Genomic DNA, 57,671 nt, shown 5'->3' with positions numbered 1-57,671 from the left:
GGCTTCGGCCCGGGCATGTTCACGTCGGAAGGCCGGGATCGCTACGGCCTCGCGAGCCGCCGGCCGGCCGCGCTCGTCGATCTGCCGCGCTTCAACGGCGACCAGCTGCTGCCTGAGAAGAGCGGCGGCGACCTGTTCGTCCAGGCTTGCGCAAACGACGCGCAGGTGGCATTCCACGCGGTGCGCCAGCTCGCGCGCCTCGGCGCGAACGCGACGCGGATGCGCTGGGGCCAGGCCGGCTTCATCTCCGGCAAGCCCGGCGAGACGCCGCGCAACCTGATGGGCTTCAAGGACGGCACCAACAATCCGCCGAAAACCGATCCGGTGGCGATGCAGCAGTTCGTGTGGGCGGGCGACGAAGGCCCGGCCTGGATGAACGGCGGCACCTACACGGTCGTGCGCCGGATCCGCATTACGCTCGAGCATTGGGACAACACGGAACTGGGTTTCCAGGAGCAGGTCGTCGGCCGTCACAAGTACAGCGGCGCGCCGCTCGGCAAGCAGAAGGAATTCGACCCGCTCGATCTCGACGCCGCCGACAAGGACGGCAACTCGGTGATTCCGGACAACGCGCACGCGCGCCTCGCCGCGGCCGAAACCAACAATGGCGCGCAGATCCTGCGCCGCGCGTACTCGTACAACGACAGCACGAACTTCTACATCGAGCGCTGGCCGCCGTGGCGCCAACAGACCGAGTACGACGCGGGGCTGATGTTCGTCGCGCACCAGCGCGACCCGCGCAAGGGCTTCATTCCGATCAATCAGAAGCTCGCGAAAATGGACATCATGAACCAGTTCACGACCCACGTCGGCAGCGCGATCTTCGCGTGCCCGCCGGGCGCGAAACCGGGTTCGTATATCGGCGCCGAGCTGTTCGAAGCCTGAGCGACGCCGGTTCCCGTCATCCCGATACACCTCGATCACGAAGGAAGTGCTCACCGTCATGACTACGTCTTTCCTCCGCGGCGGCCTGCGCCGCCACGCCCTGAGCGCCGCCGCCGCCGCCGCGCTCGCGCTCGTCGGCGCGCTGTCGGCCCCGCTCGCGGACGCCGCCACGCTCACGCTCTACAGCGCGCAGCACGAGCAGGTGGTCAACCAACTCGTCAAGGATTTCGAAGCGCAAAGCGGGATCAGCGTGAAGGTGCGCACGGGTGAAGGCCCGGCGCTCGCCGCGCAGCTCGTCGCCGAAGGCGACCGCACGCCGGCCGACGTCTACTTCACCGAGAATTCGCCGGAGCTCGTGCTGCTCGACGAAAAGGGCCTGCTGTCGAAGGTGGACGCCGCGACGCTGCAGACCGTGCCCGCCCGCTTCAGCGCGCCGGACGGCAACTGGGTCGGCGTGCTCGCCCGCGAAAACGCGATCGTCTACAACACCGCCAAGATCCAGCCGCAGCAGCTGCCCGCGTCGCTGCTCGATTTCGCGAAACCGGCCTGGAAAGGCAAGGTCGGCATCGCGCCGAGCGACGCCGATTTCTTGCCGCTCGTGAGCGCGATGCTCGCGCTGAAGGGCGAAGCCGCGACGCTGGAGTGGCTGAAGGGCCTGAAGGCCAACGCGCAGATCTTCGACGACGACGAGGGCGTGACGGCCGCCGTCAATCGCGGCGGCGTGGTGACCGGCATCATCAACAACTATTATTGGGCCCGCCTGCACGCCGAACTCGGCGACAAGTCGACGCGCAGCGCGCTGTTCCATTTCGGCAACGGCGACATCGGCGGCCTGATCAACATTTCGGGCGCCGCGGTGATGAAGGCGTCGAAGCACACGGCGGAAGCGCAGAAATTCCTCGCCTACCTGGTGAGCGAGCGCGCGCAGAACCTGATGGCGAAAGGGCACATCAGCTTCGAATATCCGCTGCACGCGGGCGTCGCGCCGGATCCGATCCTGAAGCCGTTCGATCAGTTGAGCCCGCCGTCGCTGACGCTCGAGCAACTGGGCGACGACAGCCAGGCCGGCAAGCTGCTGCGTCAGGCCGGGCTGCTTTGAGCCCATTCGCATGAGCGATACCGCTGCCGACACGGCGGCCGCCGCGCCGCCACCGCCGCCCGCCCAGGCGCGGCGGCGCGCGCCGCGCGGGCTCGTCGCGGCAGCCCTGCTCGGGCCGCTCGCCGTGCTGCTGCCGATCGCCTTCACGGTGTATCGGGCGACGAGCCTCGGCGCGGCCGATGCATCCGATCTGCTGTTCCGGCCGCTCATCGGAGAGCTGCTGGCCAATACGCTGCTGATCACGCTCGCCACCACGCTGGCCTGCGCGGTGCTCGGCACCGCCGCCGCGTGGTTCATCGAGCGCACCCGGCTGCCCGGCAAGCACCTCTGGGCGGCGCTCGCCGCCGCGCCGCTCGCCGTGCCGCCGTTCATCACCAGCTATGCGTGGGTATCGCTGAGCCTCGACCTGCAGGATTTTCTCGGGGCGCTGATCGTGCTCGCGTCGTCGTACTTTCCGCTCGTCTACCTGCCCGTCGCCGCCGCGCTGCGCGGGCTCGACCCCGCGCTCGAGGAAAGCGCCCGCACGCTCGGCTGCAATCCGCTGCGGGTCTTCACGCGCGTGGTGCTGCCGCAATTGCGCCCGGCGCTGCTGGGCGGGATGCTGCTGGTCGCGCTCGGCGTGCTGTCCGAGTTCGGCGCGTTCACGCTGCTGCGCTTTCGCACCTTCACGACCGAGATCTACGCCGAGTACCGGATCGAATTCGACGGCGGCGGCGCGTCGCTGCTCGGCTGCCTGCTGATCGCGCTGTGCCTCGTCTGTCTCGTGCTCGAATTCCGCGTGCGCGGCCGCTCGCGCTACGACCTCACGCATCGCGGCACGCGCCGCGCCGCGATGCGCTACGAACTGGGCGCGTGGCGCTGGGCCGTGGTCGCGGGCTTCGTCGCGCTGGCCGCCGCGACGCTCGGCGTACCGCTCGCGATGATCGGCTACTGGCTCACCCAGCAAGGCGCCGCCGCCGTGACGCCGGCCGACGTATCGCCGCAGCTGCTGTGGGACGCGACGGTCGCGTCCGCCGGCTTCGGCCTCGCGGCCGCCGCGCTCACCACCGTGCTCGCGCTGCCGCTCGCGTTCCTGCTGGTGCGCTACCCGAGCCGGATCGCGACGCTCTGCGAACGCGTCGTGTTCACCGCGCAGGGCATGCCCGGCCTCGTGATCGCGCTGGCGATCGTGTCGCTGACGGTGCGGCTGCTGCAGCCGCTCTATCAGAGCACGCCGATGCTGATCGTCGCGTACGCGATCCTGTTCCTGCCGCTCGCGCTGGTGAGCGTGCGGGCGGCGATCGCCCAGGCGCAGACGCGCCTCGAGGAAACCGCGCGCTCGCTCGGCCTGTCGTGGGCCGACACAGCGCGGCGCGTGCTGGTGCCGCTCGCCGGCCCCGGACTCGGCGCGGCGGCGACGATGGTGTTCATCTCCGTCGTCACCGAACTGAACGCGACGCTGCTGCTGTCGCCGATCGGCACCCACACGCTCGCGACCCAGGTCTGGAGCGACACCTCGACGCTCGCGTTCGCCGCCGCCGCCCCGTACGCGGCGCTGCTCGTCGCGCTGTCGCTGGCCGGCTCCGGGCTGCTGTTCGTGCTGCTCGGCCGCTCGTCGGTGCGCGCGAAAGCACAGCGCCTCGACTGACGCCCTCATTCCGGTCCTTCCCATGAGCGAACTTCGCATCCACGGCATCCACAAATCGTTCGACGGCCACGTCGTGCTGCGCGACGTCGACCTGACCGTGCGGCGCGGTTCGCTGCTCGCGCTGCTCGGCCCGTCCGGCAGCGGCAAGACCACCCTGCTGCGCATCCTGTGCGGCTTCGAGCGCGCGGAGCAGGGCACCGTCGACATCGACGGCCGCTGCGTCGCGGGCCCCGACCTGCACGTGCCGCCCGAGGCGCGGCGGATCGGCTACGTGCCGCAGGAAGGCGCGCTGTTCCCGCATCTGTCGGTGGCCGACAACATCGCGTTCGGGCTGCCGCACGCGCAACGCCGCGCGCATCACCGGGTCGCCGAACTGCTGGAGATGGTGGGCCTGCCGGCCGCCTTCGCGGAGCGCGCGCCGCAGCAGCTGTCGGGCGGCCAGCAGCAGCGCATCGCGCTGGCGCGCGCGCTCGCGCCGGCGCCGTCGCTCGTGATTCTCGACGAACCGTTTTCGTCGCTCGATACGTCGCTGCGCCTGGAAACGCGCGCGGCCGTCGTGGACGCGCTCGCCGCCGCGAACGCCACCGCGGTGCTCGTCACGCACGATCAGCCGGAAGCGCTGTCGCTCGGCGACGAAGTCGCGGTGCTGTGGCAGGGCAGACTGCTGCAGACCGCGCGCCCCGAAACCCTGTACCGGCAGCCGGTCACGCGCGAGCTGGCGTCGTTCGTCGGCGACGCGGTCCTCTTGCCCGGCGTCGCGCAGCACGGCCATATCGTCTGCGCGCTCGGCCGCCTGCCGCTCCATGTGCCGCTGCACGACGGTCCCGCCGAAGCGATGCTGCGGCCCGAACAGATCCGCATGCAGCCGGCCCGCGCGCCGCGCGACGCGCACGCGCAATGGCACGACGCGATCGTCCTCGATACCTCGTTCTGCGGGCAGGATGCCGCCGTGCGCCTGCAGCTCGCGCATCTGCCGGACACGATGGTGAGCGCCCGCGTGCCGGGCTACCGCTGCCCGAGCGCCGGGGAGCAGGTCGCGCTCGCGGTGGACGGCGACGTGATGGCGTACGCCCGCTAGCGGGCGGACGAGCTGACCGGGGCCGGCGCCGAACGCGATGCGCGTCGCCGTTCGCCGGTCCGCGCGTCTCAGCCGGCGTCGAGCGGCAAGTACAGCTGCGCCGCGCCGCGCTGAACCAGCAGCGCGACCCGGCCGCGCGCGTCGCGGATCTTGTCCGTGAGCGCGTCGATCGTCGTCACCTGGGTTTCGTTGACCGCCAGCACGACGTCGCCCGCCTTCAGTCCCACGCGTGCCGCGCGGCCGCTGACCTGCTCGATCACGAGGCCGTGATCGACGCCCAGGCGGCGCTGCTCCGGCAGCGTCAGCGGCCGCACCGTCACGCCGAGGGCCGCCGGCGCGCCGGCCTGCGGCGCGGTGCCGCCGACACTGTCGAGCGCGCCGACCGTCACCGCCACATCGCTCGCCCGGCCGGCGCGCGACACCAGCAGATCCGCCGGCCGGCCGGGCCGGATTCTCGCGACCGTGCGGAACAGATCCACGGAATCCGTCACCGGGGCGCCGTTCACCGCCAGCACCACATCGCCGGGCTGCAATCCCGCCTGCGCGGCCGGGCTGCCCGGCTCGACGGTGCTGATCAGCGCGCCGTCCGGCTTCGCGAGCCCGAACGAGCGGGCGAGCGCCTGGCTCACTTCCTGGGCCGCCACGCCCAGCCGTCCGCGCGTGACCTTGCCGGTGCGGATCAACTGGTCTTTCACGTCGAGCGCGACGTCGATCGGGATCGCGAACGACAGCCCCTGATAGCCGCCCGTCTTCGAATAGATCATCGAGTTGATCGCGATCACGCGGCCGTCGAGATCGAACAGCGGGCCGCCGGAGTTGCCGGGATTGATCGGCACGTCGGTCTGGATGAACGGGATGTACGTCTCGCCCGGCAGCGAGCGCGACTTCGCGCTGACGATGCCCTGCGTGACGGTGTTGGCGAAGCCGTACGGCGAACCGATCGCCATGACCCAGTCGCCCACCTCGACGCGCCCCGGATCCCCGGGCATGACGGACGGCAGGTTCTGCGCGTCGATCTTGATGACCGCGACGTCGGACAGCGCATCGGCGCCGATCACCCGGCCCTTGTACTCGCGCTTGTCGGTCAGTTTCACGTCGACCGTGGTGGCGTCGTCGACGATATGCCGGTTCGTCAGGATCACGCCGTCCGCGCTCACGAGGACGCCCGACCCGAGGCTCACCTCTTCGCGATTGCCGATGACGCGCCGCGCGAGGAACGGCGCCAGCGGATTGCCCGGCGCGATGCCGGGCGGAAGCTCGATGCCCATCTGCGTGATTTCGCGCGTCACGCTGATGTTGACCACCGCCGGGCCAAGGCGTTTGACGAGCGCGGCGAAGTTCGGCAGCGCAAGGGCCGCCGCGCGCGGCGGCGCATCCTGCGCGTGCGCGAACGACGCGCTGGCGGCGCCGATCAGCGCCGCCACGCTCCACCCGGCGATCCGCCGCGTCATCGATCCCACGTTGCCCGCTCCTCTGTGATCCCTTTCGCGCTTCGCTGCGTCCACGCCGCCCACGGCCCGCCGCGCGGCCGGATTGCGCGGCCGGATTGCGCGGCCCGTGGACGCCCTGCGCTCCGCTCCGCTTGCGACGCCGCCGCACCGCTTCACTTCGGCGGCGCGGGCCGCTGCGGCGTCGCCGATTTGCCCCAGTTCGATCCGAACCGGTTGCGCTCGGCCGAGAAGTTGAACGTGCCGAGCCGATTCGAAGGCTGCTTCGCGAGCGCCTCGGCCGCCGTCTGCGACGCCGCCGCGCCCGGCTCCACCTTCGGCGCGAGTTGTCCGCTCAGGCAGTCGTACGAGAGCGTCCGCACGCCGTCGACCTCCGTCTCCACGCACACCGGCTTGGCAGGGGGCGGGGCGCCGCCTTGCGCATGGGCGGCGCCCGCTCCCAACATGCCCGCGCAGCAGGCCAGCGCCGCGAACCGTCTCATCGCCATGTCCTCGCTCCTTCGGCTTGTCCGCGCGTCACGCGCGCCGTCCCCCCGGATCGCGCGCGAGAAACCGGTCGAACGCGCGCGTCTCGGCAGGCCCCACCCCCGATGCCGGCAAGTCGACGATCCGGTCGATATGCTCGATCCGTTCCCAGCGCACGATGTCCGCGCCGGTCGGGAACGGCGTATGCACCGGATCGCGATACTGCAACCTGAAGAACCCGGCACGCGGCCCGCCCGGGCGCCACAGATCGGCGCCGGTGCGCACCCGTCCGTCGAACCAGAACCGCAGCCAGACCGTCGTTTCGCCCTTCCGGTGCGTCGCGATGAAGCCGGCAAGCACGAGCAGCACGTAGGGCAGATCCCGCTGGTCGAGCGCCGCGCACGACCACAGGTTCATCACGTCGGCGTAGTCGATCAGACAGGTGAACCGCTCGATCGTCAGCGCCGGGGCGTGGTGCCGGGCAATCTGGAAATGCCGCTTCCAGTTGCGGAAGAACTGCGCGCGCTGGTCGGCGGCGACAAGCGGATCGGGACGCGTCGCGCCGATCGCGAATTCCGGCGGCTGATAGCTCGCCGTACTGAGCGGACAGCGCGCGGCGTCGGCTTCCCGTCGATGCATGAAATAGCGATGGCCGCGCCGCTGATGCGGCGTCGGCACCAGCTCGCCCAGACACAGCGGGCAGCAGGGCGACGCGGGCAAGCCGTTCGGCGCGATGCCGCTCCCGACGGCGTAGGCTTCGACATAGCGTTCGTCGAGCGGATGCAGATCGAGTTCTTGACCGTCGTGCATGGCGAAATAGGTTATCGGGCGTTGTCGAACGCCTTGCGCAGCGCGTTCTCGTCGATCGGCGCATCGGCTTCGAGCTTCGTCAGATACGCCTGGGCGTTTTGCTGCGCGCGCTGCTCGCGCAGCGCAGCGCGGATCCGCTCCTTCACGTCCGCGATCGGCAGCGCACCCGCCGCGCGCACGTCGAGCAGCTTCATCACGTGAAACCCGGCCGGCAATTCGACCGGCGCCGATACCTGGCCCGGCTTCAAGTCGTCCGCCGCCTGACGAATCGCAGGCAACAGGTCGGTCTCGGGCACATAGCCCATGTCGCCGCCTCGCGCCGCGCTCGCGGCGTCCTGCGACCGTGCTCCGGCCAGCGCGGCGAAATCGCCGCCTCGCGCCTGTCTCGCGAGATCGGCGGCCTGCTTGCGGATCCGGTCGACGGCAGCCGTATCGGCGCCGGACGGCTTGGTCAGATAAATCTGCGCGAGATGCAGCGCGCGCGGCACGGCGAACGCCGCGCGATTGCGATCGTACGTCGCCTGAATCTCCGCATCCGGCGGATAGTCGGCGGCCGGCGCCGCGACCGACCCGAGGTAGCTGCGCACGATGATGTCGCGCTGCGCCTGGTCGAGCGCCGCCTTGACCTGCGGCTGCCTGTCCCAGCCCTTCGCCTTCGCTTCGGCGAGCGCGGCCTTCTGCGCGAGCGTCGCCCGCACCAGGCGGTCGGCGGCGGCCGGATCGGCCGACAGCCGCGCCCGGGTGTCCGCGTTCAGCGATCCGGCCAGCGCCTCGATCTCCGCGCTCGTGACCGTCGCCTGAGCGGTGCGCGCGATCACGTCGCCCTGCGCCGCCGCGACGAGCGGCACGCTCAACAGCACGCCGCTCGCCCATGTGATCCATGTTTTCACTGTCTCTCCTGTCCGGACGCCGAACGCACGATCGGGCGCGACCCGCCCGACCCGCGAGCATCCCGTCATGGGTTACAACCGGGCCGCCAGACTCAGCCGCACGACGACCGGCTGGCGCATGCCGCGCGGCGGCGGCGCGCCGATCCGCTGGCCCAGCAGCAGCGCGCGAAGATCCGCATCCGCCGCGTCGCTGCCGAGCGGCGCGAATTCGACCCGCGTGATCTGCCCCTGCGCGTTCACCCAGGTCTTGACACTCAATATCGGCGGCACGGCCGCGCCCTGCGCCTCGGACGCCGCGCGCTGCTCGAAGAACGCATGGAAACGCTGCGCCGCCTCGCCGGACCCTTCGAGCGAATCCTGAAAGCGCTGCGACACGCGCTGCGCGTAAGCGACCCACGCCTGCGGCGCTTCGTCGGCCGCGACGGCCTCCGGCTTCGCCCACAGACCGCCGCTCGCGAGCGCGCACAGCGCCGCGCCTAACGCTCCAACGCGGCGCGCGAGCCTCATTGCGCGGCTCCCGGCGCAAGCGCCTCCCGCGCGGGATCGTCGCCGGCGGCCACCGCTTCTTCCGCCGCCATCGCCGGCCGGTTGCGCAGGTGCAGCAGCAGTTCCTGGATCAGCCGGTCCCATAGCTCGGTCATCGAGCGCAGATGACGTTCGCTGACGCCGCCCGCCGCCACCACGTCCATCTCCAGCACGAGGAACGCCCCGTGGCTCGCGAGCCGCGCGAAGCGCTTCGTGCGGTTCCAGCTCGGCACCAGATCGGCCGGCAGATCGCCCTGCACCTGCAGCGTGCAACTGAGCGTGTAGTCGAGATAGGCGGCGGCCGGCGCCGAGGCCTGCGGCAGCGCGTTCCCGCCGCGCACCGCGAAGCCGATACCCTGGCTCGCGCTCATCAGCTGCGACGCGCCGTTCTGCTCGACGACCGTCACCCGATAGCCCGCGCTCCTGAAAATATCGGCGAGCTGGTCGAGACTCACCGCCTCGATCAGCACGATGTCCGCCGGTTCGGCGCCCTGGGTATGCGTTTCGTTGTTCGTCACGTTCGTGTTCTCCCGTTCAATCGGTATGTCGCGAGTCGTTCATGGAGGCTGCGCGTCGCGGCCTCATCGGGCGGCCGGCGCGGCGGACGCCGCGGCTGCGGGCGCGGCGGTCCGCGCTGCCGGGTCGTACTTGCCGGCATACAGCTGATCCCCGTAGCGTTGCGCAATGCCGTCGTACCGCACCCGCGCGCCCTGCGCGAACGGCTGCTTCGACGCCAGCACGGTGCCGATCCCGACGTGCTCGTACGCATCGAGAATGTCGTGGCCCACCTGATACAGCTGCGCATTCTTCTCCTGGCAGGTCTGCAGCTGGGTGTCGCGCTGCCTGAGCGCCGCCTGCGCCTGGCTCTGTTCCGTATCCCGCGCGCGCGACGCCGCCTGCAGTGCCTCGTACGAAGCCCGGTATTTCGCCAGCTGCCGCGCATCCTCGGCATGGCTCGCCTTCTCCGCCGACAGCGCGCGCTCGGCCGACGCCTGCGCGCCGGATTGACCCTGTGCGGCATCGCGCTTCGCCTGCGCCGCCTTCAGGTCGCCGAGGGCCTTGTCGCGCTGCTGCTCGGCCGCCGCCTTGTCCGCCTGCAACTGCGCCTGGCCGTCCTGCAGCTGGCGCAACGCCTGGGTAGTCGAGCGCAACTGGCTGCGCAGCTTGTCCTCGATGCTTTGCGCGTTCGTCGCGCCGCTCACGCACAGCAGGCCGGCCAGCAAACCGCATGCGCTCGCGTTCAGGTGACGTATCTTCATCGTCGGTTCTCTTAGAAGCGCGCGTTGAGTTCGAGCTGCAACACGTCGATCGACACGGGCGGGCCGTACACTTCCTTCGCGCTCAGGTAGCGCGCCGACAGCCACGTGTCGCGGGCCACCGCGTACGCGGCGCTCAGGATGTAGCCGCGCGCATTGGTGCCGCCCAGATGGAAATCGGGATCGTTGAATGCGTCGAGCGTGGCGTCCGGCTGCAGGTACTTGTAGGCGACCGCGAAATTCCATTGCCCCTTGGCGGACGGGTCCGGCTCGCCGATCGTCGCCTTCACCATGAAGCCGTTCGGTCCGCTGCGATAGTCCGCGCGCGTCGTGTTGATCGACGTCGACTCGTAGTTGTTGACCGGCGGCGTGGCCGCGTTGAAGGCCTTGTTCTCGTTGTACGCCAGGTTCCGCACGAATTCGCCGTCGAGCCGCAGCTTCACGCGGTCCGCCACCACCGTATCCCAGCGCGCCTTGAGGTCGAGCAGCCGGTAGTTGTACGCGAGCCCGAAGTACTGCGGTTCGGGCGTCATGCCCGGCGCGAGATTCGGGTTCTGCACGATGTTGCGCAGCGCGATCAGCGTATTGCCGCCTTGCATGAACGCCGGCGCTTCGTTGTCGGTGCTGCAGTTCGTCGCGCCGAGGTAAAGCGCGCAAGGCGACGATTGCGTGCCGCGCATGTTCTGGAAGTCGTAGTACGCGATCGCGCCGGTCACCCGGTTCCGCGGGTTGATCTTCCATTCGGCGCCGACCTGGCCGCCGAACATCCATTTCGTATCGCCGCCGACCTTGTTGATGCTGTTCCCCGGAAAGTTCTCGCTCGTGTACTGGATCGGGAACACGCCGAGCGTGCCGAACAGCGTCACGTCCGGATTGGCCGGCAGCGCGCGGCGGAAGCTGGCGGCGAGGCCGTCCATCTCCAGGTCGTTGGAGAACAGCAGGTCCGACGTGAAGAACGGGTTGTCGAAGCGGCCGGCCGTCACGTTCAGCCACGCGGTGGGCTGGTACGAGAAGTACGCCTTGTTCAGCCAGATGTTGCGCTTCGCGAAGCCGCCGCCCGCGGTCGCGGTGGTCGACACCGGGCCGTTGTCGTTGCCGCTCGCGAGCTGCACGCCCGCCTTGAACTCGTCGGACAGGATCGCCGTCACGCCGATCCGGGCGCGATAGCGCTCCAGGTTGTTGCGGTTCTGCGTCGTGTTCTGGGTCGGTATCTGCGTGTTGTTGGTGTTGCTGTTGATGTCGAACGGGCTGCCCGAGTTGATCGCCGAGAAGTTCGTCACGTTGTTCGCGTTGCGGCTTCCGTAGAAGTGGAACTCGTCGCGCACCCGCAGATCGCCGTCGATCTTGATCCGCGAGATCCAGTCGGGGAACGTGTTGGGCTGCGCCCAGTTCTCGGCTTTCGCCTGCGCGACCACTTCCTGCTTGACCTGATCGCGGATCTGGTCGCGTACCACCTGCGGCACGTACGGCACCGCGACGTCGCCCGGCTGGGTCGGCGCGTTCACGACCGCCGCCGCGCTGCGCGACGCCGTCCGCGCGGCCTTCGCCTGCGCCGCCTCGGTCTGGGCCTGCGCGATCAGGTCGTGCGCGTTCTGCTGGGTCAGCACGCCGCGCTTCACGAGCAGGTTGATCAGGTTGATCACCGTGCTCTCGGTCGGCGCGGCCGCGCCGGCCGCCGCCTGCGTCTCGAGCGACTGCGCCTGCGCGCCGCCCGCGCCCGTCATCCCCAGCGCGAAGGCCGCCGCGGCGATGCCCGAGCGCCGCAGCGACGTTCGCATCCGGTTGCCGCCGTCCATCCGTCCCATCGTGTTCCCAATCATCCCGACTCTCCGCAAGACTGCTGTTCTTTTTCCGGCACCGTCCGTGTGCCGGACCTGCCCCTGAATGCCTGACGCGCGGCCTCGCGGCCCGTGCCCCCTATCCACCGGATTTGCGCCCCTGCAGCTTCACCAGCTTCGGATAGACGCTCGACGCCGGCGGCGGCTCGTCGACCTTGCCAAGCGCTTCGACCGCCGCGATCACGGCCTCGTCGAGCCGCGCATCGCCGGTCGACTGCACGACCGTCACCTTCGTGATCCGCCCCGACGGCTCCATCCACAGATTCAGGCTGCCCGTGAAGCGCGCGCCGCCCGCGTCCTGCACCCGCTTGTCCCGCTCGATCGCCTGCTGCAGCGTGTAGCCGAGGTACTGCGCATAGCTCGCGTTGCCGAAGCCGCCCCCGCCCGTGCCGCTGCCCGCCATGCCCGTGCCGTCGCCCGCGCCGATCGCGAAGTTGTCCGTGCCCGCCTGCGCGGGCGCGTTCATCGTCATCTGCTTCGGCTGGTTGTCCATCGGCTTCGGCGTCTCGGACGGCTTCGGCGCGACCGTGGGCTTGTCGACCGGCGTCTTCACCTCTTCCTTCACTTTTTCGGGCGGCGGCTTGTCCTTCGGCGGCGGAGGCGGCGGCGGCAGCGGGATGACGGTCGTCACCTGCGGCGCGCTCGCGCGCTTCACCCCGGCCGTATCGCTCGCGAAATGCCAGATCAGCGCCGCGACGCCCGCCAGCACGAGCGCGAGCACGACCGGCTTGATGAAGCGTCGCGGGCCGTTGCCGGGGCCGCCGCTATAGGTCATTTCCATGGCGCGTCCCTAGCTGCCCTGCTTCGCCTTGCCCGTCACGAGTCCCACCTGGGACAGGTCGAGGCGGCGCAACAGGTCCAGCACGTCCATCACCCGCTGGTACTGCACGCCCGCATCGCCCTTGAGCACGATCGGGAAATCCGGGCTAGTCGCCTTCTCGGTGCGCAGCCGGCTCTCCAGCTCGTCCATCGTCACCGGGTAGGCGTCGAGAAAGATCTGTCCGGAGTCGGCCACCGTGATCGCCTTGGTCTTCGGCTTGGCGAGGCTCGTCGACGAACTCGCCTTCGGCAGATCCACCTTGATGCCCTGCACCGAGGCGGTCGTCATGATGATGAAAATGATCAGCAGCACGTACGCCAGATCCAGCATCGGCGTGATGTTGATGTCGTCGTACGGCTTGTCGTCGTCTTGAACTTGCATCGCGCGTCTCCCTGTGCCGGTCAGTCCGCCGCGAGGGCGTGATCCGGATTGCGATGCGCTTCCGCGAGGCGCGTGACGAACTCGTCGACGAACACCTGCATGTTCGCCGTCACGTTCTTGTTGCGGATCAGCAGATAGTTGTAGCCGAACAGCGCGGGAATCGCGACGAACAGGCCGGTGACGGTCGCGAGCAGCGCCGCCGCGATACCCGGCGCGATCGCGTTCACGTTCACGTCGCCCGCCGCGGCGATCGCCGCGAAGGTGATCATCACGCCCACCACCGTGCCGAGGAGGCCGAGAAACGGTCCGCCGGAAATCGCGATCGTCAGCAGCACCATCGATTTCGACAGACGCTGGTTCTCGCGGACCAGCGTCGCGTCCATCGACGCGCGGATCGCCTCGATCGATTCCGTCGTGATCACGGTGCGGCCGTTGTCGTCGACGCGGCTATGAATCTCGTCGACGCCCGCCTTGTAGAGGCGATACAGCGACGACTGCCCGAGGCGCCGCCCTTCGTCCGACTGGCGATCGACGTGCGCGAGCCCGACGAGATGCCTGCCCGCCACTTCGCGAAAGCGCTGGACGAAGTAGTTGTTCGCTTTGTCCACCACGCCGACGTAGCTCGCCTTGTTCCACATCACGACCCAGGAAATCGCGGCCATCACGAGCAGGATCCCGATGACCACCCACGCATCGACCGTGACCGACTGGACGATCACGCCGAAGTACCCGAAGCCGAAGCCGGACTGCTTCTCGTCGGTGCCGTACGCGACGAGCTTCGATTCCGAACCCTGCGACAGCGCATCGAACGCGATCAAGGGCTCGGCGCGCGCGACCCGGGACAACCGCAGTTCGTCCAGCGCGCCGTTGAAGCCGCCGAAGCCTGCCGGCGCGCCCGCCGCATCCCCGCCCACCGCGGCCGCGCTCGTCAGCACCGGCAGCGCGCCGGCGACCTGGGCGACCTGCTTGCCGTTCGCGTAGACCGTGAGATTCCGGCCGTCCGCCGTCACGGCGAGATAGGTCCACTGGTTCGCCGCGACCGGCTGCGCGGCCGGCGTGCGCACCGGCGCGGCGCCGCCGTCGATCTCCGCGAAGGGCACGCCGTTGTCGAGCCCGATCAGCAGCGCGGCCGCGCCGTCGCGACGGCTGTACAGCAACGCGTTCGGCGCGAGCGCGCCGGGCTTGACCCAGGCGCTGAACGTGAAGCTGCCGCCCGCGGCGACATTCAGCGACGGGCTGGCCGGCAGATTCAGCGCGGCCGTGCCGTCGAACCGCAGCGCCTTGCCGACGACGCCGTCCTCGACCAGCCGCGCGGGCGCATTCTGCGCGTTGTTGCCGTACGCGGTCGCATCCTGCGGCGGCGAACCCGCCGCGCCGTTGAAGTGATAGACGAGCGTGTAGTCGGCATCGAACGTCTGCGCGGGCTTGCCGCCGTCCGGCGCCTTCTTGTTGCCGTAGTACATCCAGATGTTCTGCGCCGCGCCCGCCTGAAGCTGCGGAACGTCGACCCAGATCAGCGCGACGCCGAGCACCGCGTCGTACTGATCGATGTGGTAGTTGAGCGGCGTCTTGTCGTCGGCCGCGACGAAACGAAGATCCGCGCCGCTGTCCTGCAGGCCGTCGAACTGGAAATTGCCCGAGTGCAGCCGGATCAGCAGCGGCACGCGCCCCACCGGCTGGGTCAGGTTCGCGCCCTTGGGGCTCGCATCGAGCGTGATCGACTTGCGGTACGACCAGTCGTTCTGCCACCACGCGTTGGCGACGCCGGGCGCGAGACCCAGCAGGACCATCAACAGGAGAAACCAAGCTCGATTCACAATCCACTCCCCGAATGAACCAGGCCGTATGGCGGCGGCCGGTACCGCATTCATAGAAAAATCAGAATCCCAATCGCACGTAGAAATCGAAGCGCGGGCTGTATTGCTTCGTGTAGACCCCCGCCTTCATCGGCCAGCCGGCCTCGAAATCGACGCTCGCGTACTTGAACACCTGGAGCCGCGTCCCGAACCCCGCGCTCAGCAGGTTGAAGCTGGACGTCTGCTCCGGCAGCGGGCTCAGCAGCCACAGGTGCGCCGCGTCGACGAACACGTGGAAGCGCCATTCGTTGATGCCGGCGCCCAGGTACTTCGCGATCGACGGGCTGCGCAGCTCCAGCGAACCGATCACGCCGCTGTCGGCGGTGTTCTCCGCCTGCATGTAGCCGCGCACGCTGTTCATGCCGCCTGCCGAGAACTGCTCGCTCGACACCAGCGGCGAGTTCGACAGCTGAGCGGTGACGTGCGCATTGGCCTGGATGTCGCGGTCGAAGCGCTGCGTGTGGTTGACGTCGAACTTGCCGTACAGGAAATCGGGCGTGGCCTTGTAGCGCTTGTTGTCCCACGCGCCCCAGTCGCTGCCGATGCCGCGGATGTTGGTCGTGAGCGAGGCGGAGAACGAGGTCTGCGACTCCTTGAGGCTCAGCTGCGAGTTGTAGGCGACCGTAACCGGCGCGTACGTCAGCGGCGCGGTCGACGTCTGGCTGCCGAAGCCCACGTTCTCGTCGTAATGCTTGCGGTCGATCTCGATGCTGATCGATTGCGCGTAGGTGTCGGACGACGGAATCGTGTAGATCGCCGTGAAGCCGAAACTGGTGCCCTTGCCGAGCACGTTGGTGCCGCCGAGCGACGCGACGTTGCTGTCCGAATGGATGACGGTGGCGAGGAAGCTCCAACGCGAATCCTTCAGCGGCGCGAGATACGAGAACGAGTACACGCGGGCATCGTTGGGATGCTGCGGCGCGATCAGGTAAGTGCCCGAGATCACGTGCCCGAGCTGCCAGAGATTCGAATAGCTGAGCGTCGCGCTGGTACGCAGCAGCGACGTGCCGGGGCTGTTGTCGTTGTTGACGTCGAGCGTGCCGTGCAGCGGACTGTGATCGTCGACCTTCAGGTCGACGTCCACCGTCTGCGGAAGCGCGCCCGGCTTCAGCACGGGAATCACCTGGCGATCCGCGGAGCGGTTCAGATCGGTCAACTGCTGCTGGGCCTGCGTGAAATCCGGCACGCCGCCTTCGGCCAGCGCCGGCACCGCATCCCGGATGTTCTGCGGCGAGTTGTACTTCGCGCCTTCCACGCGCAGGCGCCCCACCCTCGCTTCGAGCACCTGCAGCACGATCACGCCGTTCTTCACCTGCTGTTGCGGCAGATCGACGACGACCGACTGATACCCTTTCTCCTGATACACCTTCTGCAACGCATCCCGCGCCGCGTTGACATCGTCGAGCGTGCGGCCCGGCCCTTCGAACGGGTACACCGCCTTCTCGATGTCGAGACTCTGCAGCGTGGTGTTGCCGCGCACGATGAATTCGTTGATATCGAAGCTGCGCGGCGCGCTCGCGGCGGCGGGCGCGGCCTCCTGCGCGCGCGCGCCGGCGGCGAGACTCAGTCCGCCCACCAGCAACACGCAAGCCCAGCCCTGCCGCCTTCCTTGTTTCCATCGCTCGTGCAGTTCCCCGTCTACTCTCGGCGGCATGCGCCCTTCCCCCTGGTTGTCGAAATCATGCCGCGGCGTGCCGCCGGAGCCCGATTCCGAGCGCGATGCCTACGCATCATCGATGTCATTGTCGTGACAAATAATTCGCAATCCGAATCTATCGGCGCGGACCCGGCATGCCGGATATTCTTTCGCGCTAGGCGCGGCGTCGCAGCGCCGGAACCGCCTCTCGCGCGCCGAACTGCTGCGCGGCGTACCGCGTCAGCCGGTCGACGCACTGTTCGATCGTGTGGTGCTCCGTATCGACCATCAACTGCGCGCTCGACGGCGTTTCATACGGGGCGGAGACCCCGGTGAAATCCGGCAGCTCGCCGCGCCGGGCACGCTTGTACAACCCCTTCGGATCGCGCGCCTCGCACACTTCGCCCGACGCCTTCACATACACTTCCCTGAAGTACCCGCCGGCAATCTCGCGCGCCAGCCCGCGCATCGCCGCGGTCGGCGAAATCAGCGCGACGATCGCGAGCAGCCCCGTCTCCGCGATCATCGTCGCCATCTCCGCCGTGCGCCGCACGTTCTCGCGGCGATCGCGATCGGAAAATCCCAGATCGCGGCTGAGCGTTGCCCGCAGACGATCGCCGTCGAGCACCACCGCGCGCGTCGCGTCCCGGTTCAGCACGTCGGCGAGCGCATCGGCCAGCGTCGATTTGCCCGCGCCGGGCAACCCGGTCAGCCACAGCACGCCGCCGCCCGATCCCGCCACCGCGTCGCGCCAGCCGGCCACCCGTTGTATTGCCATGTCCTTCTCCACGCACGTCATCCTGCTCGATACCGGTCCGTCGATCTCCGCGCAATCGCGGCGCTCATCCGTTATGACGAAACGAACCGTCGAATACCGCAACGCGACGACGACGACGTCGCGTCGCGAGCCGCTCACCGCACCGGCTCGTCGGCCTCTCTCGGCCGCGTTTGCCAGAAGCCGCCCTTCACGGTGACGATCGACGGCGTTCCGCTCCACTCGGCCGGACTCAGGATCTCCGCGCGCAGCAGATTCGGCATGACCTGCACGTCGAACACTTCCTCGACGCCGTTGTAGAACTGCAGGATGCCGAGTACGTCGCCGCTCGCGGCATCGAGGGCGGCCACGCCGGCCACCAGTTCCTCCGCCTCCTGCTCGATCGGCAACCCCTGCGGTCCGCGCTTGCTGCGCAGCTTCGACAGACCGACGAACAGCACGCCGCCGTATTCGGCGAGACCGTGCGGGAACCCCGGCAGCTTCGCGATCACGCGCTTGTCGCCCGAGACCGGATCGATGCGCAGCACCTGCCCGCGTCCGCCTTCGAGCACATACAGGCCGCCGCCGATCACGCGCGGCGAATGCGGCATCGACAGACCCGACGCGACGATCCGTCCGGACGGCACTTCCATCACGATGCCGTCGGTCGCCATCCCCTTGCGCCAGCCGAACGGCGTGTTGGTCGCTCCCAGCGCCGTCGCGTAGCGCACCTTGCCGTCGTGGAATGCCATGCCGTTCAGATGGCAGCGGTCGTCGGGGCCGAACTCGGTCACGAAGGGCGGCTGCCAGATCGGCGTGAAGTTGAAGTAGCCGTCGATCACGGAGATGCACGAATAGCGGGTGTTCACCGCCAGCACCACCTGCTTGTCGAACGCCATGTCGTGCAGGTCGAGATCGCCCGTGTAGTGCGACGTGCGCGGCACGAAGATCGCATCGTAGTAGTCGGGCCGCAGCGGGTAGAGCGGCGCGAGGTTCGACACGTTGGCGAAGATCATCAGCTCGTGGATCGTCGCGACCGCGAGCCGGTTGCCGCTGACGGCCAGCCCCATCGAGCGGGGCAGCAGGCACGCCGACAGCGTCGGCACGCCGTTTTCCACGCCGAGCAGCGCGACGCCCGACGGGCGGCGGCTCAGCGCGAGCGAACACTTGAGCGAGGCGAGCACGTCGAGAAAGCGGCCGGTGTCGCGCAAGCTGATCAGCGGCGACTCGCTCCCGTCCTGCGCGGCATCCGCCTCCGGCGCATTGCGCTGCGGCGCGGACGTCGCCGCGCGCTCCCTACCCTGATCCACCATGCACCCCTCGGACGATCCGTCCGATCCCCCCGCGCTCCAACGACACACGGCATGGCCACGTTCTTCGGGACAGATGGCTTCCGCCGGTGGCACGCCGGAGGACAACTTCTGCTTGGAGAAAAGCGGCACCCTTCAGGGGCTCGAACGTTCTTGTGAAAAAGGCGCCGCGCGAAATCCGGAACATGCCGTCGCGCGGCCGCGAAAGCGGATCGCGGCGGATTCGTCAACGATTCCGGTTCGATCCAGCTTTCCGTGCATCGTAGCGACAACCCGTGTCATTTTTTTGCAAAATGTTACGCAACACTTTGCCAGCGCAATGTGTCATCGAAAGCGCCGTTTCAGGCTCTATCATGCGGCTTCGGAAATGCGTCGGAACGCGCGTTGCGGGTGCAACCGGACCGGCGTCATCACGGAGGAGCGATGCAGCGGAAGAGTCGAGGCCGGGCAAGCGGGGCGAAACGGGAACGGGGCATCGCGATCGTCACCGTGCTGCTCGTGGTGGCGCTCGCGGCCGCGCTGGCGGCGAGCGTCGTATGGCGCCAGCGGGTGGCCGTGCGCGATGTCGAGAACCAGCGTCTCGCCGTGGAGACGATGTGGGTGGAGCGCGCCGCGGTCGAGTGGGCGCGCGTCACGCTGCGCTCGCAGGCGGCGACTTCCAACGTCACGTTCGAAGGGCAGCCGTGGTCGGCGCCGATCGCCGACGCGCCGTTGTCGACGCTGCTGCCCGGCGACATGCTCGCGGTCAACAGCGAACTGGCGAATGCGTCGATCTCGGGCCGCGTGGAGGATGCGCAGGCGCGTTTCAACCTGACGAACCTCGTGTCGCGCCCGGGCCCTTCTCAGCCCTGGCAGATCAACGGCGACGGCGTGCTGGCCTATCGCCGCCTGCTGAGCCGCCTGTCGCTCGACCCCGCGCTCGCGAAAGTCACCGCCGCCTACATGCTGCGTTCGCTGAGCGACGGCCGCGGCGCGGCCGACTGGCCCATGCAACTCGTCTCGCCGGCCGATCTCGCGCGCATTCCCGGCTACGACGCGGCCGTCGCGGGAACGCTCGCGCCGTTCGTCACGGTCCTGCCCGATCTGACGACCGTCAACGCGAACACCGCGGCCGAGCCGGTGCTGGCCGCCGCGATCCCGGATCTGTCGGAAAGCCAGGCACGCAGGCTGGTCGACCGGCGCGCCACCGCGTACTTCGTTGGCACCGGCGACATCGCGACCGTCCTGAGCCCGCCCCTGACCGGCGCGACGCTGCCGCCCGGCTCGCTGGTCGGCGTCACGAGCGCCTATTTCATCGTGCACTGCCGGATTCATTCCGCGCGGCTCGACACGCGGATCGATACGCTGATCGCCCGCTACGGTATCGGCAATTTCACGTGGACGAGCGTGATCTGGGTGCACCGGCTCGCGGGGGGCGCCGATGTCTAGCAGGTTCTTGAAAAACCCGGGAGCCGGCAGGTGCTTCCGTGGGGCGTCTACCCCTTGCCGAAGTCGTGCGAGCCACTTGCGGCGCGTTTTATGAGGTCGGCGATTTTCAGTCGCAGCCCTTTTTGCCGAAGCATTCCAACAGCCTGCCGGCGTCTGTTCACACGGATAACGGGCCGGCGAACGAGCGTTGCCGCATGGCATGCGAGGCGGCAGGCATCCCGTTCGGGCGAGCGAACCGCCTCCAAGGGCCTCCCCTGCGGGGACCGGCGGACGATCGACGCCGCAATCCGCCCGGCCACGCTCGTTCCCTCGAGGTAAGAATGGCGTTCATGGCGTCGACCGCCGGAAGGTCCGCCGATCGACGCGCCCTGCGCCTTCTCATGCCCGGTTCTTCCGGCGGTCGGCGCAGGACCGCCGCTAGCGCGGACCAGCGCCCGACTCGCTCACGCCGGCAGCCGACGCCTACCGCACGATCTCATAGCGCTCCGCCCGATGCCCGCCGCCGTACTCGGCGCCGATGCGGCTCAACGCGCGGTCGCGATGCTCGTCCCGCATCCGGTTCCAGTCCTCGACGGAAATCAGGAACGCGATCGCCTGGCCGTACTTGGTCACCATGACCGGCGACGCGGCCGCGTCGCGCAACGCTTTCGACGGGTTGCTGCTGAAATCGCGGGTCGCCATCGTGACCGCGCGCTGTTCGGCGAGCGGCCGGTCGCCGGCATCGCCGCCCGAGGCGTCGCACAGCATCGCATCGAGCGACGCGGCGCGCAGCGCGGCCTTCGCTTCGGGCGCGATGCGCAGCTCGCGCCGTTGCTTGCGCGCGCTGCGCGAATCGACATTGGTGCCGATGCTCGCCAACAACCGGCCCAGTTGCCCCGGCGTCAGATGATCGTAGCGGCGCCAGAACTCGCCGGGCACCGCGATCATCATGCCCGCATAGGTCGCGCGGACGCCCGTCGCGGCCTGCAGCGGCAGCCGCTCCCGCTCGCGCTCGTCGAGCGTCTGTCCGCTCGTCAGCGCGCTCGCGATCACGCTGAGCACGTTGTACGCCAGCGCCGCCACGCCGCAGGCGAGCGCGGCATCGCGTGGCGACGTCAACGCGGGCGCACCGCCATGAAACACCCGATCGAGCGGCACCGGCAGCGCGCGGCTCCAGGTTCGCCGCGCGAGATCCACCACGTCGGGCGCACCCAGGTGCGCGGCCGGCACGCTGGTCAGGAAGCGCTGTATCGCATCCCGGTCGCCGGCCGGCCGATCGAGATGCCACTCGATACGGCGAAACACGCACGACGAACCCAGTTCGTCCGAGATGCCGACCGACTGCTCGTAGACACGGCCGCCGTCGACACGGCCGCACTCGACGGGCGGCCCCAGCTCGCGCAGCGTCTGGCCGCCGCCGTGTTCCCGCGCGATGAACGCGCCGCCCCGGCGCGGCCACGCGGCGAGCAGCGCGCGCGTGTCGAGGTGCCGGTCGACGATCCACAGTTCGCCCTGCTGGACCGCCTCCAGCAGCGCCCCCGGCATCGCGAACGCGCGCGCGGGGCCGGACTCGACGGGCAGCAGGTCGACAATCAATGCGAAATCGGGATCGTAGACCACCAGCGGGCCATCGCGCAGCACCGCGTCGAGCGCATCGCCGGGCCGCGCCGGCGCGCGCGCGCCGCTCTCCACCACCCGCAGCCGATAGCCCTTCACCGTCGCCGGACGATCGGCCAGCATCGACCGCACGAGCGGAATCAGGCGACGCGCGCTGTCGTGCGCCAGCACTCGGCCCGCGCCGGGAAACACCCGGCCGATCCAGTCGTGCAGCACCGGGACCGACACCGGCAATTCCGTCGCCTGGCGCCCGCCTTCGGGCCGGCGGGAACGCATCGCCACGCTCGACATCGCATCCACGATCGTCGAGAACAGCGCCTCCCTGACCTGCGGGCCGTTGCGTCCGTCGAACAGCACCGACAGCTCGTCGGCGCATTCCGCGTCCAGCGCGCCCTGCAGCGCCAGCCGCACCATGACAGTCATTGGACTGTGCTCGATAAAGCGTTCCATCACAGCACGTATCACAGTCTTGCCCCCTTCTGATTATCGGTTCCGGCGCCCGTCGGCCCTACGGCTGCTCCGCGTTCGCCATACCGTTCCCCCATCCCTGCTCATCTCGCCGGCGCGCGTCTCTCGGCGCGCGAGCGCGCTTGACGCGCGTTTTGCTACGACCCAGTATTGACCTCGATCCGCCACGGGGGTCGTCGCCCCGTCCATCCACCCCGCATTCCAGAGGCATTCGCATGTTCGTCGACCCGCGCGTCGCGCACGGCCGCGCGAAATTCGACCTCGACCGGTCCCCGCGCATGTTCGCCGACGAGCGGCGCGCGCTGATCGCGGACATTGTCACGAAGCGTCTTGCGGATTTCGCGGGCGTGCCGAACCGGCGCGGCCTGATGCGGCTGCTCGAACACCAGGTGGCGCCGCGGCTCGAACGACTCGGCCTCGAACCCTATGTCGGCGCGCTCGGCCAGCTGGAAGGATTGTTCGTCAATTTCTCGACGATGAGCGCCGAGCACGGGCTGCGCGAATTCCAGTTGCGCTTCACGGTTCACGACATGGTGCTGAAGAGCTTCGCGTCGAACACCATCCGCCCGCACGCGGTTGCGCGCTGCATGCAGCGCAACGGCGCGCCGACGCTCGCGGAGATCGAACGCGAAACCCGCATCGCCTTCGTGTTCGCCCGCGTGCTGCGTCCGCTCGCGCTCGCCGAGCAGTGGAAGCAGGTTGCGGTGCCCACGCCGAACGGGCTGTTCGTCGGCGAGCTGAGCCGCGGCGACGACGTCTGCCTCAATACCTACATCCGCCCCGCCGCGAGCGATCGCGCATCGCGCTGGCGCGCGTTCGCCGCGCTGTTCGAGACGATGCCGCACTGGACCGACGCCCAGCTCAGGGAAGGCAGTGAACTGCTGCAATGGATGATCAGCCATATTCAGGGTTTGCAAAAAGCCGCACCATTCGCCGGACGCTTTCCGTTTCTGCTCGAGCCCTATCGGCCCGTCGGCGATCCACTCGACGCCACCTGGGACGCCGCGCTCGCGGGCGCCCGGGCGGCCCCGGACGACGCAGGGTCGAATACGCGCCGACACCGCGAGCGTCCCTTGTAAACACCTAGTCGAATCGGGATCGTCTATCCCGCAGATTATTTTTGCCGCACGCGCGCCGCGCGGCCCTGCGGCCGCTCGCCGTCCCCGCCTTCGGCGCGCGCGCGCGCGCCGTCCCGGCGCCCGGCCGGCGCGGCGCGGGCGCCGGAACAGGCGCGCGGGTCGCCGTCGGCCAGCGTGCCCAGCATGTGCCAGATCCACGCAGCCTCGTGCGCCGCGCACGCGTGAGCGTCGCTGCACGCGCACCAGCGCCCGAAGGCCGACCAGTCGGCCGGCGTCGGATCGCCACGGCGCAGCCAGAGCAACCATCTGACCGCGTCGTCGTAAATGCCCTCGGAAATTATTTTTTTCATCTCGACCAACACGTTCGCCGCCGTCTTGCCCATGGTCGCGTGTCGTCGCGCACCCGCCTCGATGCGCGCCGTTCGCGGCCGCCACATCCGCGGACTCCGCGCCGCGGCAACCGTTCGGCCCGCTGGTCGCGAGCCTTGCCCTTACTCAGACGAAACGAATCGCCCTAACCCGCAAACCGTCGCGTCGCGCGGCTCAGCTGAGCACGACGATATTGCCCGGCAGCCGGGTGATGCGCGCGCCGTAGAGCTGCCCCAGCATATCGATCACATTGTTCAGCTTGGCGATCGGACATTGAGCCTGGACCCGGTTCTCGCCCAGCGACGCGTTGCGCAGGATCACCTTGCCGGGCCGATAGCGGTTGATCTCGTCGACGACCTGCGAGACCGGCACGCCGTTGAACACCAGCACCCCTCTGCGCCATGCGATCACGGCGCCCGGATCGACGCCGGCGACCGCGCGCACCTTGCGGTCGTCGTAGACGATCTGCTGCGACGCGAGCAGCGTCATCCGCCGCGCGGGATGCTCGACCTCGACCGAACCCGACAGGCAGGTCACGCACACCTCGTCGCCGATGCGCCGGACGTCGAATCGCGCGACGTTCGCCTGCAAGCGGCCCCGGCCCGCGATCACCGAGACCGGGCGGATCGGCTCGACGCGGCCGGCGGCGGGCGCCGCCGCGACGATCTCGGCCTCGCCGGCCACGAGTTCGACGCCCCGCGCCGCCCGGCTCGACGACAGGACGTTGAGCCGCGTCTGCGTGTTCAGCTCGACCACGACCCGCTCCGACAACGCGACGCGGCGCTGCTCGCCGATCCCGGTGCGATAGTCGGCCGCGAATTCGCCCAGCGCGGGCCACAGCTGCAGCGGCGGGCGCAACGCCAGCCACGATGCGCCCGCCGCGACCGCGAACCCGACGAACGCGCGCCGTCCGGGCCGCAGCGCGGCGGCCCGGACGGCGCCGCCGGTCCAGGCCCGGCCCGCGTCCCGCTCTTCCCGGGCAATTTCGCTGGCGGCCGTGCGCAGCGAACTCCATGTGTCGCGCAGCAGGTGCGCACCGCCCGGATGGTCGTCGCACCATCGCTGGAACGCGCGCACGTCGTCCGTGCAGGCTTTCTCCGAGCGCAAGCGCAGCAGCCAGGCGCGGGCCTGGTCCTGCTCTTCGCTTGCAGCCTCGAGGTTGGCTTTCGTCATCGGCAAGATCATCAAAATTTTCGCGGTCCGCTTCTCGAACCCGAGCAGGAGTCGCCGAACGCCTGCATGCGCTGCAGGCAGAACTTCATCGCCGCGCTCAGTTCGCTCTCGACGAGCCGCAGCGAAATACCGAAGCGTTCGGCGATTTCCCGGTTCAATTGTCCATCCACCCGCGCGGCGAGCAGGATCGCCCGGCGCCGGGGCGTCAGGTCGCGCAGGATGGTCTTGAGTGCCTCCACCTTGAGGCGGGCCGCGACGATACGCTCGGGATCGGCGAGTTCGTCGGGCCATTCGAGCAGCGTATCGACGTCGTCCTCGTGGGCATGACGCCGCTCGCTGCGGTGCTGATCGATCGCGACGTGATTCGCCATCCCCAGCAGATACGCATCGCCGTTCGCGACCGGCGACGCGACGTTGGCGGTTTCGAGACGCAGCCAGGTTTCGTGCAGCGCGTCCTTCGCGCGATCCTTCGAGCCCGTCACGTGCTCGAGCCGCCTGACCAGATACGCATAGTGCTCGGCCAGCATTTTCCTGAGCTGCGTGCGACTGTTCTCCGACATGGCCGCTAACCCCGTTCGTCCGCTTGCGGGCAATCGAGGTGCACGCCGGGGCCGACCGGGCGCAGCAGGATCGTGACCGGCTGAGGCAAGCCGGGCGGCGGCGCGGCATCGAGCCTCAGCGCGCGAAGCGCGCGCCGGATCGCCGCATCGCGCGACGCGAGGCCGGTCGATGCGACCACCTCGGCGGCCACCACCTTGCCGGCGCCGTCGATCCGCAATTGCGCGACGAGCCGGTAGCCGCCCGGACGCGCGCCCGGCAGCGCGCACAGCGCGTCGGTCAGGCGCGCCTGAAGCGTCGCGGCATAAGCCAGTTGCGCGCCGCCGTCGGCGAGCCCGTCGATCGGCAACGCGCCGCCGCTCGCGGTGTCCGCGCCCGAGGCGGGCGACCCCGCCGCCGAGGTGCGATCGGCGACGATCAGCGCCTCGTCGGGTCCGGTGAAGTCCGCGCGCAGCCCGGTGCCGGTCAGGATCTGCTGCAGCGCTTCGCGCGGCAGGCAGTCGCGTTCGATCGGCGCGCTGAAGCGTCCGTCGAGAAGCGGCGCGGGCGCGAGCACGACCAGTTCGGTCATTCGCGCCAGCGCCTGGAGCGCCTGCGCGAGCGGCTGCGCGGGAAGATCGAAATGCAGCGTGCCCGCCGATGCGCGGCTACCCCGTCCCGCATCCTGAGCCTGCGCGCTGCGCATGATCATTGCGCACAGCATCAGGCATGCGGTAAACGCCAAGACGCTGGCGGGTGCCCGTGAGCCAGTCATGAATAAGATGTCGGAAAGGAGGAGACGGCTTGCCGTCGGTGCGGCCCGGTGTATTGAATATCGATAACGAAACCGGACGTCGTATCGTAGGAATCAAAGATGAACAATGCGTGTCGGTCAGCTTACAAACTCATGGGCGGAACTGTATTCAAGCAAGATCATTGTTTCGCTTGGCGGCGACGAGAGGGACCGGCCGCCGGTGCTCGCGCCGCGCGGCGAACGCAGACGCGCGACGAGGTGACGGAGCGGCTATGCATGCGGTTTTTCTCGGGTGCCGCGCGGGAACTGCGATCGCAGCATCGCCGGCCGACGGGTGCGTCGTGCGTATCGCGAAGGGCATCGCATTCGCTACGGTCCGCGTATCCGCTCAAGCAACGTCGTGTGTGTTTTCGCGGCATGTTTTGCGCGCGTGACGGATCACGGATTCCCGCAAGCGATCTCGGTCGCTTGCGGATGCCCCTGCGCTCGCTGCACTGCCGCTGCACTGCCGCTTCACTACCGAGTCACGGCCGCTTCACCGCGAACCCGCCGATCCCCGTGCCGACCACCAGCAGCCGCACCGTGCCGGACGACAGCGTGATCGTCACCGGCACGTCGATGCTCTCGTTGCCGACCACGACGCGCGGTATGGCATCGCCGCTGCCCGTGTAGCGCATCGACACGCCCGTCACGTCGGTATGCCAGCGATACGGGCGGAGCAGGTCGTCCGACAGCGGCTTCCATGCGCCGTTCGCCGCGCGCTGATAGAAGCGGTAGCCGCCGTCGACAGGTTGCCATGCGATCGATGCCGAGCGGATCTGGGCCTCGTCGCCGGCGGATTCGAGCAGCGTGGCGAGACGCTGCGCTTCCTCGTCCAGGTCGGTGCGCCGGTTCCGGCTCGGCGCGAGCGCGACGACGGCCACCAGGAGTCCGACGATCAGCAATACGACGAGCATTTCGAGCAGCGTGAAGCCGCGCTGTGCGCGCGAGCGGCGAGGCCCGATGTATCGCGTGTTCCGCATTTTTGTCGTGCTCGATCCGGCCGTCATCGATTCGCGTGCCGGTTCGCGCTCGGCCGGCATCCGTGCGTGCGCGGATGCCGCGATGCCGTCATGACGCGGGCCGATCGTTTCGTGTCGTCGCGTTCGATTCGTCTCGCGCGGCAGCCGTCGCCGGCATCGGTCGCGATGCGGCCTGTGTCGCGGCCCCGTGATTGCACATCCGGATCGTCGCCGCGGCCATATCGGCCATATCGGCCGATCGGCGACATGCGATCGCGCCGCCCGCTACCCGCCGCCCCTCGAACAGTTGCCCTCTCCGACGCCCGCATCACTGCACCATGTTGTTCAGTTCGATGATCGGCATCATCACGGCGAGCACGATCACGAGCACGACGCCGCCCATCGTCAGAATCAGCAGCGGTTCGAGCAGACTCGTGAGCATCATCGTCTTGCGTTCCAGTTCGCGCGATTCGCCTTGCGCCGCGCGGTCGAGCATCGTCGTCACGTCGCCCGTCGCCTCGCCCGAGCGGATCAGATGCACCAGCACCGGCGGAAAGGTCTTCACGTTGTTGAGCGCGCGCGACAGCGACGAGCCCTCGCGCACGCGCACGATCGCATCCTCGATGTTGCCGAGCATCGCCCGGTTGCTGAGCGTTTCTCCCGCCGCCTGCAGCGCGCGCAGGATCGGCACGCCGGCCGCGCTCAGGATGCCGAGCGTGCTCGCGAAGCGCACCGTGTTGTAGCCGCGCACGAGCTTGCCGAAGAGCGGCGCGGTCAGCGCCCATCGATCGAACGCGAGCCGCGGGCCGGGCTTCGCGAGAATCCGGCGAATCAGCCAGACCACGAGCCCGGTCGCGAGCAGCGCCGCCCACCACCAATGCCGCACGAAGCCGGACAGCGCCATCATCGCGACGGTCAGAAACGGCAGTTGCTGCTTCGTGCTGACGAACACGTTGGCGACCTGCGGCACCACGTAGCTCAACAGGAACGTGACGATGCCGAACGCGATCAGCGTGACCACGGCGGGATAGGTGAACGCGACCAGGATCTTCTGCCGGAGCGCGTTGCTTTGTTCGATGTAGTCGGCGAGCCGCGACAGCACGATGCCGAGCTTGCCGGTGTGCTCGCCTGCCGCGACCAGCGCGCGGTAGATCTCGGGGAAGTCGCGCGGATGCTGCGACAGCGCGTTCGCGAACGAATGGCCGCCGACGACTTCGGCGCGAATCGCCGCCATCAGCTCGCGAAGGTAGTCGCGCTCGGCCTGCTCGCTCAGCACGGACAGCGCTTCGTCGAGCGGCAGGCCCGCGGTCAGCAGGCTCGCGAGCTGGCGCGTGAGGATCGCCTGCTCGCGCTGCGAAAGCTTGCGGCCGCCCGACAGGCGCCTGGTGCGGTCGCCCTGCGCGCGCAGCGCGGCCGGCTCGACCACGAGCGGCGTCAGCCCCTTCGTGCGCAGCTGATTGCGCCCGCCCCGCGCGCTGTCCGCCTCCAGCACGCCCTTCGACGTCTTGCCCGCCTGATCGATCGCTTCGTACCGGAATGCCGACATGTGTTGCTCCGCCAGTGACCCTCAACGCATCCACGCTTCGAAAGCCGTCGGCATGCCCGGCGCGCCCGCGCGTCGTCGGCCGAAGCCCCGCATGCCGCGCACGCGTGAGTCGGGTCGATCCGCGCTTGGCGCCCCGGCGCCGGCGGATTCCCGGCATCAAGACTAAGCAGCGAACCCGATCAAATTTGTGACGGATGGTGGGCAACATATCGGCGGGGCTGCGCCCCCGGGACCGGCGCGGCGGCCTTCCTGAAATCGATCGGAAATCGATTGAAGTTTCAACCTTCCCGACAATGATCCATCTGTCTTGTTTTTGCGTATTCGTCATCTTCAGGTCACGATTAAATTCGGAAATTTTGAAATCGCCCATGACGAAAATTTGCATCTAATCCCGGTAAAAAACGGATATTCGTCTCGACCGACATCCTTTCCTTATTTTTAATCGCATCAACTAAACCGTCATCCTCCATTAACCCGATTGGCAAAATGTTGGGCACCTTCGGTTATTAAAAATTCACGCCTCCTGAACGGCTTTCGAATTAAATTTGTCGCCGCAGTTGACGCGTGCCGTCGCTGCACTCGCAGGCTCCCGTTCATCATCTTCGTTCCAAGGAATTCTCATGAAATCCAGTCAGCGCAAGATTTGTCAGGCAGTTGCCCTCCTTATCTCGGTCATGGGCGCGTCCGCAGCCATGGCCGCCGCGCCCTCGCTGCTCGGCGGTGGCTCGTCGCTCGTCGCTCCGACGATCAACTCGGAAATCGCCGTGTTCCCGGCCGCCAACGGTACGGCCACGTACTACTCGGTGGGCTCGGGCAAGGGCCAGACCGCATTCCTGAACAACGATCCGACGCAATTCGGCGCGGGCGTGACCGGCACGGTCGACTTCGCGAACAGCGACGCGCCGCTCGCCTCGTCGCAAATCACCGCCTATCAGGGCGCCCTGGGCAAGACCAGCGGCCCGCTGATCCAGATCCCGTACATCGTCACGCCGATCGCGATTCCCCTCGTGAACGCACCGGCCGGCACCGGCCCCGTCCTGCCCCCGCCGTCGGGCACGGGCCCCAGCCCGGCTGCGACCGTCGCGCTGAACGACGACGATCTGTGCGGCATCTTCTCGGGCAAGCTGACGAACTGGAACTCCGTCATCAACCCCGACACCGGTTCGGCCTACGCGCTCAACGCGCCGATCAAGGTCGTCTACCGCGCCGACAACAGCGGCACGACCGATCTGCTGACGGCTCACCTGGCCCAGGTCTGTACGACGGCGAACACCGCTTCGGGCGTCACGTTCGTGGAAACGCAGAACTTCGCCGGACAGTTCTCGACGGTGCCGGCGAACTTCGTCGCCGCGACGGGTAGCGGCGGTGTTGCCGCCAGCCTGGCGAGCCTGTCGGCTGCCGGTACTGCCGCGCTCTCCTACCTGAGCCCGGACTACACGAACACGTTCCTCGCACCGTCGAGCGCACCGGCACAGAGCAACAACCTGTCGGTCGCGAGCCTGCGTAACGCCACCACGGGCACGGACGTCATCCCGACGTATCAGAACGCGACCGCTGCGGTCGGTACGTTCACCGCACCGACGACGAAGCCGACGGCCAAGGTTCAAACCAACTGGGTGCCGAACGCCAGCAATCCGACGACGGGCTACCCGATCTCCGGCACGAGCCAGATCATCGTCAGCCAGTGCTATGCGAACCCGCAAAGCAACAGCCCGAGCCCGGCGCAGTCCGTCGTGAGCTTCCTGAACCAGCACTATTCGAGCGACGCCGCGATCATCAACGGCAACGGCTTCGATACGGTTCCGTCGGCATTCGCCACCGCCATCAGCAACGACTTCCTGTCCAACGCCAGCGGCTGGAATCTCGACATCGGCAATGCGTCCGTCTGCACGGGTACCGTGACGGGTCGTTAATCGACGACCGCTTCACTGTTTCCTGAGCATCACATCGCGGCCCTGCTTGTCGGGGCCGCGATTCTTTTGAACCGTCGATTAACGAAGTCGGCGTCCTGTTCCCCGTCAGATATCCGGTCGCTTACCGATCGCGCTTCGGTCCGCCTCTTTCGATGATCAAGCGGACGATCGTCGCACTTCGATGATTCGATACGAGCAGATCCTGCGACGGTGGCCGTGTGGCGACGTCCATCCGCCTGTCGCCCCTCCCGGCATGACGAATTCGATACCTGGAACTCGACGGCGGACCCGTCAGTGGCCTTCATTCACGGAGCACACGTGAACTCGGCCAAGCGCAAGATATGCCGGGCGGGTCGCTCTGACCGTCTCGATCATGGGATCATCAGCCGCGTTGGCGCAAACCCCTCCGACATTGCCCGGCGGTGGCTCGTCGCGCGTCGCCCCGATGATCAACTCGGAAATCGCCGTGTTCCCGGCCGCCAACGGTACGGCCACGTACTACTCGGTGGGCTCGGGCAAGGGCCAGACCGCATTCCTGAACAACGATCCGACGCAATTCGGCGCGGGCGTGACCGGCACGGTCGACTTCGCGAACAGCGACGCGCCGCTCGCCTCGTCGCAAATCACCGCCTATCAGGGCGCCCTGGGCAAGACCAGCGGCCCGCTGATCCAGATCCCGTACATCGTCACGCCGATCGCGATTCCCCTCGTGAACGCACCGGCCGGCACCGGCCCCGTCCTGCCCCCGCCGTCGGGCACGGGCCCCAGCCCGGCTGCGACCGTCGCGCTGATCGACGACGCTCTGTGCGGCATCTTCTCTGGCAAGCTGACGAACTGGAACTCCGTCATCAACCCCGACACCGGTTCGGCCTACGCGCTCAACGCGCCGATCAAGGTCGTCTACCGCGCCGACAACAGCGGCACGACCGATCTGCTGACGGCTCACCTGGCCCAGGTCTGTACGACGGCGAACACCGCTTCGGGCGTCACGTTCGCGGAAACGCAGTACTTCGCCGGGCTCTTCTCAAGGGTGCCGGTCAACTTCGTCGCCGCGACGGGTAGCAGCGGCGTTGCCGCCAGCCCGGCGTGTCACGCGCGAAGATAACGACGAACCGCGCTATATCTTCCCCAGCTTGTCCTGCTCCGCCTTGCTGAGCACCGCCCGCTGCGTTTTCCCCACGCCGCCGAACCCAAGTATGGACACCGCGCTGGACGAGTCGTAGCCGACCTGCGCCTGCTTGCGCTTCTTGCGCCCGTCGTCGCCGCCTTCCCCGAAGCTCTCGACCTGCACCGTGATCGCCCAGCGGCGCGCCCCCCCGCCCGACGCATTGTTCTTCACGATATCCTGCGCCATCTGGCTCGCGGCCGACGCGGCCGAACTCGCGGCCGTCAGCGCGCCGGTATTCACCGCCTCGACGACCGGAATCCCCGTCGACTTGCCCGTCACCTGGATGTTGTCGGCGTTCGCAACTTGCAGCGCGGCGACATTGAGATTGCCGGTGCGGATCCCCGCATCGCCCGCATCCACCGTGCCGCGCGGCGCGATCAGGTTGACCGTGCCCGGCGGCACGCCCGGCAGCGACTGCAGCGTGCCGATGCCCGCGCCCGTGACTTCGCCGCGCGCATCGACCGTGCAGTAGTGATTCGCATCGCACACGTAGTTGGGCGCGGGCGTATCGGCCACCGACTTGGAGCCCTTGCCGGCGTTGATGTCGCCGTTGGAACTCCAGATCGTCATATCGCCGCCCTGCTCGGTGAAGATCCGGCTCTGCGCGAGCAGCACGCTGCGGTCGGTGAAGATGTTGATGTCGCCCTGCTCGAGCGTGAGGATGCCCTGCGTCCCCGGCCCCGCGACGACCTTGCCGTTCGCGGCGACGATCTCCGGCGGCGCCGACGTGCTGCCCACCAGCGCCTGGCCGCCCGGCCCGAGAATCGAGACGTTGCCGCCCTGCTGCGTCTGGATCGTCGTGCTGCGGATGTCGAGATTGCCGGTGCCGATCAGCTGGTTCGCGCCGTTGCTGCCGCCGCCGAGATGGTTCGCGGTGTAGCCGAACGAAGCCGGGAACAGCGTATTGATCGCCTGATAGCCGCGCGCGTACTGCTGGTAGTACGGGCTGGCCGGATTGTTGTAGTCGGTGCCCACGCTGGTCAGCACGCTGAACAGCGCCTGTTCGGCGAACAGCTGCTGCACATAGGGCGGCAGCGCCTGGAACTGCGCCCATGCCTGCTGTGCCGTCAACGTGCCGACCCGGCTCTGCGCGGCCGCCTTGTCCGCCGCGAGACCCGTGTCCACGCTCAGCCCGGCATCGTATTGCTCCATGAACGCGATCAGCGCGGGCGTCGTGCTGGGGACGCCCGGCACCGAGCGGGACGGATCGATGTACGTCGAGATGAACCCCGCGTCGTCGATACCCGGGCCAACGCCGAACAGCACCTGGATGTTCGCGCTTTCGTGCGGCAGGTTCGGGTTGTTCGCGTTGCCGACCGCGAGAATACCGGTCGGCAACCCCGGATTGGCCGTGTTATACACCGCATATTCTTCGCCCTGATTCGTCAGCGGCCCGATATTGCGGCCCGCTTCGACGTCGAAGGTTCCAGGACCGCCCAGGATCAGGCTCGGTATCGCGGGGCTGTTTCCAGCGTTGACTAGCGGCGTATCGTAGATGTCGCGTCCCGCAACGATCCGGGTGATATCGGAGCGGCGCAGGTTCTGCCCCTGGAACGAGAGATTCACGATGTCCTGGCCCGCTTGAATCAACGCGGGCTTGTCGACAAAAACGGGAATCAGGTTGTCGTAGAACCCTGCATTTTTCGCACCAACCGGCTCCAGAATACCGTTGACGATACTGCCGTTCAGGCTGTAGATGCGAACCGGAACCGTATCGTTCGCATGGAGCGCATTTTGCGCGTGCGCGGAAGACGTACTGGTATTGGGAAAGATCACGCCCGCATTGGGATTCGTCGGCGAAGGCATCGATGCGGGGTCGACATCCAGCATGCCGAATATCGGCGCCGATGCGAGATTCTTGTTGCCCCCTGTCGTCAGGCCGAGCGCCATTCCGTTCAACGTGGAGAGATTGATCGTCTGATCCGCGATCAGGTTGAGATTGCCTGTCGCCGACGGGAACAATTCCCCGCTGGATGCGATGGTGATGCCGCCCGTGAACGCGGTCAGGTTCACGTTCGCCGGCAGGATGGCGCTGCCTCCCTGCAGCAGGGCTCTAGCGGCCGCCGAACCGAGCGTGCCGAACGTGACGTCGCCGGTTGTCGATGCGACGTTGACTGCCGAGGCGCTCGAGTATCCCTGGCCATCTCCACCCGGCAGATAGGACGGATCGACTACCCCGCCGATATCCGCACCCTGCCGGGCACTGACATTCAACGTGCCGTCCTGCACCGCGAGCACCGTGGACACCGGCCCCAGGGAGAGCGTCGGCAGTTGCCCCGCCTGGCCGACGTTGGGGTTGTAAGTCGTGTAATTGACGCCGTCGGAGCGGATCGCTCCACCCGCGTCGATGCTGCCCGTCCCTTTCGCGACGAAGTAACTTCCGCTCAGGATGTCCCCACCCGCCTTGACCGAGAGGTTGCCCCCGCCGACGGTGTTGACGGCCGGCGTTCCCGTACCGGCATTCGTCAGATACCAGGTGGTCGGCAGGGAAACCGACAGATCGGTGATGTTGCCGCCCGCACTGACCGACACATTGCCGCCGACGCTCATCACGCCCTGATCGAATCCGCCGAAATTGATCGAGGTTTGCGTGAGGCCGCTCGGGCCGCCCGGATTGCCGAGCTCCATCCATGGCCACCAGAATTGGCCGATGTTCTGCCCCGCATTGCCTGATATCGCACCCGTCTTGTCGACGACATTTCCGGCACCGGAAATGCCGCCCTGCGCCTGGATCGAAATATCGCCCGCGGAATCCGGGTTGACGCTGGCGGAAACGAACGTATTGGGCTTACCTTGCGAAGCCCCGTTCACGATCGTTGCCGCGTTGTTCGACGCGGGCGCGCCGGCTGCCGGTGCACCCGCCGTGTAGATCACGCCAGGCAGGATCGTCGCCGGATTTTGTGCGCTGGCCGGATCGAACAGCGCGACATTGTTGCCCGCGGCGATGTCTATCGAACCGATACCCGTGCGTATCATCGTCGGAGCGACGATCAGCAGACTGTTCGGGTTATTCGGACTATTCGCGTTGTTATAGTCGAAATTCCCACTGAGCACGACATTGCCGCCGCTCTGCCCGGTTGCCCCCGACGCCCCCGAAAACAACGACGATGCCTGCAAAGACAGAGGATTGGCGCTCGACAGGTTTGAACCTGAAACGATGCGAAACGATGAACTCGATCCACCGGTCAAAGACGCGGACAAAAGCGGCAGCGCGTCGCCGGCGACGGGCACAGGCGAAGGCGAGTTGTCGGTAGACAGCGTGCCGTTGCTGATTGTCGTTGAGGTGATTAAAGGTCCAAGCACGGGCGGAGGGGGACGCAGAAACGGCAGCTTTCCATACACGCCCGTCTTGGCGTTTATATTCAACAATGCCTTGAAAACTCGCGTGTAATCTGCCAAGTACCGCAAGTACAGCGTGGCATCCTGTGCCGCTGCCGCTGCCGTCGGAGGTAAAACCGATAAAGTAGGCTGACCGGCAATCGCTGACGAAGCATTGTTGAATCCCGCCGCCGCCAAGAATGCGGTGGTAGCGGGTGGCTTAAGTCCTGAGGACGCGCTGAGAAACTGGAAATAGGCGTTGTACTGGCCTTCGTATTGCGCCACCTCTGCCGCATTTGCTGGCGTCACCGTGAAGTTGACCGGCGCCGTAATCCCATAGTTGTAGCCATTGGCATTGCTGTAGTAACTGAAAGGCTGGCTGGCACCCGGTAGCTTGCTATTGAATTCCGCATACGTCGTATTGAAACTCGACCCCGCCGGCACCTGAATCGTCGCCACGCTTCCCGTCGGATTCGCGATCTGAAAGAACCCGTCCGTCAGACTCGCCTTGACCTTCACGTTGTTATCGGCGCGGAACGTGACGTCCGGCGCCTGTCCATTGAACCGGAACGCGAGCTGCGTGGGCGACGCCCCCGCGCCGAGGTTCCAGTTCGTCAGCACCGAGATGTCGCCGCCGTTGATGCTCGGGCTCGGATTGTCCAGCTCGATCCCGGGCACGACGTTGAAGTTCGCGACCCGCGTCCCCGCGAACTGCTGCGCGACGCCATCCAGCCCGTGCTGCACGAAGCCCATCAGCGTGCCGGGCACCGCCTTCGTCGCGTCTCCGTTCTGGTAGCCGTAGAACGTCTGGTGATTCGCGTTCGCCGTTCCCGGCGCGAAGAAGTCGTTCTGCAGCAGCGCCGCCAGATCGGCGGCGATCTGGGCCGCCGAGGCGCCCGGATCGCTCGACAGCGTGCCTGCCGCGCCGCCGCTGCCCGGCGTATAGGTGATCGTGGTCTTGCCGTCCTGGCTCGTGAACGTGCCCCCGACCAGATTCCCCGTCGGGTCGTACCACCCCGCCGGATCGACGATGCCGTCGAAATGCTTCGCGCCCGTGCCGGGGTCCGTCGTGCTCCACACCGCGTATGCCTCGAGGTTCACCGCGCGCGCGCCGGTGATCGTCGCGGTCGGATTCAGCGTGACGTTCACCGTCCGGTCGTCGAGCACCGGCGCGCGCAAACGCACGGTCCCGCCCGACAGCCCGCCCGCCGTGCCGCCCGATACGTCGATCTGCGCGTTCGGGCCGATCGTGATCGCCCCCGAACCGCCCTTCGACATCCGTTCGTAGCCGTAGGTCGGATCGAGCTGCGCCACGCCGCCCGAGGTATCGGGCACGCCCTTGATGCCGATGTTGACCGTGCCGCCGCGCTGCGCGGGATTCAGTTGCGGGTCGCTGCACGCGTTGCCCGATGCGCAGGCCCGCGCGATCAGCGCGCCCTCGACGTCCACGCCGTTGCGGCCGTACAGATCGATCTCGCCGCCCGCCTTGCCCGATGCGTTGACCGTCCCGAGGATCCGCACGTTGCCGTTGCCCGGATCGCCGACGCCGCCGTCGGCCGTCAGCGCAACCTGCTGCGCCGTCAGCGTGTTCCCCTGCGACAGCGTGAGGTTGCCCGACTTCGTCTGGATCGCGATCGCGTTGTTCACGCCGCTCGACGCGAGCGTGCCCGCCAGCCCGTCGAGGTTCACCGCCCCGCCCGTGTTCAGCGAGAACGAGCCGCCCGCGAAGCCCGGCGATGCGTTGCCCTTCAGCGTGCCGTTCAGGTTCACGACCTGTTGCGGCGCCGACAGCACGACGACGCCCGCCGCGCCGCCGCCGTTCGCGCCGGAGAAATCCAGCGTCGCGCCCTGCTGCACGTTGACCGAGCCGATATCCGACGTGAGCGCGATCGCACCCGCGGGCGCGTATTGCACGAGATCGAAGAACTGTTTCGACACGCCGGCCGAGCTGATCTTCGCGCCGCCGCCGACCGTCAGATCGCCGGTGGTCGCCTCCAGGCTCACGTTCCCCGCCGGCGCGCTGAGCGTCGCGTTGTCGTTGACGGTCCCGCCGACGAAATGCCACGCGCCGCCCACGGGCGTCAGCGCAAGCGCCGTGCCCGCCGCGCCGTTCAGGTTCAGCGCGCCGGTCGTCTTCACGGTGGATGCGGAGCGGGTATCCGCGAAATACACCGGCGCATTCATCGTCACGGGCAGCGCGCCGAAATCGAACGTGCCGCTGCCCTGCCCGACGATGCCGCCCGTCGCGTTCATCGTCACCGCGCCGAAGCCGCTCACGGTCTTGTTGCCGGCGCCGAGGTCGATCTCCTTCGCGTTCACGGTCAGCGTGCCGCCGCCTGACGCGGCGCCCGTCGCCGGCGCGCCGGTCTCGTTCGTGAACGCGATCTGCTGCGCGTTCAGCGTGACCGCGCCGCCGTCGCTCGCGAAGCGTCCCGCGCTCAGATCGACGCTGCTGCCGAACGTCGCCGACACATTGCCCACGAAGTTGATCGCCCCGCTGCTGCGCAGGATCACCTGCTGCGCGTTCGCGAGCTGCGCGAGCCCCGCGGCATTCAGCACGAAGCCCGGCAGGTTCGCGGCCGCCGGCCCCGTGGCGTTCGTGAACGTGATGGCCGAGCCGTCGGCGGCGATCGCGCGCGCGGAGAGCACCGCGCTCGGGTCCACTTTCAGGTTGCCCGACGAATCGAGCGTCAGCGCCGCGCCGCCCGTCAGCGTCGCGCCCGCGCCCACGCTCAGGAGGCCCGTGCCGGCCGCATTCGTGCGCGTCACGGGAACCATCGCGCCGTTCGACACGCGCAGCAGCGCGCCGTCGCCCGACACCGCGATCGGCGCATCCTTCGCCGCCGGATACGCGCCGTTCGCCGTGATCGCGCTGCCCGCGTCGACGCGCAGCCCATTCGCCGCGTTCGGATCGGTGCCGGTCGCGTCGGTCTTCGTCGCGAGCAGAATCTCGGGGCCCTTCAGCGCATCGCTCGCCGTGTTCGACACGACGATGCTGTTCGCGATCGGGTTGATCGCGATGCCGCTCGACGTCTGCGAACGCGTGCCGCCGATCAGCAGGCTGCCCGCGTTCAGCGAGTCGAGCGCGTCCGCGCCGATCTGCAGGTATCCCGGCAGCGCCGCCGCGCCGTTGCCGGTGATCTGGATGTCCTGCGACGCGACGTCGACCTCCGCCGGCGCGCCGCCCGTGCCCGCCGCCGCGTTCAGCGTCGCGCCCAGCGTCAACGCCTTGACGGCGCCCAGCACCAGCTGCCCGCCGTCCACCGGCAGCGCCGGCGACACGTTGCCCTGGCTCGCCGCCTGCGTCGGGAAGAAGGTGTTGGCCCCGCTCAGCGTGTACTGCGAGTACTGCTGCCACACCGGGCCGGACTGGACGTTGAACAGCGTCGGCGTCGCGCTGCGGCTGCCCGACAGCGCGTTGCCGAAGTACCCGGCCACCGACACGGTGCCGTCGGGCAGCACCTGGCTCGCGCCCGGCGCGACCGCGCCGCCGAGACTCGACACCGTCACCCGGAAGGCGCCCGGCAGCGTCGCATACTTGCCCGGCAGCAGCGTGTAGAAGCCCGCCGCGAGCCCCGGCACGCCCGACAGGTACACCGACTGGCCCACCCCGTCCGTCAGCGACGCCTGGCCCACGCCCATGCTCTGCGCGGTCGTCCCCACCGTGCCGTTACTGTTGGGCGAAGGCTGCAGCGACTGCGCGAACATCGGATCGTACGCGGCGACGGGCGACTGCGCGCCCGGCACGATCGCATAGACGTTGCCCGCGCCCACGTTCACCGGCACCGCGGTGCCGGTGGGATTCGTCGCGTAGTTCACGCTGTATTGCGACAGGATGTCGCGCGTGCCGCCCGTGCCCGCGACCCATTCGGCCGCCTGCAGGTTGCCGCCGCCCGACAGGTCGATCTTCGCGCCCGGATTCAGCGCGACGCTGCCGCCGTTCACGCCGATGTACTTCGAAGGCGGCGCCGTCAGATCCGGCGCGGCATTCGCATTGGCGAGCGGATTGAATTGCCACTCCACGCCGTCGACGGTCGTGCCGTACGGAATGACGAGGCCGCCGTTCGATACCGACGTCACGCTGCCGTTCGTCAGCGCGACCGAATTCGTCGCGACGAGCGGCAGGTTGTTGAACTGCGCCTGGGTCGTCGCACTGGTCGGATCGCCGACGCCGAACACGAGGGTGCCCGACGGCGCGCGCACGGTTCCGCCCTGCACGATGTTCGTCGCATCGACCAGCAGCGCGCCGCCCGCCGACAGCGGCGTCGCCGATGCGCCGTTCGACGCGAACGTGATCGTGGTCGGCTTCGGCTTGCCGGTCGACGGATCGGTCGGGCCGACCGCGTCGACGATGAACGTGCTGCCGGTCGACGGATACAGATCCGCCGCCGTGAACGCCAGGTTGCCCGGCGTGAACAGTTCGCCGGCCGCGAGCGCGTTGGGTGCGCCGTTCGCGAGACTGAAGTTGGTGGAACTCAGGCGGATGTCGCCGCTGCTCGTGAAATTCGCCTGGCCGAAGTTGTTGAGCTGGAACTGGTTTTCCAGATCGATGAACGATGCGTTGACGTTCAGCGTGCCGTCCGCGAGCGCCTGCACGGGCGACATCGTGACCGAGGTATTGGCGAACGCCGGACCGACGAGCGCGACGTAGGGCGCGTCGATCGACACGGCGGGCGCGCCGATCGCGCTCGTGCCGGCGGAGGTCGACGGAATCGAGGTACTGCCGGCGGGCAGCGCGATCAGCCTGCCGGTATCGATGACCACGGCCTTGGAGAGCGTGAGGTCGACGTTGCCCGCGAACGCGACCGGCACCGGCGTCTTGTCGGGCGCGCCGTTCAGCGATGTCGTGCCGTTGAGCACCAGGGTCGAGAGGCCCGAACCCGTGAGACGGTCCGCCGAGAACCGCAGCACGCCCGAGGGTTGATAAGCCTTGCTGCTCGCCGGCGTGGTGTAGGGCACGCCGACGCGATCGACGAGATCCTGCCCCGGCGCGAGCCCCGCCGGCGCGAGATCCCCGCTCTGCTGCACGATCAGGGCCGTCGCGCCGGGCAACGGAGCCTTGGCGCCCCCCGCTTCGCTGGCGGACGCAATGGGATTCACTTCCGCCACGATCGCGAGCGAGCCGCCCTGCGCCGCGCCGGCGCCCGGTCGGGCGCTGAGCGTTCCGTCGAAGTACAGGCCGCTCGACGCGCCGATCGTGATCGAACCCGCGTCGCTCCACACCGGCTGCCGCGCATACCCGCCGTTGGCCTGCAACTGATCGAAGGCCGCCGACGCCCCCGACACGTTGATCCGCGACCCGCTCTGCGCGACCACGTAGCCGGTGTCGTCCGAGATCGCCACGGAGCCGCCGGGCAGCACCTTGCCGGTATCGGGCGTGAACGTCGCCGCGCCGTTCCTGACCGGCGCGGCGAGCGGGTTGGTCAGCGCCACGCCGGACACGTCGAGCACCGCGTTCGGACCGAGCCACACCGACTTGCCGGCACTCGTGAAGCCGCCCGGACCGACGTACTGGCCCGGTTGCGCCAGATAGCCGCTGGTCGAATCCGCGCTCAGCGTAATCGAACCGCCCGGCGCGATCAGCGAACCCAGCACCGTCACCTGGGCGGGCGAGCCGAGCCCGATGCTCGCGCCCGCATCGCCGACGATCGATGCGTTCTGCCCGACCGTCACGCCGCCGGTCACGCCGGCGTAGGCGGGAATCGCGCCGGCCAGGTTCCTCCACGCCGCGTAGCCGCCGCCCGTCACCACGAGGCTCGTGGCTTGACGGTGATAGGCATCCAGCGTGCCGGGCGCGGTCAGCGCAGCGCTCGACAGATCGGTACCCGTGGCCGCCTGTTGCAGCGCCGCCGCATTCGGAATCAGGTTCTGCTGGGTCAGGCGCACGGTCGCGCCGGGCGCGACCGTCGCGTCGTAAAGCGCATTCAGCACGTACTTGCCGAAGCCCTGCTGCGCGAAGAAATCGCCCGGCAGCATCAACGCCCATCCCGGCGCCTGGGCCGGATCGCCGCCGATCTGGAAACCCAGCGCCTGCAGCGTCAAGGTGCCGCCGCCCGAAAAACCGGCGCTCTTGATGGTGCCGCCCAGCTGGATCGAACCGGCCAACGGCTGATTGGTCGGCAAGGTCGGCTGACCCGCATCGATGCCGTATTGCGAGGCGCCATTCGGCGCGTCATAGCCGAGCAACGACAGGTTGCCGGCCTTGCCGGCCGCCACGCCGTTCTGCATCAGCATCTGGCCGTTCGCCAGCATCTGCCCGCCGCTGGACACGTCGATCACGCTGCCCGGCTGCAGAACGATCGAGCCGGTCATGTCCGGGTGGCTCGGCGTGATATCGGAACCGGGCACCGTCGCCAGCGTGATGCTGCCGCCGTTGATGAACTGGCTGCCGCCCGGCGTGGTGCCCGGCGCCATCTGGATATCGTTGTTCACCCACTGGCCGGCGACGCTGAGCAGCCCGTTGCGGCCGACCACGAGATCGCCGCCGCTCGAGATCGAGATCGTGCCGGACGGGACGATCAGCGCCCCGAGCACCGAATCCGTGCCGATCTGGTTGGACAGCGTGATCGAGCCGCCGGGCTGCAGTTGCAGCCGGGTGTTTTCCGCGACCGTGAATCCCTTGCCGCCGGTCTTGTCTTCCTTGACGCTGAGCTTGGAGAATCCCCCCGCGTTCAGCGTATCGACCGGCACCACCATGGTGGCCAGCAGGTTGTTCGGATCGGTGCCGGACAGGCTGTTCGACGCGGCGGCATCGAGCGGCGTGTCGATCGAGAAGCCCGGCGCGACGCTGCCGAGCTGCGGCGCGCTGTCCTGCAGGATCACGCGGCCGGATACGCCGCTCACGGCGGTTCCCGCGCCCTGGCTCAGCCCCGCCAGGTTGCCGGTCAGCGTCGACGCGGGATCGCTCCCCAGGTTGAAGGTGCCGCCGCTCGGCTGACTGTTGCCCTGCACCTGCTTCGACCCGCCGAACGCGAGCGCCGTGATCGCGCCGTCGAGCACGAGCGCCTGCGACGCGAACAGGTTCAGCGTGCCCGCATTGCCGCCGACGATGTAGTCGGACTGATAGGCGCCGCCCGTCACGATCGGGTTGAACCAGTTGGTCGTCACGCCCCAGCGCGGATGGCTCTCGACGAATTGCCCGGCGATGCCGACATAGGTGTCGTAAGGGCTCGCCTGGCCGATCGGCACGAGCGCGCCGTTCGCGTCGACGAGGCGCGTGGTGTTGACCCTGCCCCCGTCATAGTGGACATAGCCGCCGTTCAGGTTCATCGACGAGCCGGTCGCGGTCATCACCTGGTTGCCCGACAGCGTGATCGTGCCGCCGTTGGTCAGCAGCTGGTCGACCGTGCGCGGAATCAGGCTCACGGCGCCGGTCAGGTTCAGGATCGGGCTGCCGACCCATTGCAGGCCGTCGCTGTTGGTGCCCGTGAGCGTGCTGTCGACCACGATGTTCTTGGTGCCGAACAGGAAGCCGTTGCGCAGCAGCGGCGAATCGGCCAGCTCGTTCTGGCCGATGCGCGGAATCGTGACCAGCGTCGCCGCGATCGGCAACTCGACGTTCGCGAGACCCGACACGTCGATCGTCGCGCCCGTGTCGAGATAGATGCGCCCCTGGACCGCCGTGTCGCCGGGCGGCTGCGACGGCGTCGAGGCGGTGGCCGCGTTGCTGCTGGACGGCGTCAGCGCGGCCACCGTCACCGTCGACCCCGGCGCCTCGATCAGCGAGCCGCCCTGGAACCAGACCGACCCCGCCGTCATCGACACGCTGCCGGGCGCAAACGTCGTACCCGGCGCCGACGTCGCGGTCTGGCCGTTCGAGTCCGGCATGACCGTCGTGACCGAGTTCGGGCCGAAGGTCAGCAAGCCCGCGCGATTGGGCGCGTCCCCGCCGAAGCCGAGCTGGGTGGTCACCGGTTTGCCGCCCGCCGTGTACGGCTGCCCCAGCGGATTGTTCGAGTTGTATTCGTCGCCGGTCGAGATCGTGATCCTGCCCGGCGTGTTGATGCTCGTCGTCACGCCGGCCACGCCGTTCTGCGCGACGCGGCTGCCGAGCAGGTTAATGTTGCCGCGCACGGCCTGGACGATGCCGGTATTGGTCAGCGTTCCCGCCGGCGTGATGTCGACCAGGTTCTGGCCGCTCCCCACCCCCACCCTGCCGCTCAATTCCGGCTGCAGCACCTGCGGCGCGCCCGCGTTGGGCACCAGGCTCACGCCGACGCCCGCCGCCAGCACCACCTGCCCGTCGGTCGCGCTGATGCTGCCGCCGTTGTTGAGGTTCGGCGCCGCGACCAGCACGAAACCGCCGTCGCTCGCGGTGCCGTTCGCATGCGTCGCGATCGACGCGCCCTGCTGGATCTGGATGTCGCCCGGCGGCTGATACTGGCTCGCGGACGACACGGTTGCCTGGTTGCCGAGCCCGAGGATCGCGTTCGGCGTGTACGCCTGCCCGGTCGACGAATTGCTCGCCTCCGGATTCGCGAGCCCGCCCGCGGTACCCGCGGGCATGCTGAGGAATATCTTGTTGCTCGCGGCCACGTCGCCGCCGCTCTGCTGGACCGTGTTCCTCAGGTTCAGCAGGTCGAGCGACGACGCGACCAGCGAATGCACGTTGACCTGCGAGCCGGCGCCGAACAGGATGCCGTTGCGGTTGATCACGTACACCGCGCCCTGGGCCGTGACGTTGCCGAGGATCTGGCTCGGCCGGCCGCTCGGATCGTTCACGCGGTTCAGCACCGCCCAGTTGTTCGCGCCGTTGGTCTGGGTGCCTTGCGACTGGTCGAAATTCAGCGTGGTCTGGCGGCCGACGTTCATCGTCTGCCACGTCACCACCGCGTTCTGCGCGGTCTGCTTGACGTCGACGTTCACGTGCCCGCTGCCGTCCGTCGCCTGGGTCGGCTGGTTCGCGTTGATCCACAGCACCGGATTGTTCGGGTCGCTGCTCGCGCCCGGCGCCACCTGCAACCCGCCGGGCGCGAGCCCGTTCGGCACGTTCGACGCGAGCGAACCCGCCGCGGCCGCCGCGTTGCGCTGCGCGGCGATCTGCGCCGCGATGGCCTGCGCCGCATTCCCGAGGTTCTGGATCGACGGCCGGCTCACCTGCAGCGCCTGCTGCGGCGACACGCCGAGATTCGTCATGCCCGCGCCGCCGGCGCCGCCCGCCGCCGCGCCCGGGCGCGCGCCCGCCGCCTGCCCCAGGTTCACGAGTCCGGCATGCGCGTGCGCGGCGACGCCCGCCGCGAGCATCACGGCGATCGCGCGGCACAGCGGCCGAAGCTCCGCGCGCAATACCGTCGTGGAAGGAAGGTCTCGTTGTACGCGCGCGCGTGCCGCCATTGTCACTGCCCCAGACTCGAAGAAAGGATGATTCGTGCGCTGTGCTCCACCGTGCCCCGGAGCGGCGCCGCCGATATCAATTGATAGGATTCGCCCATCCTTCGAAATTACGGGGCCGGCGTGGCACACGTATTTCCGGTGTTACGGACCATTTTGTCGTCCGAAAAGCTAGGCAACCCGCTCGCCGGACACCGCGCCCGAGGCCCGCGCCGCCAGCGCGCCGGCCACGCGTTCGATCACCGCCGGCCAGTCGCCCGGCCGGGTCTGGCGGAACAGGCGCGCGGCCGGATACCACGGGCTGTCCTCGCGCGCCAGCAGCCAGCGCCAGTCGGGCACGCGCGGCAGCAGCACCCAGACCGGCTTGCCGAGCGCGCCGGCGAGGTGCACGACCGACGTATCGACCGAAATCACCAGATCGAGATTCGCGACCAGCGCGGCCGTTTCCGCGAAGTCCCGCAGCTCGGCGCCGAAATGCACGATGCCGCTGTCGGCCAGCGCGGCGGCGTCGCGTTCGCGCACCGCCTGCTGCAGGCTCACGAACGTCGCGCCTTGCACGATCAGCGGCGCGAACGCGTCGAGCGCGATCGAGCGGTTCAGATCGTTCGCGTGCGTCGGGTTGCCCGACCATGCGAGTCCGACCCTCAGCCGACCCCGCGCGGCGCGCTCGTCGAGCCGCCGCTCCCACGCGCGCACGCGCGCGGGGTCGGCGTGCAGATACGGCGCCGGCGCGGGGATCGTCGCCAGTTCGGTGCCGAATGCGAGCGGCAGGCTCAGCAGCGGGCACTGCAGATCGAATGCCGGCAGCGGATCGCCTGACGCGACGAGCCGATGCACGCCGGGCAGCGACGCCAGCAGCGCCGTCAGCGCGCGCGGTACTTCGAGCACGACCGTCGCGCCGCGCGCGGCGACGAGCGCCGCATAGCGGCAGAACTGCAGCGTATCGCCGTAGCCCTGTTCCGCATGCAGCAGGATCGTCCTGCCGGCGAGCGGCTCTCGCCCCGACCAGAACGGCCGGTCCGCATGACGACGCGCCTGGGCCGCCTCGGGGGTGCGCCAGCGATACTCGTACTGCTTCCAGCCGGCGGCGAAATCACCGAGCAGCAGGCGGCAGTACGCTTCCTCGTGGTGGCCGGCCCGCTTGCCCGGCTCCAGTTCCTGCATCCGGCGATAGCAATCGAGCGCCTCGTCGAAACGCTGCAACTGCTGCAGCGCGCCGCCGCGCAGCGCCCAGCCGGCCGCATCGGCGGGTTCGATCCCGGCCGCCGCGCCGAAGCTCGCGAGCGCGTCGTCGTAGCGGCCGAGATGCTGCAGCGTATAGCCCCGGCTGACGAGCATCGGCGCATTCGGCCCCAGGCTTTCCAGCGCGCGGTCGTAGTGCGCGAGCGCCTCGCCGTGGCGTTCCATCATCCGCAGCGCGACCGCCTGATTGCCCAGCGCCGCGCGCTGGCCCGGGTCGAGCGCGAGCGCCCGCGCGTAAGCGTCGGCCGCCTCGGCATGGCGGCGCAGCCCCTGCAGCGCGTTCGCGCGCCCGAGCCAGGCGGCGGCATGCTCCGGCGCGCGCGCGAGGATCCGGTCCGCACGTTCGAGCAGCACGTCGTAGCGGCGCAGCAGATCGAGCGCCACGCAACTGTTGTAAAGCGCGTCCGGATCGTCCGGCGCGGCATCGAGCACCTGCTCGTAGCAGGCGAGCGCTTCCGCGTCGCGGCCGAGCGACAGCAGCATCGCGCCGCACAGCGACAGCAGCTCGGGCGTGTGCGGCCGCACGACGAGCGCGAGACGGTAGCCGCGCAGCGCTTCGTCGTAGCGTCTCAGATCGCGCAGCGCGTGCGCGCGGTTGACGTGGGTCGCGTAATCGTGGGAGGAGAGGGCGAGCGCGCGGTCGAAGCTGATCAGCGCATCCGCCGGGTGGCCGAGCGCGCGCAGCGCATTGCCGCGGTTGCTCCATGCCTCGGCCAGCGCGGGCGCGACGGCCAGCGCCTGCTCGTAGGCGGCGCGCGCGTCGGCGTGGCGGCCCAGCCCGAGGAGGGCATTGCCGAGGCTGACATGCGCTTGCGGATGGCGCGGCTCCAGCCGCAGCGCTTCGTGCAGCGGCGCCAGCGCCGCGTCGTGGCGGCCGAGTTTCACGAGCACGAGACCGTGATTCGCGAACGCCCACGCGTGACGCCGTTCGGTGCGCAACGCGCGGGCAATCAGTTGTTCCGCCTGCACCAGATCGCCGCGCTGGTCGCAGGCCGCGCCGAGCAGCAGCAACGCTTCCGCATGCGCGGGATCGAGCGCGAGCGCGCCGCGATACAGACGCTGCGCCTCGGCCAGATCGCCGCGCTCGTGCAGCGCACGCCCTTTCTGCAGCGCATCGCGGATCGCCGCCTGCAGCAGCGCGGACGGTCCCGCCGCACCGTTCCTCTGGTGATCGTGCCTCATCGCGCGCGCCCCGCTCAGGCCGCGGCCGGCGACGGCAGCGCGGCGCCGATCCGCGCGAGCACGTCGTGCCAGTCGCCCGCGCGCGTCTGCCTGACGAGCCGCGCGGCCGGATACCACGGCGTATCGTCGCGATCGAGCAGCCAGCGCCAGTCGGGCAGATACGGCAGCATCAGCCACAGCGGGCGTCCCAGCGCACCCGCCAGATGCGCGACCGAGGTGTCGACGCTCACGACGCCGTCGAGCGTCTGCAGCAGCGCGGCCGTATCGGCGAAGTCCCGGATCTCGTCGCCGAAATGTCGAATGGGCGAAGCATCGAGCAGCGGCCGCTCGTCGTCGCGCACCACCTTCTGGATGCTGATCCATTCGATCGAATCGGCCAGCATCGGCAGCAGACGATCGAGCGCGATCGAGCGATTGTGATCGTCGAGGTGATTCGGGTTGCCGGACCAAGCGATGCCGATGCGCGGCCGGCGGCGCTCGCCGAGCCGGACCCGCCACTGCGCGACGCGCGCGGGCTCCGCCCGCAGATACGGCACCTCGCGCGGAATCGATGCGAAATCGGTACGGAATGCCAACGGCAGGCTCAGCAGCGGGCAGTGGACGTCGAACGGCGGCAGCGGCTCGCCGGCGGCGACCACCTGATCGACGCCCGGCACGCTGCCGAGCAGCGCCTTCAACGTGCCCTGCACCTCCAGGACGACCCGCGCGCCGCGCGCCTTGACCTGCTCCGCGTAACGGCAGAACTGCAGCGTGTCGCCGAGCCCCTGCTCCGCATGCAGCAGAATGGTCCGTCCGTCGAGCGGCGCGTCGCCGAGCCAGAGCGGCTGCGCGAACGTGCGCCGGTGCGCGCCGACCTGCCGCTCCCGCCAGCGCCATTCGTATTCCGGCCAGCCCGCCTCGAAGCGGCCGGTCTGCAGATAGACGAACGCCTTCGTGAAATGCGCGGCGATGTCGTCCGGATCGATGTCGAGCACGCGATCGTAGCCGGCCAGCGCCTCGTCGTGGCGCCGCAGCGCGCGCAGCGTGTCCGCGCGCTGGAACAGCACGAACGCGTTCGCGGGATCGAGCGCGAGCGCGCGGTCGTGGCTCGCCAGCGCCTCGTCGTAGCGGTGCAGGCGCTGCAGGATCTTCCCGCGCGCGAACCACGCGGGCGCATAGCCGTCGTCGAGCGCCAGCGCCCGGTCGCAGCCGTCGAGCGCATCGTCGTACCGCCGCAGGACGACCAGCGTCTGCGACCGGTTGCAGCGCGTTTCGAGCGAGGCCGGCGCGATCTCCAGCGCGCGATCGAAACTGTCGAGCGCCTCCGCGTGGCGCGCGAGACCGTGCAGCGCATTGCCCCGGTTGGCGTGCGCGGCCGCGTGCAGCGGCGCGATGCGCAGCGCGCGGTCGCAGCGGCCCAGCGCGTCGCCGTAGCGGCCCAGGCGCTCCAGCACCACGGCGCTGTTGTAAAGCGCATCGACGCTATCGGGCTGGCTCGCGATCGCGTCGTTCAGGCTCGCGAGCGCGGGCGCCAGGCGGCCCAGCTCCGCGAACGCGAGGCCCTGCATGAGCAGCGTCTCGGCATGGCCGGGCGAAATCGCGAGCGCATGGCCATAGCTGTCCAGTGCGTCGTCGAGCCGACCCAGGTCGCGCAGCGCATGCGCGCGCAGCCGATGCGCATCGAACGCGCGGCCGTCGATCGACAGCGCGCGATCGGCACACGCCAGCGCTTCGTCGTGGCGGCCCAGCACCCGCAGCGCGTCGCCCCGGCGCCACCACGCGTCGATGGCCGTCGGCGCCACGTCGATCAGCCGCGCATAGCCGTCGACCGCTTCGCCGTGGCGGCCGAGGTCCGCCAGAATACCGGCGCGCAGCAGCAGTGCGCGAGGATGCGCCGGATTGAGCGCGAGCGCCGCGTCGGTGCGCGCGAGCGCTTCGTCGCGGCGGCCGAGACCGATCAGCACCGACGCATGATTCGACAGCGACAGCGCCGACGGCGTGCGCTCGATCGCGCGGCGCATGGCGGCGTCGGCATCGTCCATCCGGCCGTGCTGAAAATGCAGCACGCCGAGCAAATGCCAGGCATCGGCGTGATCCGGATCGATCCGCAGCGCTTCGCGATAGCCTCGTTCCGCTTCGGCAAGCGCGCCGCGTTGATGAAAGGCGCGCGCGCTGCCCAGCACGCTGTCGACCGCCGCCTCGCGCGGCAGCCCTCGTCCTGCTTCAAACACCATCGCTCTTCTCCTGGGACGCGGCCCCCGTCCCGGCATCGCGGCCAAGCCCGGCGCGTGCGGGACGGCTTGCCGTCCGCCGCGGCCGATGTCTTCAGCCCGCTCGTCCGATCGTGCGGCGCGCGAACGCCGCCGATCGCCCCAACGGCGCCCGAAAGCGCCCCCCCATCCTTTCGTTCCGCTAGATCCGCCCGGCCGGCTCCGCGCGGCTGAATCCGTCTTGCCGCATCCGTTCGGCGAGCGCGCCGCGCACTGCCTCGACCACGTGCGGCCAGTCGCCGGTCCGGGTTTGCCTGAACAGCCGCGCGTCCGGATACCAGGGGCTGTCGTCGCGGCCGGTCAGCCAGCGCCATTCGGACAGATGCGGCAGCAGAATCCACACCGGCCGGCCCAACGCGCCCGTCAGATGCGCGACCGACGTATCGACCGTCACGACGAGATCCAGCGACCGGATCAGCGCCGCCGTGTCCGAAAAGTCGCGCAGATCGGCGTCGAAGCGGCGCACGGGCGTGCGCGCCAGCAGCGCGGCATCCTGCGCGCGCGCGTCCTTCTGCACGCTGATCCATTCGACGTCGAGATCCAGCAAGGGCGCGAACATCGAGAAATCCATCGACCGGTGACGATCGTTGCGGTGCCCGGGATTGCCCGACCACGCGAGGCCGACGCGCGGCCGGCGACGCTCGCCCAGGCGATCGGCCCACTGCCGCGCGAGCGCCGGGTCGGCGTGCAGATACGGCGTGCGGGCCGGGATCGTCGGCAAACCGGTTCCGAAAGAAAACGGCAGGCTCGGCAGCGGGCAATGGCAGTCGAACGGCGGCGGCGCGTCGCCCGCCGCGATCACCTCGGCCGGACCGCTGAGCGAGCCCATCAGCGCGCGCAGCGCCGGCTGAACCTCGAGCACGACCCGCGCGCCCGCGTCGCGCAGCAGCGTCGCGTAGCGGCAGAACTGCAGCGTGTCGCCGAACCCCTGCTCCGCGTAGATCAGGATCGTGCGGCCGTCGAGCGGCGTGTCGCCCGACCACCTCGGTTGCGCGAACACCCGCTCCGCGTGTTCGTTCCCGGGGTTGCGCAGCCGCCATTCATACTTGGACCAGCCGCGCTCGAAATCCCCCTGCCGCAGCAGGATGAAGCCCTGCGCGAAATGCGCGTCGACATGATGCGGGTCGAGCGCGAGCGCGCGATCGTGCGCGGCGAGCGCGTCGTCGAAGCGGTGCATCTCGAACAGCGCGCTGCCGCGGTTGAACCACGCGGTGACATAGGACGGATCGAGCGCGAGCGCGCGGTCGAACGATTCCAGCGCTGCGTCGAAGCGCTGCTGCTCCTGCAGCACGTTGCCGCGATTGCACCACGCCTGAGGCAGCTGCGCCGCGCGCGCGAGCGCCGCGTCGTAGCATTGCAGCGCCTCGTCGTGGCGGCCCAGTTCGCGCAGCGCCGTGCCCTGGTTGCACAGCGCATCGGGCGAACCGGGTTCGAGTTCGAGCGCGCGCGCATAGGCCTGCAACGCGTCGTCGAACTGCTTCAGGTGCAGCAGCGCGTTGCCGCGCGTCGCGTGCGCCTTCGCATGGCCCGGTTCGAGCGCGAGCACGCGCGCGCACCGCTGAAGCGCTTCCTGCGGCCGCCCCAGCCGCTCCAGCGCGACCGCGCTGTTGTACAGCGCCTCGACGAAATCGGGCTGCGTCGCGATGGCTTCGTTGAAGCTCGCCAGCGCGTCCTTCGGGCGGTCGAGGTCGATCAGCGTGCGCCCGCGCGCCGACAGCACCTGCGGCTGGTTGGGCACGATCGACAGCGCGCGGTCGTAGTTCAGCAGCGCTTCGGCATAGCGGTGCAAGTCGCGCAGCACGTTGCCCAGATTGCAGTGCGATTCGAATGAACGCGGATCGACCGTCAACGCGCGCGCGTAGCTGTCGAGCGCCTCCTGAAGGCGCCCGAGCGCGCGCAGCGCGCTGCCCCGGTTGCACAGGGCATCCGACAGCAGCGGCGACACGGCGAGCGCCCGGTCGTAGGCGTCGAGGGCCGGCTCGACACGGCGCAGCCCCATCAGCGCATTGCCGCGCCGGACCAGCGACGGCACGTGCAACCGGTCGAGCGCCAGCGCCGCATCGAACTGTGCGAGCGCCGCATCGAGGCCGCCGCGCGCCGCGAACACAGCGCCGAGATCCGCCAGCACATCGGCGTCGGGCGCGAGCGCCGCCGCGCGCAGCAGCAGCGCTTCCGCGTCGGCCAGATTGCCCCGCTGCTGCTGCAGGATCCCGTAGAAGCGCAGCGCCTCCCGATGATCCGGCTGCGCCGCGAGCGCCGCGCGATACTCGCGCTCCGCATTGTCGAGCCGCCCCTCGCCGTGCCACGCCTTGGCCCGCGACACGAACGCGGCCGCGACGCGCGGGTCCGACCCGCTCGACCCCGGCTCAGCCTCACGCATGCCGTGCGGATGCTCGACCTCCATGCCCGCCTCCCGATTCTGTGGTGAAACCGAACTGTGATGCGCGGGGCGATCCGGCTGACCGTCGCCCCGCCGCTGCAAAGAGCCAGACTAGCGGAGCGCCGGTCACAGGCGTATGACGAATGTTACGGACCATTTTTGCCGGCGCGCGGCATGGCCCGCGCGGCAGGCGTCACTGGCCGATCGGGATCATCCGTTCGAACTCGCCGGGCGGCGAACCGGTCGTCACGGTGAATCGGATGCCGCGCGGCACCGGCATCCCGACCGCCGTGGCGTTGCCGATGCCGTGCTTCGACAGGAAGTCCGCATAGGACGCCGCGACGACCGCCTGATTCGCAGTCCACCCGCCCGGCGCGATCCAGACGGCGAGCTTCATCGAACGCACGTCGCGGCTCGCGACCACTTCCGCGAAACCGTCCATGTGCGCGAGCGCCGCGACCAGCTCGGACAGGCTCGACACGGGCTGGGACGCACCGCGGCGCAGCTCGCGCCCCTTGAGCCGGTAGCGCACGACCTGCAGCATCGCCGGCCCGTCGCCGATACCCAGATGCCGGACCAGCACCAGCTCGTCGGTGCCGAGTCGCAACGGCGGGCCGAAGACCTCGTCCGCCGTCGCGAGGTTGAGCGTGTCGTACTGAAGCTGCGAGAAGTAGCGGCCAAGCAGGCGCGTTTGCGCGAGGCTCGTCGCGATATCGTCGCGGCTGCGCACGGTGGCGTCGAGGCCGCGCCACGACAGCAGCGCGATCACGGCGAGCAGCGTGATCGCGACCAGCATCTCGATCAGCGTGAAGCCGGCCGCGCGCCCGCGCGCGCGCCGGTCAGTGCCGCGCTTCATCCTGCACCACCGTCACGACCGCCGCGAGCACCGTGCGACTGCCGGGCGACAGATACACGCTGACCTTCACCTGGCGCATGAGCGGATTACCCAGCGCGCTCACGGTCTGCCGGCAAAAAAAATGGTAGGGGCCCTGCGGGCAGTCGAAGCTGCGCTGCCCCACGTCGGGCCAGATCGAGGCGATGCGTATCGCGCTCAATGCGTTGTCGGCGCTCCATAGCGCAAGAAGCCGCGCCCGGGCCGTATCGGTATCGGCGGCGAGCGAACCCATCGCGCGCATCACCGCGCCGAGCGCGATCGCAACGATCGCCAGCGCGACCAGCACCTCGATCAGCGTGAAACCGCGCGTCTGGCCCCGTCGCGACACCTTCGCACCCGGCCCGGCAACCGCCTGCTCCATGTTTCGCATTCCTGGTTCCCCGGACACGCGTCGGCCCGCATCGATACGCCGAACGGCGCCGCAGACCCGATCGTCAGCGCGAAGCCGAGCCCCCTGTCGGGCGAATTCCACGTGGCGGCGCATTCGCACTGGTTTTGAGATGCGATCGCCCCGACCGCCCATGTCCCGCATCGCCCCTCGCTGCTTCGCCGATCCCGGCCGGCGCCGATCGTCGGCGTCACGGTCAATCGCGTGCCGGGTCCGCCGAACCTGCGTGGCGAAGCGATGCATCGACACACGGCGAGGAGAATGGGGTCCAAAGCAGGCGCTCATTATGCGCAGCGCATGTGGCGGATCCGTGTCGGCTCTTACGCACCTTTTTTGCCGCCCGGATCGAGGGAAGCATCGACTTGCATTCGCGCGTTTACCGAAGCGATTCGTTTCGCCGGTTCCGGGGTTTTGCAGGGTCTTGCCGCGAGACGAAACGCCTTCGCCGTGCCGGCGGACGACGAACCGGCCCGAACGACGCCTCCTGGCACGATGTCGCCGATGACGCTCGCGTCGACGAACGCCGGCCGGCACGATCGTGTGCCGGGGGCGGACTACCGTCGCCCGGCACACGATCGGAGCACGCACGCGCATCGAACAGGCAACCTCCTCAGCCCGAATCTCACCCGATCCGCGCGCGAACGGATCGCGCGGGTTCACATCCGATCCGCGCATTCACCCCCGATCCTCATCGGCTCGCGCTCGCCCGGATGCGCCGGATCCGGCGCCGCCGCATCGTCATCCGAAGGAATCGGCATGTTTAGTCTCGCATTGATTTTTGTTTATCGAACATACTCGCCCCGCGTCGAATCGACCTTCCCATCCAATCGAAAAGAAAGAATTGTAATGTTATGGATTTATTAATTTTCGTATTCCATTACTGAAAATTACAAAGTATATTCAGCGCTGGCGCATTCTGTGAAAACCGCCTTCGATCTACCCGCCGCCCCGTATCGCACGGCGGCGAGAAGTCCGTCCGGCGGGCCGCACGGCGAAAACAGCATCGCGTGGAAGCGCTCCGCTCCCGCGCGTCGCGCGTTTATCGCCGGTGCCTGCCTATCCGAATGACGAGATAAAGAAAGATCTGTCTGGAATATCAGGCGGGCTCTCACTTAATCCAGTCATTTCGGATACCTATTTATTTGCCTTCGTACCGCAGCCGCTTCATTCATCCGCTGGACTTGCTTCATTTAAAAATGTGAGCGGTTAACAGGCAGGGGCCGCACGCCGCTCGAATCGCCGATAACTAGACCGAGGGATAACTATGCGTCACGTCTGCCACCGCCATATCCGGCAACCCATTCTCTGGAAACTGTCGCCGCTGTGCGTCGCGCTGCTCCTCACCGCCTGCGGCGGCGACGACAGTCCCACGCCGTCCGCTTCCGCCGCGGCATCCGCCCAGGCATCCGCCCGATCGATGGCGGGACAACGCGCCGCCGCGGACGTGCCCGCCGGGCTCTACATCAGCGAAGTGGCAGGCAATTTCCGTCAGGACAAGGACTATGACGCGGCAACCGCGACCAACAGCGTCGCGTGGGTCGAGCTGTACAACAAGCAGAACGTCGCGGTGAACCTGAAGAACTACGTGCTGCGCACCGGCGGCATCAAGCAGAGCGATCCGTCGTCGGTCAGCGCGTCGGTCAACTACGCGCTGCCCGACGTGACGATCCCGGCCAACGGCTACGTCGTGATCGCCGGCCGGAAATCCCCCTATCTGAAGAACTCGACGGTGAACGACGCCGGCAAGGTCGTCTATCTCCTCGACGCAACCGGGACCTATCTGCCGTACTGGAGCAACAGTTCGGGCTTCATCGAGCTGCAGGCGGCCAAGACGGCGCAGGCCGCCGCCAAGACGGTGGACTTTGTCCGCTTCGGCGCCAGCACCACCGCGCCGCTCACCAAGAACTACTGGGTCGGCGCGAACGTGCCGGCCTTCGCCACGCCCGCCGCCACATACGTCGGCAGCCAGTCGCTCGATCCGCTGGACACGCACGACCAGTCCATCGTCCGCCTCAACAGCACATTCACCGTCACCGGCACCAGCACCGACTGGACGCTCGTCGACTTCCCCACGCCGGGCGGACCGAACGACGTGGCGGCGGGCGTCACCGACAGCGATCACGACGGCATTCCCGATACGGCCAAGGCCGCGGGCGGCACCTACGCCGGCCTGGACCTGTACGCGATGGGCGCGCGGCCGGGGCAGAAGGACATGTTCATCCAGCTCGACTACATGGGCAACGACGCGAGCGCGGCCACCCAGGATTCGGCCCGGCAGCTGCAGGAGGCCTCGCTGACCAAGATGGCCGCCGCGTTCGCGCCGCACCACATCGTCGTGCACTTCGATGCGGGCACGCGCTTCTCCGCCAAAGTCGACACCGCGCACTACAACCTCGACGGCGCCAGCCACGAGCGCACGTTCGGCAAGTGCGCGCAGATGAGCGCGAGCGCCACCGGGAGCCGCACGGCGCTCGACAACGGCTGCACGTCGATCTATCAGTACTACAGCCAGTACGTCGATCCGCGCCGCCGGGCCTTCTTCCGCTACGGCCTGTTCGCGTCGTCGCAGAAGAGCGACGGCAGCAGCGGATCGTCCGGCATCTCCGAGCTGCCCGGCAACAAGGTGCTCGTGACCTTGAAGGGCTTCCTCGCGAACAACCTGAGCGCGGCGGGCGAAACGATGCGCGTGAACTTCCAGGCCGCGACGCTCATGCACGAATTCGGCCACAGCCTGGGCCTGCGGCACGGCGGCGACGAGCTTACGGTCAACTACAAGCCAAACTACCTCAGCATCATGAACTACCTGTACCAGCTGTCGGGCGTGCCCACCGACGGCACCGGCACCGACGCGGTCGAGCGCTACTACTATCACCAGAACGAGTGGAACGGCGTCGCGGTACCCAATACGCGCCTGCCGAGCGCATCCTATGCGGCCTATACCTATCCCGCCGACGCGGTCCCGCACGGCCCGGCCTCCGACACCTTCAAGATCGACTACTCCGACGGCAGCAGCCTCAATCTGGACGAGAATGCGCTCAAGGAATCGGACTATGTCGGACGCGGCGCCGGCACCAGCGCCACGGCATTCGGCGACTGGAACCTGGACGGCGTGAAGCAGGCCGCCCCTTACCCGTTGTCGTTGACCGGCCAGTCGGATGCCTTCGGCCGGACCGTCTATGCGTCGCTGCACGATTTCAACGACTGGAACCATCTTGCGCTGGTCACGGGCAAGAACTACAACCTGGTCGGGATCGCGCAGAGCTACGGGATCGGCACCGATCATCCGCCGCTGATCAAGACGAGCCGGATCCAGACGGAAGAAGCGGTGCCGGCGGCCGTGCTCGCGCATCTGAAGCAAGTCAGCGCTAGATAACAGGAGGGGTGAATGGCGGCTTTCGATTGGCAGGGCGCCGTTCTCGCGGTCCTGCTGGGACTGGCGGCGCCGGTTCTCGCGGAACCCCTGCAGATCGACGGCCTCTCCCCGCCGGGCGCCGCGAGCGCCGCGGGTTCGCCGGGCCCGGCGGCGGAGGTGCTGGTGCCGCGCTTCCAGCTGAACGCGAAGGCGGTGCTGGCGTTCAGGCTGAACGACCAGCGCGTGCGCATCTCGCCGTGGCCGGCGCAGCTTCCCGGCTACCTGGGCGCGCAGTACGTCGCGGCGCGGACCGTCGTGCATCCGGCGGGACCGATGCGGATCGTGACCTTCCGCCGCGCGCAGGACGCCGACGCGTGGCTGCGGCTCACCACGGGCGGCGGCCAGCGCAGCCCGTTGCTGCCCGACCGGATCGTCGGCAGGATCAACGACGGCTTCGTTTATCTGCTCGATCGCAACGAACCCCGGCGCGTCGACGTCAACCAGCCGGTCACGCTGACCGACGACGCCCATCGCGAGTGCTGGCAGTTCGTCGTGCTCAACACCTCGGTGCCCAAAAAATCGCAGGTCGACGCGGAACCGCGCGCGGACTGGTACATGCGACGGATCGCCTGCCCGCAAGAGTAAGGCGGCAGGATCGGCCCGTTCGGCGAAGGAGCGCGGCGCGGCCGACCGGCAGTCGGGCGCGCCGGCAATCAGCGCAGCAGCCCGTACGACGACGGCCGGCGCAGGCCGTCGATGCTGAAACCGCCCGCGCCCGTCACGAACAGCAGCAGGAAGCCGCCCGCGATCGCGACGTTCTTCCAGAAATGAATCACCATGTCGTGCTGCACGGCGGCGTCGGTCGCATCCCAGAAGTTATGGCCGATCATTGCGGTTGCGATCGTGTAGCCCGCCAGCAGCAGCGCGAGCGGCTTCACCTTGTAGCCCACCACGAGCAGCAGGCCGCCCAGCCCTTCGATCGCGACCACGAGCGGCGCGCTCACCTGCGTGAACGGCACGCCCAGGCTCCGCAGATAGCCGACGAACTCGGCATACCCCAGCAGTTTCATCGCGCCGCCCCACAGAAACAGCGCCGCGAGCAGCACCCGCGCGATAAAAATGACGCCGGAATCGACGGAACGCGTCATACCTCACCTCCTGATGACCAAGCGAGACGGCCGCGCGTGGCGCGATCTATCTCATAAATGCGCCAGAATAGGAGGTCTGGGCCGCCGTTCCAAGCAAAAGGTTGTACCAAATCTTTACATCGGCATCCCGGCGGCGCGGCGCGCCGGCGTTCATTCGCTCGGCTGCAGCAGCACGCCCTTCTTGAACAGGAAGCAGCCATAGCCGCGCGCCTCGCCGGTCACGATGACCGCATACGCCTGCTTTGCGCGTTCGTAGAACGCGAATCGCTCGACGCCGGCGAGCGGCACCGGGCGCCCTTCCGCGCGGTCGATTTCGGCCTGCGCCTCGCGCTGCACTGGCGGCACGGCGGCGGGATCGCCGACCACTTCCATCCGCGCGGCGGGCGCATCGACGAACGTGTCGAGCGGCATCACCGACAGCACCGCGCGCACGACCCGCGCGGTGCCGGCGCCGTCGAGCCGCAGCGCGTGGCCGAG

40 protein-coding genes (2 of these 40 running past the window's edge) are annotated in these 57,671 nt (G+C 68.7%); 11 read left to right on the top strand and 29 right to left on the bottom strand.

The window, feature by feature from the left end:
• The 4 genes in view from efeB to RZR99_RS15150 are tightly spaced (at most 58 nt apart) and all read left to right on the top strand, a layout consistent with a single transcriptional unit that may run on beyond the window.
• Positions 1 to 885, top strand: the 3' portion of a protein-coding gene (efeB, locus tag RZR99_RS15165; protein WP_323120595.1) for an iron uptake transporter deferrochelatase/peroxidase subunit. 411 nt of this gene lie to the left of the window's left edge; only the last 885 of its 1,296 coding nucleotides appear in the window; the start codon falls outside the window, past its left edge; its stop codon occupies positions 883 to 885.
• 58 nt (positions 886 to 943) lie between these two features.
• A complete protein-coding gene (locus RZR99_RS15160; RefSeq protein ID WP_323120594.1) occupies positions 944 to 1,984 on the top strand; it encodes an iron ABC transporter substrate-binding protein in 1,041 nt (346 codons plus the stop codon).
• Positions 1,985 to 1,994: 10 nt separating this feature from the next.
• The gene (locus RZR99_RS15155) at positions 1,995 to 3,611 is read left to right on the top strand and encodes an ABC transporter permease (protein WP_323120593.1); all 1,617 of its coding nucleotides are present in this window, start codon (positions 1,995 to 1,997) and stop codon (positions 3,609 to 3,611) included.
• Positions 3,612 to 3,633: 22 nt separating this feature from the next.
• On the top strand, positions 3,634 to 4,689 hold the full coding sequence (locus tag RZR99_RS15150) for an ABC transporter ATP-binding protein (RefSeq protein WP_323120592.1): 1,056 nt from the start codon (positions 3,634 to 3,636) through the stop codon (positions 4,687 to 4,689).
• 68 nt (positions 4,690 to 4,757) lie between these two features.
• On the opposite strand, the gene RZR99_RS15145 is transcribed toward RZR99_RS15150, so the two are convergent.
• The 14 genes from RZR99_RS15145 to RZR99_RS15080 all read right to left on the bottom strand — a co-directional run bounded on the left by RZR99_RS15145 (position 4,758) and on the right by RZR99_RS15080 (position 18,681).
• Positions 4,758 to 6,140: a Do family serine endopeptidase gene (locus tag RZR99_RS15145; RefSeq protein WP_323120608.1), complete on the bottom strand. Its 1,383-nt coding sequence runs from the start codon at positions 6,138 to 6,140 to the stop codon at positions 4,758 to 4,760.
• Positions 6,141 to 6,292: 152 nt separating this feature from the next.
• The gene (locus tag RZR99_RS15140) at positions 6,293 to 6,625 is read right to left on the bottom strand and encodes a hypothetical protein (RefSeq protein ID WP_323120591.1); all 333 of its coding nucleotides are present in this window, start codon (positions 6,623 to 6,625) and stop codon (positions 6,293 to 6,295) included.
• A gap of 28 nt (positions 6,626 to 6,653) precedes the next feature.
• Positions 6,654 to 7,412 (bottom strand): hypothetical protein, encoded by a 759-nt coding sequence (locus RZR99_RS15135; RefSeq protein WP_323120590.1) that lies wholly within the window; start codon positions 7,410 to 7,412, stop codon positions 6,654 to 6,656.
• An 11-nt stretch (positions 7,413 to 7,423) separates the two neighbouring features.
• On the bottom strand, positions 7,424 to 8,302 hold the full coding sequence (locus tag RZR99_RS15130; protein WP_323120589.1) for a peptidylprolyl isomerase: 879 nt from the start codon (positions 8,300 to 8,302) through the stop codon (positions 7,424 to 7,426).
• A gap of 72 nt (positions 8,303 to 8,374) precedes the next feature.
• On the bottom strand, positions 8,375 to 8,809 hold the full coding sequence (locus RZR99_RS15125) for a hypothetical protein (protein WP_323120588.1): 435 nt from the start codon (positions 8,807 to 8,809) through the stop codon (positions 8,375 to 8,377).
• Positions 8,806 to 9,345: a type III secretion system chaperone family protein gene (locus RZR99_RS15120; protein ID WP_323120587.1), complete on the bottom strand. Its 540-nt coding sequence runs from the start codon at positions 9,343 to 9,345 to the stop codon at positions 8,806 to 8,808. The genes RZR99_RS15125 and RZR99_RS15120 overlap by 4 nt, the downstream gene beginning before the upstream one ends.
• Before the next feature lie 63 nt (positions 9,346 to 9,408).
• Complete coding sequence (locus RZR99_RS15115; RefSeq protein WP_323120586.1) at positions 9,409 to 10,086, bottom strand: hypothetical protein; 678 nt, start codon at positions 10,084 to 10,086, stop codon at positions 9,409 to 9,411.
• Between the two features lie 11 nt (positions 10,087 to 10,097).
• Positions 10,098 to 11,807 (bottom strand): putative porin, encoded by a 1,710-nt coding sequence (locus tag RZR99_RS15110; protein ID WP_407655454.1) that lies wholly within the window; start codon positions 11,805 to 11,807, stop codon positions 10,098 to 10,100.
• Between the two features lie 193 nt (positions 11,808 to 12,000).
• Positions 12,001 to 12,702, bottom strand: a complete 702-nt coding sequence (locus RZR99_RS15105; protein WP_323120584.1) for a TonB family protein — start codon at positions 12,700 to 12,702, stop codon at positions 12,001 to 12,003.
• Between the two features lie 9 nt (positions 12,703 to 12,711).
• On the bottom strand, positions 12,712 to 13,122 hold the full coding sequence (locus tag RZR99_RS15100) for an ExbD/TolR family protein (protein WP_323120583.1): 411 nt from the start codon (positions 13,120 to 13,122) through the stop codon (positions 12,712 to 12,714).
• A 20-nt stretch (positions 13,123 to 13,142) separates the two neighbouring features.
• Positions 13,143 to 14,912: a DUF2341 domain-containing protein gene (locus RZR99_RS15095; protein WP_323120607.1), complete on the bottom strand. Its 1,770-nt coding sequence runs from the start codon at positions 14,910 to 14,912 to the stop codon at positions 13,143 to 13,145.
• Between the two features lie 88 nt (positions 14,913 to 15,000).
• A complete protein-coding gene (locus RZR99_RS15090; protein ID WP_323120582.1) occupies positions 15,001 to 16,632 on the bottom strand; it encodes a ShlB/FhaC/HecB family hemolysin secretion/activation protein in 1,632 nt (543 codons plus the stop codon).
• 157 nt (positions 16,633 to 16,789) lie between these two features.
• Positions 16,790 to 17,392, bottom strand: coding sequence for an adenylyl-sulfate kinase (cysC, locus tag RZR99_RS15085; protein ID WP_323120581.1), 603 nt, complete (start codon positions 17,390 to 17,392; stop codon positions 16,790 to 16,792).
• A 134-nt stretch (positions 17,393 to 17,526) separates the two neighbouring features.
• Positions 17,527 to 18,681, bottom strand: a complete 1,155-nt coding sequence (locus RZR99_RS15080; protein WP_323120580.1) for a TIGR03032 family protein — start codon at positions 18,679 to 18,681, stop codon at positions 17,527 to 17,529.
• A gap of 420 nt (positions 18,682 to 19,101) precedes the next feature.
• Between RZR99_RS15080 and gspK the strand changes: the two genes are divergently transcribed.
• A complete protein-coding gene (gspK, locus tag RZR99_RS15075; protein ID WP_323120579.1) occupies positions 19,102 to 20,106 on the top strand; it encodes a type II secretion system minor pseudopilin GspK in 1,005 nt (334 codons plus the stop codon).
• 462 nt (positions 20,107 to 20,568) lie between these two features.
• Here gspK and RZR99_RS15070 read toward each other — a convergent pair whose 3' ends face one another.
• Entirely contained in the window at positions 20,569 to 22,125 is a 1,557-nt protein-coding gene (locus RZR99_RS15070; RefSeq protein WP_323120578.1) for a type II toxin-antitoxin system Phd/YefM family antitoxin, read from the bottom strand.
• Positions 22,126 to 22,385: 260 nt separating this feature from the next.
• Between RZR99_RS15070 and RZR99_RS15065 the strand changes: the two genes are divergently transcribed.
• The gene (locus tag RZR99_RS15065; RefSeq protein WP_323120577.1) at positions 22,386 to 23,249 is read left to right on the top strand and encodes a hypothetical protein; all 864 of its coding nucleotides are present in this window, start codon (positions 22,386 to 22,388) and stop codon (positions 23,247 to 23,249) included.
• Between the two features lie 35 nt (positions 23,250 to 23,284).
• Here the strand turns inward: RZR99_RS15065 and RZR99_RS15060 are convergent, their stop codons facing one another.
• The 6 genes from RZR99_RS15060 to gspF all read right to left on the bottom strand — a co-directional run bounded on the left by RZR99_RS15060 (position 23,285) and on the right by gspF (position 28,629).
• The gene (locus RZR99_RS15060; protein WP_323120576.1) at positions 23,285 to 23,632 is read right to left on the bottom strand and encodes a DUF4880 domain-containing protein; all 348 of its coding nucleotides are present in this window, start codon (positions 23,630 to 23,632) and stop codon (positions 23,285 to 23,287) included.
• Between the two features lie 160 nt (positions 23,633 to 23,792).
• On the bottom strand, positions 23,793 to 24,791 hold the full coding sequence (locus RZR99_RS15055; RefSeq protein ID WP_323120575.1) for a FecR family protein: 999 nt from the start codon (positions 24,789 to 24,791) through the stop codon (positions 23,793 to 23,795).
• A gap of 11 nt (positions 24,792 to 24,802) precedes the next feature.
• Positions 24,803 to 25,351 (bottom strand): RNA polymerase sigma factor, encoded by a 549-nt coding sequence (locus tag RZR99_RS15050; protein ID WP_323120574.1) that lies wholly within the window; start codon positions 25,349 to 25,351, stop codon positions 24,803 to 24,805.
• Between the two features lie 5 nt (positions 25,352 to 25,356).
• Positions 25,357 to 26,103, bottom strand: a complete 747-nt coding sequence (locus RZR99_RS15045; protein WP_323120573.1) for a TonB C-terminal domain-containing protein — start codon at positions 26,101 to 26,103, stop codon at positions 25,357 to 25,359.
• Positions 26,104 to 26,606: 503 nt separating this feature from the next.
• A complete protein-coding gene (gene gspH, locus RZR99_RS15040; RefSeq protein WP_407655448.1) occupies positions 26,607 to 27,164 on the bottom strand; it encodes a type II secretion system minor pseudopilin GspH in 558 nt (185 codons plus the stop codon).
• Between the two features lie 247 nt (positions 27,165 to 27,411).
• On the bottom strand, positions 27,412 to 28,629 hold the full coding sequence (gene gspF, locus RZR99_RS15035) for a type II secretion system inner membrane protein GspF (RefSeq protein WP_323120571.1): 1,218 nt from the start codon (positions 28,627 to 28,629) through the stop codon (positions 27,412 to 27,414).
• A gap of 620 nt (positions 28,630 to 29,249) precedes the next feature.
• On the opposite strand from gspF, the gene RZR99_RS15030 reads away from it, so the two are divergent.
• Positions 29,250 to 30,542, top strand: coding sequence for a substrate-binding domain-containing protein (locus RZR99_RS15030; RefSeq protein WP_323120570.1), 1,293 nt, complete (start codon positions 29,250 to 29,252; stop codon positions 30,540 to 30,542).
• 445 nt (positions 30,543 to 30,987) lie between these two features.
• Positions 30,988 to 31,647, top strand: coding sequence for a substrate-binding domain-containing protein (locus RZR99_RS15025; protein ID WP_323120569.1), 660 nt, complete (start codon positions 30,988 to 30,990; stop codon positions 31,645 to 31,647).
• Between the two features lie 12 nt (positions 31,648 to 31,659).
• Here the strand turns inward: RZR99_RS15025 and RZR99_RS15020 are convergent, their stop codons facing one another.
• The 6 genes from RZR99_RS15020 to gspI all read right to left on the bottom strand — a co-directional run bounded on the left by RZR99_RS15020 (position 31,660) and on the right by gspI (position 52,667).
• A complete protein-coding gene (locus RZR99_RS15020) occupies positions 31,660 to 44,271 on the bottom strand; it encodes a filamentous haemagglutinin family protein (protein ID WP_407655453.1) in 12,612 nt (4,203 codons plus the stop codon).
• A 258-nt stretch (positions 44,272 to 44,529) separates the two neighbouring features.
• On the bottom strand, positions 44,530 to 46,782 hold the full coding sequence (locus RZR99_RS15015; RefSeq protein WP_323120567.1) for a tetratricopeptide repeat protein: 2,253 nt from the start codon (positions 46,780 to 46,782) through the stop codon (positions 44,530 to 44,532).
• A gap of 14 nt (positions 46,783 to 46,796) precedes the next feature.
• Positions 46,797 to 48,995, bottom strand: coding sequence for a tetratricopeptide repeat protein (locus RZR99_RS15010; RefSeq protein WP_323120566.1), 2,199 nt, complete (start codon positions 48,993 to 48,995; stop codon positions 46,797 to 46,799).
• Between the two features lie 178 nt (positions 48,996 to 49,173).
• On the bottom strand, positions 49,174 to 51,435 hold the full coding sequence (locus RZR99_RS15005) for a tetratricopeptide repeat protein (protein ID WP_323120565.1): 2,262 nt from the start codon (positions 51,433 to 51,435) through the stop codon (positions 49,174 to 49,176).
• Between the two features lie 169 nt (positions 51,436 to 51,604).
• A complete protein-coding gene (locus RZR99_RS15000; RefSeq protein ID WP_323120564.1) occupies positions 51,605 to 52,267 on the bottom strand; it encodes a PulJ/GspJ family protein in 663 nt (220 codons plus the stop codon).
• Positions 52,251 to 52,667 (bottom strand): type II secretion system minor pseudopilin GspI, encoded by a 417-nt coding sequence (gspI, locus tag RZR99_RS14995; RefSeq protein ID WP_323120563.1) that lies wholly within the window; start codon positions 52,665 to 52,667, stop codon positions 52,251 to 52,253. The genes RZR99_RS15000 and gspI overlap by 17 nt, the downstream gene beginning before the upstream one ends.
• A gap of 288 nt (positions 52,668 to 52,955) precedes the next feature.
• Between gspI and RZR99_RS14990 the strand changes: the two genes are divergently transcribed.
• From RZR99_RS14990 to RZR99_RS14980, 3 genes are all read left to right on the top strand, one after another.
• Entirely contained in the window at positions 52,956 to 53,558 is a 603-nt protein-coding gene (locus tag RZR99_RS14990) for a hypothetical protein (RefSeq protein ID WP_323120562.1), read from the top strand.
• 400 nt (positions 53,559 to 53,958) lie between these two features.
• Positions 53,959 to 56,067, top strand: a complete 2,109-nt coding sequence (locus tag RZR99_RS14985) for a lamin tail domain-containing protein (RefSeq protein ID WP_323120561.1) — start codon at positions 53,959 to 53,961, stop codon at positions 56,065 to 56,067.
• A gap of 12 nt (positions 56,068 to 56,079) precedes the next feature.
• Positions 56,080 to 56,691, top strand: coding sequence for a hypothetical protein (locus RZR99_RS14980; RefSeq protein ID WP_323120560.1), 612 nt, complete (start codon positions 56,080 to 56,082; stop codon positions 56,689 to 56,691).
• Positions 56,692 to 56,759: 68 nt separating this feature from the next.
• On the opposite strand, the gene RZR99_RS14975 is transcribed toward RZR99_RS14980, so the two are convergent.
• Both RZR99_RS14975 and RZR99_RS14970 read right to left on the bottom strand, forming a co-directional pair.
• Positions 56,760 to 57,194, bottom strand: a complete 435-nt coding sequence (locus tag RZR99_RS14975; protein ID WP_323120559.1) for a DoxX family protein — start codon at positions 57,192 to 57,194, stop codon at positions 56,760 to 56,762.
• A 150-nt stretch (positions 57,195 to 57,344) separates the two neighbouring features.
• Positions 57,345 to 57,671, bottom strand: partial view of an RbsD/FucU family protein gene (locus RZR99_RS14970; protein ID WP_323120558.1) — the 3' portion only. It continues 129 nt past the right edge of the window; the window shows 327 of its 456 coding nt (coding positions 130-456); the start codon falls outside the window, past its right edge; it ends in the stop codon at positions 57,345 to 57,347.

It is taken from the genome of Burkholderia alba (genome assembly GCF_034721475.1).
In the GTDB taxonomy this organism is placed as follows: domain Bacteria; phylum Pseudomonadota; class Gammaproteobacteria; order Burkholderiales; family Burkholderiaceae; genus Burkholderia; species Burkholderia alba.
The sequence above is the reverse complement of the archived record's forward strand: the minus strand, read 5'-3'. Positions and strand labels throughout refer to the sequence as shown.

What these genes read in the sequence shown, in the direction of transcription:
- RZR99_RS15160 (WP_323120594.1), top strand. Translation starts at nt 944, where the DNA reads ATGACTACGTCTTTCCTCCGCGGCGGCCTGCGCCGCCACGCCCTGAGC.
- RZR99_RS15155 (WP_323120593.1), top strand. Translation starts at nt 1,995, where the DNA reads ATGAGCGATACCGCTGCCGACACGGCGGCCGCCGCGCCGCCACCGCCG.
- RZR99_RS15150 (WP_323120592.1), top strand. Translation starts at nt 3,634, where the DNA reads ATGAGCGAACTTCGCATCCACGGCATCCACAAATCGTTCGACGGCCAC.
- RZR99_RS15145 (WP_323120608.1), bottom strand. Translation starts at nt 6,140, where the DNA reads ATGACGCGGCGGATCGCCGGGTGGAGCGTGGCGGCGCTGATCGGCGCC.
- RZR99_RS15140 (WP_323120591.1), bottom strand. Translation starts at nt 6,625, where the DNA reads ATGGCGATGAGACGGTTCGCGGCGCTGGCCTGCTGCGCGGGCATGTTG.
- RZR99_RS15135 (WP_323120590.1), bottom strand. Translation starts at nt 7,412, where the DNA reads ATGCACGACGGTCAAGAACTCGATCTGCATCCGCTCGACGAACGCTAT.
- RZR99_RS15125 (WP_323120588.1), bottom strand. Translation starts at nt 8,809, where the DNA reads ATGAGGCTCGCGCGCCGCGTTGGAGCGTTAGGCGCGGCGCTGTGCGCG.
- RZR99_RS15115 (WP_323120586.1), bottom strand. Translation starts at nt 10,086, where the DNA reads ATGAAGATACGTCACCTGAACGCGAGCGCATGCGGTTTGCTGGCCGGC.
- RZR99_RS15110 (WP_407655454.1), bottom strand. Translation starts at nt 11,807, where the DNA reads ATGACGGGCGCGGGCGGCGCGCAGGCGCAGTCGCTCGAGACGCAGGCG.
- RZR99_RS15105 (WP_323120584.1), bottom strand. Translation starts at nt 12,702, where the DNA reads ATGGAAATGACCTATAGCGGCGGCCCCGGCAACGGCCCGCGACGCTTC.
- RZR99_RS15100 (WP_323120583.1), bottom strand. Translation starts at nt 13,122, where the DNA reads ATGCAAGTTCAAGACGACGACAAGCCGTACGACGACATCAACATCACG.
- RZR99_RS15095 (WP_323120607.1), bottom strand. Translation starts at nt 14,912, where the DNA reads ATGGTCCTGCTGGGTCTCGCGCCCGGCGTCGCCAACGCGTGGTGGCAG.
- RZR99_RS15090 (WP_323120582.1), bottom strand. Translation starts at nt 16,632, where the DNA reads ATGCCGCCGAGAGTAGACGGGGAACTGCACGAGCGATGGAAACAAGGA.
- cysC (WP_323120581.1), bottom strand. Translation starts at nt 17,392, where the DNA reads ATGGCAATACAACGGGTGGCCGGCTGGCGCGACGCGGTGGCGGGATCG.
- RZR99_RS15080 (WP_323120580.1), bottom strand. Translation starts at nt 18,681, where the DNA reads ATGGTGGATCAGGGTAGGGAGCGCGCGGCGACGTCCGCGCCGCAGCGC.
- gspK (WP_323120579.1), top strand. Translation starts at nt 19,102, where the DNA reads ATGCAGCGGAAGAGTCGAGGCCGGGCAAGCGGGGCGAAACGGGAACGG.
- RZR99_RS15070 (WP_323120578.1), bottom strand. Translation starts at nt 22,125, where the DNA reads ATGACTGTCATGGTGCGGCTGGCGCTGCAGGGCGCGCTGGACGCGGAA.
- RZR99_RS15065 (WP_323120577.1), top strand. Translation starts at nt 22,386, where the DNA reads ATGTTCGTCGACCCGCGCGTCGCGCACGGCCGCGCGAAATTCGACCTC.
- RZR99_RS15060 (WP_323120576.1), bottom strand. Translation starts at nt 23,632, where the DNA reads ATGGGCAAGACGGCGGCGAACGTGTTGGTCGAGATGAAAAAAATAATT.
- RZR99_RS15055 (WP_323120575.1), bottom strand. Translation starts at nt 24,791, where the DNA reads ATGACGAAAGCCAACCTCGAGGCTGCAAGCGAAGAGCAGGACCAGGCC.
- RZR99_RS15050 (WP_323120574.1), bottom strand. Translation starts at nt 25,351, where the DNA reads ATGTCGGAGAACAGTCGCACGCAGCTCAGGAAAATGCTGGCCGAGCAC.
- RZR99_RS15045 (WP_323120573.1), bottom strand. Translation starts at nt 26,103, where the DNA reads ATGACTGGCTCACGGGCACCCGCCAGCGTCTTGGCGTTTACCGCATGC.
- gspH (WP_407655448.1), bottom strand. Translation starts at nt 27,164, where the DNA reads ATGCCGGCCGAGCGCGAACCGGCACGCGAATCGATGACGGCCGGATCG.
- gspF (WP_323120571.1), bottom strand. Translation starts at nt 28,629, where the DNA reads ATGTCGGCATTCCGGTACGAAGCGATCGATCAGGCGGGCAAGACGTCG.
- RZR99_RS15030 (WP_323120570.1), top strand. Translation starts at nt 29,250, where the DNA reads ATGAAATCCAGTCAGCGCAAGATTTGTCAGGCAGTTGCCCTCCTTATC.
- RZR99_RS15025 (WP_323120569.1), top strand. Translation starts at nt 30,988, where the DNA reads ATGATCAACTCGGAAATCGCCGTGTTCCCGGCCGCCAACGGTACGGCC.
- RZR99_RS15020 (WP_407655453.1), bottom strand. Translation starts at nt 44,271, where the DNA reads ATGCTCGCGGCGGGCGTCGCCGCGCACGCGCATGCCGGACTCGTGAAC.
- RZR99_RS15015 (WP_323120567.1), bottom strand. Translation starts at nt 46,782, where the DNA reads ATGAGGCACGATCACCAGAGGAACGGTGCGGCGGGACCGTCCGCGCTG.
- RZR99_RS15010 (WP_323120566.1), bottom strand. Translation starts at nt 48,995, where the DNA reads ATGGTGTTTGAAGCAGGACGAGGGCTGCCGCGCGAGGCGGCGGTCGAC.
- RZR99_RS15005 (WP_323120565.1), bottom strand. Translation starts at nt 51,435, where the DNA reads ATGGAGGTCGAGCATCCGCACGGCATGCGTGAGGCTGAGCCGGGGTCG.
- RZR99_RS15000 (WP_323120564.1), bottom strand. Translation starts at nt 52,267, where the DNA reads ATGAAGCGCGGCACTGACCGGCGCGCGCGCGGGCGCGCGGCCGGCTTC.
- gspI (WP_323120563.1), bottom strand. Translation starts at nt 52,667, where the DNA reads ATGGAGCAGGCGGTTGCCGGGCCGGGTGCGAAGGTGTCGCGACGGGGC.
- RZR99_RS14990 (WP_323120562.1), top strand. Translation starts at nt 52,956, where the DNA reads ATGGGGTCCAAAGCAGGCGCTCATTATGCGCAGCGCATGTGGCGGATC.
- RZR99_RS14985 (WP_323120561.1), top strand. Translation starts at nt 53,959, where the DNA reads ATGCGTCACGTCTGCCACCGCCATATCCGGCAACCCATTCTCTGGAAA.
- RZR99_RS14980 (WP_323120560.1), top strand. Translation starts at nt 56,080, where the DNA reads ATGGCGGCTTTCGATTGGCAGGGCGCCGTTCTCGCGGTCCTGCTGGGA.
- RZR99_RS14975 (WP_323120559.1), bottom strand. Translation starts at nt 57,194, where the DNA reads ATGACGCGTTCCGTCGATTCCGGCGTCATTTTTATCGCGCGGGTGCTG.